The sequence below is a fragment of the Streptacidiphilus sp. ASG 303 genome, assembly GCF_020991365.1.
Classification (GTDB): domain Bacteria; phylum Actinomycetota; class Actinomycetes; order Streptomycetales; family Streptomycetaceae; genus Peterkaempfera.
The window spans coordinates 57672-115342 of record NZ_JAJLRA010000002.1; the positions used below are offsets into that span (position 1 = coordinate 57672).

Annotated in this window: 47 protein-coding genes (1 of these 47 only partly in view); 25 read left to right on the top strand and 22 right to left on the bottom strand. The window is 75.8% G+C overall.

Annotated elements, in window-relative coordinates:
* The 7 genes from LO771_RS03005 to LO771_RS03040 all read right to left on the bottom strand — a co-directional run.
* Nucleotides 1-916, bottom strand: partial view of a glycerate kinase gene (locus tag LO771_RS03005; protein ID WP_230648007.1) — the 5' portion only. Its footprint begins 233 nt before the window's first position; 916 of the gene's 1149 nt are visible here — the first part of the coding sequence; its start codon is at nt 914-916; its stop codon lies beyond the left edge, outside the window.
* Nucleotides 917-1114: 198 nt separating this feature from the next.
* Nucleotides 1115-1705 carry a TetR/AcrR family transcriptional regulator gene (locus tag LO771_RS30975; protein ID WP_304944753.1) on the bottom strand — a complete coding sequence of 197 codons (591 nt, stop codon included), beginning with the start codon at nt 1703-1705 and terminating at the stop codon, nt 1115-1117.
* Nucleotides 1698-2534 carry an alpha/beta fold hydrolase gene (locus tag LO771_RS03020; protein WP_230648008.1) on the bottom strand — a complete coding sequence of 279 codons (837 nt, stop codon included), beginning with the start codon at nt 2532-2534 and terminating at the stop codon, nt 1698-1700. Before LO771_RS03020 ends, LO771_RS30975 begins: the two co-directional genes overlap by 8 nt.
* Before the next feature lie 450 nt (nt 2535-2984).
* A complete protein-coding gene (locus LO771_RS03025) occupies nt 2985-4016 on the bottom strand; it encodes a TIGR03842 family LLM class F420-dependent oxidoreductase (protein WP_230648009.1) in 1032 nt (343 codons plus the stop codon).
* Between the two features lie 138 nt (nt 4017-4154).
* Complete coding sequence (hydA, locus tag LO771_RS03030) at nt 4155-5555, bottom strand: dihydropyrimidinase (protein ID WP_230648010.1); 1401 nt, start codon at nt 5553-5555, stop codon at nt 4155-4157.
* Nucleotides 5552-6979, bottom strand: coding sequence for an aspartate aminotransferase family protein (locus LO771_RS03035; RefSeq protein ID WP_230648011.1), 1428 nt, complete (start codon nt 6977-6979; stop codon nt 5552-5554). The genes hydA and LO771_RS03035 overlap by 4 nt, the downstream gene beginning before the upstream one ends.
* Nucleotides 6980-6998: 19 nt before the next feature.
* On the bottom strand, nt 6999-7841 hold the full coding sequence (locus LO771_RS03040; RefSeq protein WP_230648012.1) for a nitrilase-related carbon-nitrogen hydrolase: 843 nt from the start codon (nt 7839-7841) through the stop codon (nt 6999-7001).
* 305 nt (nt 7842-8146) lie between these two features.
* On the opposite strand from LO771_RS03040, the gene LO771_RS03045 reads away from it, so the two are divergent.
* Nucleotides 8147-8383, top strand: coding sequence for a hypothetical protein (locus LO771_RS03045; RefSeq protein ID WP_230648013.1), 237 nt, complete (start codon nt 8147-8149; stop codon nt 8381-8383).
* 125 nt (nt 8384-8508) lie between these two features.
* Here the strand turns inward: LO771_RS03045 and LO771_RS03050 are convergent, their stop codons facing one another.
* Nucleotides 8509-10395, bottom strand: a complete 1887-nt coding sequence (locus tag LO771_RS03050) for a DUF2398 family protein (protein WP_230648014.1) — start codon at nt 10393-10395, stop codon at nt 8509-8511.
* 114 nt (nt 10396-10509) lie between these two features.
* Nucleotides 10510-10875 carry a YkvA family protein gene (locus LO771_RS03055; RefSeq protein WP_230648015.1) on the bottom strand — a complete coding sequence of 122 codons (366 nt, stop codon included), beginning with the start codon at nt 10873-10875 and terminating at the stop codon, nt 10510-10512.
* Nucleotides 10876-10974: 99 nt separating this feature from the next.
* Between LO771_RS03055 and LO771_RS03060 the strand changes: the two genes are divergently transcribed.
* Nucleotides 10975-11862: a sterol desaturase family protein gene (locus LO771_RS03060; protein ID WP_230648016.1), complete on the top strand. Its 888-nt coding sequence runs from the start codon at nt 10975-10977 to the stop codon at nt 11860-11862.
* Complete coding sequence (locus LO771_RS03065) at nt 11859-12563, top strand: lysoplasmalogenase (protein WP_230648017.1); 705 nt, start codon at nt 11859-11861, stop codon at nt 12561-12563. Before LO771_RS03060 ends, LO771_RS03065 begins: the two co-directional genes overlap by 4 nt.
* Nucleotides 12564-12636: 73 nt before the next feature.
* Here the strand turns inward: LO771_RS03065 and LO771_RS03070 are convergent, their stop codons facing one another.
* The 6 genes from LO771_RS03070 to LO771_RS03095 all read right to left on the bottom strand — a co-directional run bounded on the left by LO771_RS03070 (nt 12637) and on the right by LO771_RS03095 (nt 20209).
* Nucleotides 12637-13647, bottom strand: coding sequence for a LacI family DNA-binding transcriptional regulator (locus LO771_RS03070; RefSeq protein WP_230648018.1), 1011 nt, complete (start codon nt 13645-13647; stop codon nt 12637-12639).
* A gap of 501 nt (nt 13648-14148) precedes the next feature.
* Nucleotides 14149-15210 (bottom strand): ABC transporter ATP-binding protein, encoded by a 1062-nt coding sequence (locus LO771_RS31230; protein WP_230648019.1) that lies wholly within the window; start codon nt 15208-15210, stop codon nt 14149-14151.
* A complete protein-coding gene (locus LO771_RS03080) occupies nt 15207-16349 on the bottom strand; it encodes an ABC transporter ATP-binding protein (RefSeq protein WP_230648322.1) in 1143 nt (380 codons plus the stop codon). The genes LO771_RS31230 and LO771_RS03080 overlap by 4 nt, the downstream gene beginning before the upstream one ends.
* A gap of 74 nt (nt 16350-16423) precedes the next feature.
* A complete protein-coding gene (locus LO771_RS03085; protein ID WP_230648020.1) occupies nt 16424-17455 on the bottom strand; it encodes an ABC transporter permease in 1032 nt (343 codons plus the stop codon).
* Nucleotides 17452-18435 (bottom strand): ABC transporter permease, encoded by a 984-nt coding sequence (locus tag LO771_RS03090; protein WP_230648021.1) that lies wholly within the window; start codon nt 18433-18435, stop codon nt 17452-17454. Before LO771_RS03090 ends, LO771_RS03085 begins: the two co-directional genes overlap by 4 nt.
* 82 nt (nt 18436-18517) lie before the next feature.
* Nucleotides 18518-20209: an ABC transporter substrate-binding protein gene (locus LO771_RS03095; RefSeq protein WP_230648022.1), complete on the bottom strand. Its 1692-nt coding sequence runs from the start codon at nt 20207-20209 to the stop codon at nt 18518-18520.
* Nucleotides 20210-20711: 502 nt separating this feature from the next.
* Between LO771_RS03095 and LO771_RS03110 the strand changes: the two genes are divergently transcribed.
* From LO771_RS03110 to LO771_RS03120, 3 genes are all read left to right on the top strand, one after another.
* Entirely contained in the window at nt 20712-21824 is a 1113-nt protein-coding gene (locus LO771_RS03110) for a LacI family DNA-binding transcriptional regulator (protein ID WP_308188820.1), read from the top strand.
* 539 nt (nt 21825-22363) lie between these two features.
* Entirely contained in the window at nt 22364-24295 is a 1932-nt protein-coding gene (locus tag LO771_RS03115) for a cellulase family glycosylhydrolase (RefSeq protein ID WP_230648023.1), read from the top strand.
* Nucleotides 24296-24454: 159 nt separating this feature from the next.
* A complete protein-coding gene (locus LO771_RS03120; RefSeq protein ID WP_230648024.1) occupies nt 24455-25435 on the top strand; it encodes an acetylxylan esterase in 981 nt (326 codons plus the stop codon).
* A 74-nt stretch (nt 25436-25509) separates the two neighbouring features.
* Here LO771_RS03120 and LO771_RS03125 read toward each other — a convergent pair whose 3' ends face one another.
* Together LO771_RS03125 and ggt are read right to left on the bottom strand one after the other, a co-directional pair.
* Nucleotides 25510-26313 (bottom strand): exodeoxyribonuclease III, encoded by an 804-nt coding sequence (locus tag LO771_RS03125; protein ID WP_230648025.1) that lies wholly within the window; start codon nt 26311-26313, stop codon nt 25510-25512.
* A gap of 242 nt (nt 26314-26555) precedes the next feature.
* Nucleotides 26556-28406 carry a gamma-glutamyltransferase gene (gene ggt / locus LO771_RS03130; RefSeq protein ID WP_230648026.1) on the bottom strand — a complete coding sequence of 617 codons (1851 nt, stop codon included), beginning with the start codon at nt 28404-28406 and terminating at the stop codon, nt 26556-26558.
* A 367-nt stretch (nt 28407-28773) separates the two neighbouring features.
* Here ggt and LO771_RS03135 point away from each other — a divergent pair, with 367 nt between their 5' ends.
* The 5 genes from LO771_RS03135 to LO771_RS03155 all read left to right on the top strand — a co-directional run bounded on the left by LO771_RS03135 (nt 28774) and on the right by LO771_RS03155 (nt 35730).
* On the top strand, nt 28774-29256 hold the full coding sequence (locus tag LO771_RS03135; protein WP_230648027.1) for a MarR family winged helix-turn-helix transcriptional regulator: 483 nt from the start codon (nt 28774-28776) through the stop codon (nt 29254-29256).
* The gene (locus LO771_RS03140; RefSeq protein WP_230648028.1) at nt 29256-31745 is read left to right on the top strand and encodes an MFS transporter; all 2490 of its coding nucleotides are present in this window, start codon (nt 29256-29258) and stop codon (nt 31743-31745) included. Before LO771_RS03135 ends, LO771_RS03140 begins: the two co-directional genes overlap by 1 nt.
* Before the next feature lie 242 nt (nt 31746-31987).
* Nucleotides 31988-32857, top strand: a complete 870-nt coding sequence (locus tag LO771_RS03145; RefSeq protein WP_230648029.1) for a YceI family protein — start codon at nt 31988-31990, stop codon at nt 32855-32857.
* 206 nt (nt 32858-33063) lie between these two features.
* A complete protein-coding gene (locus LO771_RS03150) occupies nt 33064-34689 on the top strand; it encodes a CocE/NonD family hydrolase (RefSeq protein ID WP_230648030.1) in 1626 nt (541 codons plus the stop codon).
* Nucleotides 34690-34815: 126 nt separating this feature from the next.
* Nucleotides 34816-35730 (top strand): 1-aminocyclopropane-1-carboxylate deaminase/D-cysteine desulfhydrase, encoded by a 915-nt coding sequence (locus LO771_RS03155; protein ID WP_230648031.1) that lies wholly within the window; start codon nt 34816-34818, stop codon nt 35728-35730.
* 157 nt (nt 35731-35887) lie between these two features.
* On the opposite strand, the gene LO771_RS03160 is transcribed toward LO771_RS03155, so the two are convergent.
* Nucleotides 35888-36475: a hypothetical protein gene (locus LO771_RS03160; protein WP_230648032.1), complete on the bottom strand. Its 588-nt coding sequence runs from the start codon at nt 36473-36475 to the stop codon at nt 35888-35890.
* 391 nt (nt 36476-36866) lie between these two features.
* On the opposite strand from LO771_RS03160, the gene LO771_RS03165 reads away from it, so the two are divergent.
* Nucleotides 36867-37832: a threonine/serine dehydratase gene (locus tag LO771_RS03165; RefSeq protein WP_230648033.1), complete on the top strand. Its 966-nt coding sequence runs from the start codon at nt 36867-36869 to the stop codon at nt 37830-37832.
* A 112-nt stretch (nt 37833-37944) separates the two neighbouring features.
* Here LO771_RS03165 and LO771_RS03170 read toward each other — a convergent pair whose 3' ends face one another.
* Nucleotides 37945-39099, bottom strand: coding sequence for an ROK family glucokinase (locus LO771_RS03170; RefSeq protein ID WP_230648034.1), 1155 nt, complete (start codon nt 39097-39099; stop codon nt 37945-37947).
* Between the two features lie 775 nt (nt 39100-39874).
* On the opposite strand from LO771_RS03170, the gene LO771_RS03175 reads away from it, so the two are divergent.
* The 3 genes from LO771_RS03175 to LO771_RS03185 all read left to right on the top strand — a co-directional run bounded on the left by LO771_RS03175 (nt 39875) and on the right by LO771_RS03185 (nt 44150).
* Nucleotides 39875-40609 carry a hypothetical protein gene (locus tag LO771_RS03175; RefSeq protein WP_230648035.1) on the top strand — a complete coding sequence of 245 codons (735 nt, stop codon included), beginning with the start codon at nt 39875-39877 and terminating at the stop codon, nt 40607-40609.
* Between the two features lie 15 nt (nt 40610-40624).
* A complete protein-coding gene (locus tag LO771_RS03180; RefSeq protein ID WP_230648036.1) occupies nt 40625-42769 on the top strand; it encodes a bifunctional polysaccharide deacetylase/glycosyltransferase family 2 protein in 2145 nt (714 codons plus the stop codon).
* Nucleotides 42770-42899: 130 nt separating this feature from the next.
* On the top strand, nt 42900-44150 hold the full coding sequence (locus LO771_RS03185) for an acyltransferase (protein ID WP_230648037.1): 1251 nt from the start codon (nt 42900-42902) through the stop codon (nt 44148-44150).
* Here LO771_RS03185 and LO771_RS03190 read toward each other — a convergent pair.
* Complete coding sequence (locus LO771_RS03190; protein WP_230648038.1) at nt 44126-45751, bottom strand: PucR family transcriptional regulator; 1626 nt, start codon at nt 45749-45751, stop codon at nt 44126-44128. The two genes, LO771_RS03185 and LO771_RS03190, sit on opposite strands and share 25 nt — an antisense overlap.
* A 377-nt stretch (nt 45752-46128) precedes the next feature.
* On the opposite strand from LO771_RS03190, the gene LO771_RS03195 reads away from it, so the two are divergent.
* The 4 genes from LO771_RS03195 (at nt 46129) to LO771_RS03210 (ending at nt 51171) form a co-directional block, all read left to right on the top strand.
* On the top strand, nt 46129-47019 hold the full coding sequence (locus LO771_RS03195) for a xanthine dehydrogenase family protein subunit M (protein WP_230648039.1): 891 nt from the start codon (nt 46129-46131) through the stop codon (nt 47017-47019).
* Nucleotides 47016-47498: a (2Fe-2S)-binding protein gene (locus LO771_RS03200; protein ID WP_230648040.1), complete on the top strand. Its 483-nt coding sequence runs from the start codon at nt 47016-47018 to the stop codon at nt 47496-47498. Before LO771_RS03195 ends, LO771_RS03200 begins: the two co-directional genes overlap by 4 nt.
* Nucleotides 47495-49852, top strand: a complete 2358-nt coding sequence (gene pucD, locus LO771_RS03205) for a xanthine dehydrogenase subunit D (protein WP_230648041.1) — start codon at nt 47495-47497, stop codon at nt 49850-49852. The genes LO771_RS03200 and pucD overlap by 4 nt, the downstream gene beginning before the upstream one ends.
* Nucleotides 49853-49956: 104 nt before the next feature.
* The gene (locus tag LO771_RS03210) at nt 49957-51171 is read left to right on the top strand and encodes an XdhC family protein (RefSeq protein ID WP_230648042.1); all 1215 of its coding nucleotides are present in this window, start codon (nt 49957-49959) and stop codon (nt 51169-51171) included.
* Nucleotides 51172-51584: 413 nt separating this feature from the next.
* On the opposite strand, the gene LO771_RS03220 is transcribed toward LO771_RS03210, so the two are convergent.
* Complete coding sequence (locus LO771_RS03220; protein WP_230648043.1) at nt 51585-52067, bottom strand: immunity 26/phosphotriesterase HocA family protein; 483 nt, start codon at nt 52065-52067, stop codon at nt 51585-51587.
* Nucleotides 52068-52659: 592 nt separating this feature from the next.
* Between LO771_RS03220 and LO771_RS03225 the strand changes: the two genes are divergently transcribed.
* The 5 genes from LO771_RS03225 (at nt 52660) to LO771_RS03245 (ending at nt 56043) form a co-directional block, all read left to right on the top strand.
* Nucleotides 52660-53139: a hypothetical protein gene (locus tag LO771_RS03225; RefSeq protein WP_230648044.1), complete on the top strand. Its 480-nt coding sequence runs from the start codon at nt 52660-52662 to the stop codon at nt 53137-53139.
* Nucleotides 53136-53489, top strand: a complete 354-nt coding sequence (locus tag LO771_RS03230; RefSeq protein ID WP_230648045.1) for a hypothetical protein — start codon at nt 53136-53138, stop codon at nt 53487-53489. The genes LO771_RS03225 and LO771_RS03230 overlap by 4 nt, the downstream gene beginning before the upstream one ends.
* Before the next feature lie 530 nt (nt 53490-54019).
* Nucleotides 54020-54169 carry a hypothetical protein gene (locus LO771_RS03235; RefSeq protein ID WP_230648046.1) on the top strand — a complete coding sequence of 50 codons (150 nt, stop codon included), beginning with the start codon at nt 54020-54022 and terminating at the stop codon, nt 54167-54169.
* 57 nt (nt 54170-54226) lie between these two features.
* Nucleotides 54227-55474: a hypothetical protein gene (locus tag LO771_RS03240; protein WP_230648047.1), complete on the top strand. Its 1248-nt coding sequence runs from the start codon at nt 54227-54229 to the stop codon at nt 55472-55474.
* A gap of 20 nt (nt 55475-55494) precedes the next feature.
* Nucleotides 55495-56043, top strand: a complete 549-nt coding sequence (locus LO771_RS03245; protein ID WP_230648048.1) for a VCBS repeat-containing protein — start codon at nt 55495-55497, stop codon at nt 56041-56043.
* Between the two features lie 240 nt (nt 56044-56283).
* On the opposite strand, the gene LO771_RS03250 is transcribed toward LO771_RS03245, so the two are convergent.
* Nucleotides 56284-56655 carry a DUF6188 family protein gene (locus tag LO771_RS03250; RefSeq protein ID WP_230648049.1) on the bottom strand — a complete coding sequence of 124 codons (372 nt, stop codon included), beginning with the start codon at nt 56653-56655 and terminating at the stop codon, nt 56284-56286.
* A 211-nt stretch (nt 56656-56866) separates the two neighbouring features.
* Here LO771_RS03250 and LO771_RS03255 point away from each other — a divergent pair, with 211 nt between their 5' ends.
* Complete coding sequence (locus LO771_RS03255; RefSeq protein ID WP_230648050.1) at nt 56867-57235, top strand: hypothetical protein; 369 nt, start codon at nt 56867-56869, stop codon at nt 57233-57235.
* The last annotated feature ends 436 nt before the right edge of the window (nt 57236-57671 follow it).

A 57671-nucleotide genomic window follows, 5' to 3' on the forward strand; every position in this document is an offset into this window, starting at 1 on the left:
GGGTCTGCGCGTCGAGCGAGCCCTCGCCGGTGACGACCAGGGTCGCCTCCTCCAGGGCCCGGTCGAAGCCCAGCACCTCCAGCAGCGTCGCGATGCCGGGGCGGTGCACGGCCCCCAGGGCGGCGAGCGCCGCGTAGCCGGTCCCGCCCGCCGCCCCGGCGCCGGGCAGGTCGGCCGCCCCCGCGGCGGACGGGCCGACGGCCGCGCCCACGGCCTCGGCCAGCCGGGCGAGGCCGCTCTCCAGGCGGGCGACCTCGGCGTGCCCGGCGCCCTTCTGCGGCGCGTACACGGCGGCGGCGCCCTTCTCCCCGAGCAGCGGGTTGTCCACGTCGGAGGCGAGGACCAGGTCGGTCCAGGCGAGCCGGGGGTCGAGGCCGGAGAGGTCGACCCGGGCGAGGTCGGGCAGGGCGCCGCCGCCGGGCGGCAGCGGCCGGTCCCGGTCGTCGAGGAGGCGGGCGCCGAGGGCGGCGAGCATCCCGGCGCCGCCGTCGGTGGAGGCGCTGCCGCCGACGCCGAGGACGATGCGGCGGGCCCCGGCGTCGAGGGCGGCCCGGAGCAGTTCGCCGGTGCCGCGGGTGCCGGCGCGCAGCGGTTCCGGGCGGCCGCCGGGCAGCCTGCGCAGTCCGGAGGCCTCGGCCATCTCGACGACGGCGGTGTCGCCGCGGACGGCGAAGGCGGCGCGGACGGGGGCGCCCAGCGGTCCGGCGACGAGGGCCTCGCGGCGCCGGAAGCCCGCGGCGACGGCGGCGTCCACGGTCCCGTCGCCGCCGTCGGCGACGGGCAGCTCGGTGACCGCGGTGCCCGGGTCGGCGCGGCGCAGGCCCGCGGCGAGGTGCCGGGCCGCCTCCGGGGCGGTGAGCGAGCCCTTGAACTTGTCGGGGGCGAGCAGCACGTGGGGCGGGCGGGCGGGGCTCACGTTCGTCCTTCCGTTCCGGGGGCGGGGCGCGGCGTCACCGCGGAGCCAACCCTGCCAGGCCGGGCACGCCGCCGCACCGGGCCACCGCCGTCCGCCGGGATCCACCGGCCCGGGGCGGCGCTCGCGGCGCGGCAGGACGAGGCGGCTCCGCACTCGGGAAGACCGGCCGCACCCGGCGGCCCGGAGCGGCCGGCCGTGTCAGCCGTCCCCGCCGCCGGTCGCGGGGGGAGGGCCCGGCCGCAGTGCGGACAGGCCCGCGGCCATCATGCGGATCAGCAGGTCGTAGCTCTCGTCGGGCTGCTCCGGGAGTCCGAACGCGTTCTCGGCCTCCAGCACCGCGAACCCGTGGACGGCGGCCCGCAGGCAGCGGGCTGCGTGGACCACCGCGGAGTCGTCCATGCCGTAGGCGCGGAGGGTGGCGGACAGGATGCCGAGCAGGCGCGCCCCGGCCTCAGACGTTCGCGGCCCGGAGGTCTGGACGAGGGCCGAGTAGCGGTGCGGGTGGCGCTGCGCGTAGCGCCGCCAGGCCGTCATGAGCGCGCGGACCGCGTCGTCGGCAGAACGGCCGAGCACGGCCTCGCCGACCCGGTCCGCGATCTCGTCCGTGATCCGGGTCGACACGAGGCCGCGCAGCTCGGCGAGGTTGCGCACGTGCTTGTAGAGCGACGGTGCGGCGACGCCCGCGCGGTCGGCCACCGCCGACAGGGTCAGGGCGGCCGGACCGAGTTCGTCGACGACCTGGAGCGCGAGGTCGACGACCACGTCCGCGGAGAGTGCCGCCCTAGCCATGCACGCTGTCCTCGATGAAGGACAGGACGGCCGAGGCGACCTCGTCGGGGAACTGGGCGTGGGCGTAGTGGCCGGCCCCCTCGATCAGCCGGAGCCGGCCGAGCCCTGCGGGCAGGCCCGCCACGATGCCCTCGCCCTCCGCCGCCGGGTCGGCCCAGTCGGGGTCGAGCGTGCCCTCCAGGACCAGGACGGGGCACCGGACGTCGGCGAGCCTGGCACCGGCGTCGGTGGGTGCCGACATGCCCATCCTCCCGACGACGGCCATCCGGTCCGGTCGGCGCAGCTCGGCGTCGAGGCCGGCGACGTGATCGTCGTACCAGGCGGGCCTGGCGCCCGGATAGGCGTGGTCGAGGTAGCGCCTCCACAGGCCGGGGCTGCGCAGCAGGCCGGTGCCCATGAGGAGCAGCATGCCCTTGCGGTAGCGGGGGCGGGAGAACAGGGCGCCGAGGTCGAGCTTCTGCGCCCGGGTGAACGGGCTGATCTCGACGACGGCGCGGACCAGGCCGGGCTCCTGGGCCGCCGCGATGGTGGCAGCGCCGCCGGCGAAGGAGTGGCCCACGAGCACCGCGGGACCGCCCAGGTGCCGGACCAGGGCGAGGAGGTCGGCGGCCGCGTCGGTCCGGGTGTAGGACGGCCAGCCGGTGCTGGACTCGCCGTGGCCGCGCTGGTCCATGCAGGCCACGCGGAGCCCGGCCGCCACGAGCCGGGCGGCGACGTCGCGGTAGGCCTTCCTGTTGTCGCCCATGCCGTGCGCGAGAACGATCAGCGGGCCTTCACCGGTCACGTCGTACGCGAGCCGTCCGCCGCCGGTCTCCAGGAACTCGGTCATGTCTCCCCCTTGAAGCTTTTACCAGTAGCCAAAAAGCTAAAGGCATTAGCCGAAGGTGTCAACCCCCTTGTGCGGGAAGGGTTCCGACGAGGCGTCCGCCGATGCGACGGCGCGTGTCCCGCGGCAGGAGGAGCCGTCGTGCACGGCGGCGGGGGCCGGTGGCCGGGATCCTGCAGCGGACCTGCCCGGACCCTCCGGGGGGGGATCCGGACGGTCCTCCGGGCACCTGCGGGCCCGTCGGGGGACGGTACGGTTCGGGGGCTTCCGGCGGCCGGGCGGGCACGGTCCCGACGGGCCGCGGGAGCCACCGGGCGCCTCCTCCTCGGGAGGGCGGGACCCGGCCGTCCGGGTGGGCCGTCCGTCTCTGCGCGCCGGTGCGGTACGGGGAGTCCGCGGCGGTGACCCCGGCCTCTCGCGGGAGGGGACGGGAGAGGAGGCCGCGCTGAACGGTCAGGCGGCCGCGGGGGACGCCACGGCGGGGACGACGTCGGAGCCGTAGGCGTCGATGGTCCGCTCCACGGCGTCGTGCATGGCGTAGACGGCGAAGTGGTCCACGCCCAGGGAGCGGAGGTGCTCCAGCTTGGCGACGTGGGCCTCGGGCGGCCCGATGAGGCAGAAGCGGTCCACGATCCCGTCGGGGACGAAGGCGGTGTCGGGGTTCCCGGCGCGGCCGTGGTGGCTGTAGTCGTAGCCGTGGCGCTCCTTGATGTACGCGGTGAGCGCCTCGGGGACCATGTCGGAGTGCTCGCCGTAGCGGGCGACGAGGTCGGCGACGTGGTTGCCGACCATCCCGCCGAACCAGCGGCACTGCTCGCGGGCGTGGGCGAGGGCGGCGGGCGAGTCGTCGGCGGTGACGTAGGCGGGGGCGGCGACGCACACGGTGAGGCTGTCGGGGTCGCGCCCGGCCTCGGCGGCGGCGGTGCGCACGGCCTTGACCATCCACTCGGTGAGGTAGGGGTCGGCGAGCTGGAGGATGAAGCCGTCGGCCTGGCGTCCGGTGAGGGCGAGGGCCTTGGGCCCGTACGCGCCCATCCAGACCGGGAGGGAGGAGCCGGGCCGCACCCAGGGGATGCGCATGACGGTGCCGTCGACCTCGGCCTCGCGGCCCTCGGCGAGCTCCTTGATGGCGTGCATGGCGTGGCCGAGGCGCTCCAGGGTGGCGGGGCGGCGGCCGGCGACGCGCATGGCGGAGTCGCCGCGGCCGATGCCGCAGACGAGGCGGTTGCCGTACATCTCGTTGAGGGTCGCGAAGAGGGAGGCGGTGACCTCCCAGGTGCGGGTGCCGGGGTTGGTGACCATGGGGCCGACGGTGAGCCGCTCGGTCTCGGCGAGGATCCGGCTGTAGATCACGAAGGGCTCCTGCCACAGCACGCAGGAGTCGAAGGTCCAGCCGTGGGTGAAGCCGGCCTGTTCGGCGCGCTTCATCCGCTCGACGAGCAGCCGGGCGGGCGGGTCGGTCTGGAGCACGAGGCCGATGTCCACGGGGGTCCTCCTGGGGTGCGGGGTCGCCGGGACGGCCGGCGGCCGGGCCCGCCGGTGCGGGCGCCGGGCCGCCGGCGGCCGGTCGGTCGGGAACGGGGGCCGGCCCCGGGGGCGGGCCGGGATGCGGGCCGGGCGGGGTCAGCCGAGGTACTGGCAGGTGGCGCGCGGCTGGTACCGGCCGTGGCCCGCCCGGCCGAGCCAGCGGCCGTCGTCGAGGACGACGGTGCCGCGGGAGAGCACGGTGCGGGAGCGGCCGGTGACCTGCCTGCCCTCGTAGGCGGAGTAGTCGACGTTCATGTGGTGGGTGGCGGCGGAGAGGGTCTGCACGGCCGCCGGGTCGTAGACGACGAGGTCGGCGTCGGCGCCGGGCGCGATGGTGCCCTTGCGCGGGTACAGGCCGAACATCCGGGCCGGGGTGGCGCAGGCGATGTCGATCCAGCGGCGGCGGGTGAGGTGCCCGTCGACGACGGCCTGGTGGAGGAGGTCCATGCGGTTCTCCACGCCGGGCAGCCCGTTGGGGATCCTCGAGAAGTCGCCGCGGCCCATCTCCTTCTGCCCGGAGAAGCAGAACGGGCAGTGGTCGGTGGAGACCACCTGGAGGTCGCCGGTGCGCAGGCCCTTCCACAGCTCGGCCTGGTGCTCCCTCGGCCGCAGCGGGGTGGAGCAGACGTACTTGGCGCCCTCGAAGTCCGGCTCGGCGAGGTTGTCGGTGGAGAGGAAGAGGTACTGGGGGCAGGTCTCGCCGAAGACGGGCAGGCCCTGGCGGCGGGCGGCAGCCAGTTCGGCGACGGCGGAGGCGGCGGAGACGTGGACCACGTACAGCGGCGCGCCGGCGACCTGGGCGAGCTTCACCGCGCGGTGGGTGGCCTCGGCCTCCAGCAGTTCGCGGCGGACCTCGCCGTGGTAGCGGGGGTCGGTCCGCCCGGCGGCGAGGGCCTGCTCGACGAGGACGTCGATGGCGATGCCGTTCTCCGCGTGCATCATGATCAGGCCGCCGTTGGCGGCGCCGCGCTGCATGGCCCGCAGGATGCGGCCGTCGTCGCTGTAGAAGACGCCGGGGTAGGCCATGAACATCTTGAAGGAGGTCACCCCCTCCCCCACCAGCGCGTCCATCTCCTTGAGGCTGCTCTCGGTGACGTCCGAGAGGATCATGTGGAAGCCGTAGTCGACCGCGCAGACGCCCTCGGCCTTGGCGTGCCAGGCGTCCAGGCCCTCGCGGAGCGAGGAGCCGACGGACTGGATCGCGAAGTCGACGATGGTGGTGGTGCCGCCCCAGGCGGCGGCGCGGGTGCCGGTCTCGAAGGTGTCGGCGGCGGTGGTGCCGCCGAACGGCATCTGCATGTGGGTGTGGACGTCGACGCCGCCCGGGATCACGTAGTGGCCGGTCGCGTCGATCACCGTGTCGGCGGTCCAGGCCTCGGCGGCGGAGGACCCGGTGGCGGCGAGGGCGACGACCTTCTCGCCCTCGACCAGGACGTCGGCCTCGGTCTCCTCGGCGGCGGTGACGACGAGTCCGCCGCGGATGACGGTGCGGGTCACGGGGTCTGCTCCTTCCCGCCGACCTCGCGGTCGGCCTCGCGGAGGGCCTGGACGAGGAGGCCGGCGCCCTCCTCGGCCTCGGCCTCGGTGAGGGAGAGCGGGGGCGCGATCCGCAGGGCGTTGCCGTGCCGCCCGCCCTTGCCGACGAGCAGGCCCCGCTCGCGGGCGTGCTCCAGGGCGGCCGCGGCGGCGCGCGCCGAGGGGCGGCCGTCCCGTTCGACGAGCTCCACGCCGATCATCAGCCCGCGGCCGCGGACCTCGCGGACGACGGGAAGCCCCGGGGCGGCGGTGCGCAGCCGGCCGAGGATCAGTGCGCCGGTGGTGCGGGCGTTGCCCTGGAGGTCGTTCTCCAGCAGGTACCGGAGGTTGGCGAGGGCCCCGGCGGTGGTGACCGGGCTGCCGCCGAAGGTGGAGATGGAGTTGGCGCCGAGGCAGTCCATGACCTCGGCGCGGGCGACGACGCCGCCCATGGAGAGGCCGTTGCCGACGCCCTTGGCGAAGGTGAGGATGTCGGGCGGGCCGGCGGCGGCGTGCGCCTGCCAGCCCCAGAAGTGGTCGCCGGTGCGGCCCCAGCCGGTCTGCACCTCGTCGCTGATCCACAGGATGCCGTGCCGGTCGAGCACCTCCTTGAAGGCGGCGAGCAGGCCGTCGGGGCCGGAGGTGAAGCCGCCGACGCCCTGGACCGGCTCGGCGATGAGGGCCGCGACGGTCCCCTCGGCCTGGCCGAGGAGGTCCTCCAGGTCGGCGACGCAGGCGGCGGTGAAGGCCGCGTCGTCCAGGTGGGCGAAGGGGCCGCGGGTCCGCACGCCGCCGTGGACGTAGAGGGTCTGCAGCGGGGAGAGGCTGGTGGGTGACCAGGCGGTGTTGCCGGTGATGCCCACGGTGGTGAAGGAGCGGCCGTGGTAGCTGTTGCGCAGCGCCACGACCTGGTTGGAGCGCCGGTACGCGGTCGCCAGGAGCAGGGCGGCGTCGTTGGCCTCGGTGCCGGAGGTGGTGAGGAAGACCTTGGCGTCGGGGATGCCGGAGAGGTCCGCGATCCGCTCGCACAGCTCCACCATGGGCGTGGAGAGGTAGAGGGTGGAGGTGTGCAGGATCCGCCCGGCCTGCTCGGCGACGGCCTTGGTGACCTCGGGGAGGGCGTGGGCGGTCATGGTGGTGAGGATGCCGCCGAAGAAGTCCAGGTAGCGGCGGCCCTCGGCGTCCCAGACGTGGCGGCCCTCGCCGTGGGTGACCTCGATGGGCTCGCGGTAGTAGGTGGCGAGCCAGGCGGGGGTGACCGCGCGGTGGCGGGCGAGGAGGGCGGCGTGCGGACCGGGGGCGGCCGCCGGTGCGGCGGGGGCCGGGGCGTGGGCGCCGGCGGCGTGCGGGCCGGCGGCGCGGGTGCCGTGCGTGGCGGCGGTGTGCGGGACGGTGGCGTCGTCCATGGGCTCGGCCGTCCTTCCGTCAGGCCCCGGTGAGGGGTCCGTAGGCGTCGGGCCTGCGGTCGCGGTAGAAGGCCCACTGCTGCCGGACCTGCTCGATCAGGCCGAGGTCGAGGTCGCGGACGACGAGCTCCTCGTCCTTGTCGGAGGCCACGTCGCCGACGAACTGCCCGCGCGGGTCGACGAAGTAGGAGGTGCCGTAGAAGTCGTTGTCGCCGTACTCCTCGACGCCGACCCGGTTGATGGCGGCGACGAAGTACTCGTTGGCCACGGCGGCGGCGGGCTGCTCCAGCTGCCACAGGTACTGGGAGAGGGAGCGGCTGGTGGCGGAGGGGTTGTAGACGATCTCGGCGCCCGCCAGGCCGAGGGCGCGCCACCCCTCGGGGAAGTGGCGGTCGTAGCAGATGTACACGCCGACCCGGCCGACGGCGGTGTCGAAGACCGGCCAGCCGAGGTTGCCGGGCCTGAAGTAGTACTTCTCCCAGAACCCCTTGACCTGGGGGATGTGGTGCTTGCGGTACTTGCCGAGGTAGGAGCCGTCGGCGTCGATGACGGCGGCGGTGTTGTAGTACAGGCCGGCCTGCTCGACCTCGTACACCGGGACGACGAGGACCATGCCGAGCTCCCGGGCGAGCGCCCGCATCCGGGTGACGGTGGGGCCGTCGGGGACGGGCTCGGCCCAGCGGTGGTGCTCCTCCTCCTGCACCTGGCAGAAGTACGGGGCGTTGAAGACCTCCTGGAAGCCCATGATGCGGGCGCCCTGGGCGGCGGCCTCGCGGGCGTACCGCTCGTGGACGTCGATCATGGACTCGGTGTCGCCCGTCCACTTGGTCTGGACGAGGGCGGCGCGGACGATCCTGGGCATGAGGCCCCCTCAACTCCGGCACCCGCCGGGGAGGCGGGTGCGCGGGTGGCTGGTCGGTGAACACTCGGCGTGGATCTACGTGCGTAGAAGCTTGGACCTGCGGACGGCGGGTGGCAATACGCCCGTCGCGACATCGAGAAGACGATCACGTTTCACGGTCTCCCGGCCATCCTCCTACCGGGTGATTCCAGGATATTCCGCCCGAGAGAGGGCGTCTGCGGCGTCTCCGCGCCGTCGCGCGCCACCCGTACGGGCTTCACGCGGACGTAAGGACCGTTTAACACCGCTCTGGAAGGCTTTCCCCCATGACGGACCACCGGAACCGCGACCCGCACCCGGCCCCGGCCGCCCCTGCGGGGGCCGCCCGGGGCGCACGCCCCGGCTTCCCGCTCCCCCGGCGCCACCGGCGCCTGCTCGCGGCCTGCGGCACCGCCGCGGCCCTGCTGCTCGGCGGCCTGTCGGCCGGCACCGCCCTCCAGGCGTCGCACGACGGCCCGGCGGGGGCCGCGGGCCCGGCCGCGGCGGCGCCGGCCGGGCGCTGAGCCGTCCGCGGAGCCCGCCCGCCGGAGCGCGCGCGGGCGTTCCCGGCGCCGTGCGCCCTCGTCCGCACGGCCGTCGGCGGGCGGCCCCGCCCTGCGCCGCCGGTCCCGTCCTGCTGCGCGGCGGGTCAGCGCCGCCCCGGGTCCGACGGCCCGTCCGGGGCCCGCCGGGCGTGGCGTCCGGCGCCGCCGGCCGGGGCGGGGGCGGCGGGGGCGTAGCGCGCGGCGGGCGCCAGCAGCACCCAGCCGGACACCGCCGTGCCGCGTGCCCCGCGCACGTCGGCCGCCGCGCGCCCCTCAGCGTCGGCGTCCGGTCCGGGGCCGGACCGGGCGTCCTCCGGACCGGGTGCGTCCGGGCCGGGTGCGTCCGGACCGGCCAGGGCCCGGGCCGGACCGGCGGGCGCCACCAGGTGCATCCGGTGCAGCAGGTCGAGGACGTCGCGGCGGAGGGCCGCCCGGTCGGCGAGCCAGGCCGCGGGCCAGCGGCCCGCGCCGCCGTGCTCGTCGGCGATGTCGCCCAGTACCCCGTCGATCGCGGCGTCCGGCACCGGCACGCCGATCACCGGCCCGGCCGCCGTCCGGGACACCGGGTCTCCCGGGACCGGCCGCAGCTGCTCCACCAGGCGCTCCGCGAGCAGCAGCGCGGCCCGGGCGAGCGGACCGGACCCGGGCAGGCCCAGGTCGCAGAGCTCGTCGGCGGGGTCGAGCAGCGCCACGCCCTCGGCACGGACCTCGGCCTCCAGGCCGAGGAAGGCGGCGAAGGCGTCGGCCTCGCGGCGCTGCCGGGTGCGCAGCCAGACGCGTTCGCGGGCGGTGAGCTCGTCCAGCAGCACCGCGGGTGTCTCGGCGAGCCTGCGCCGGACGTAGAGGCGCTCCCCGCCGGGCCCCGGATCGGTGGCCCGGCGCACGAGGTCGGCCGGTCCGCCGTCGGCGGCGGTCGGCGGGACGGCCACCAGCAGCCGGGCGACGGCGCGGTCCACGGCCACCTCGCCGTCGGCGCGGAGGCCGGAGTCGGTGTCGGTGTCGCAGTCGCAGTCGCAGTCGCAGTCGCAGCCGGAACCGGAGTCGGCTCCCGCGCCGGATCCGGCGCCCGGCCCGGTGCCCGCTCCCCCGCCGGTGAGCACCTGCCGGTCCGCCAGCGCCCGCAGGGCGTCCGCCAGGTGGGGCGCGTCGGCGGCGGCCGCCAGCCCCGCCTCCTCGGCGGCCCCCCGGACGGCGTCGCGGAGCGCGGCGGACGGCAGCCGGTCGGGGAGGGCCGGCAGCACGGACAGGGCGAGGGCGAGGGCGGCGTACGAGCGGGGCGGGAAGGGCGTGCCGCAGGGGCGGCGCAGGCAGCGGCCGGACCCGGTGCCCAGCCCGGCCTTGAAGAGCCGGGCCGCACCGTCGCCGACCAGCAGCCGGTAGCCGAGGAGGCGCTCGAACCGCTGGGCGAGTGCGTCCGCGTGGCGGCGTATCTGCGGCAGGCTGGCGCCCCACGGACCGGCGGCGGTGACGAGCGGATGGGCGAGCAGCAGGCGGGCGGCCGCCCGCAGCTCCACGGCGGGGGCGTCGTCGGCGGCGCCGTCCGCGGCCGGGTGCAGCGGCCGGGCGTGGCGGGGCGCGCGGGGGCGCGGATCCGGCGCTCCCCCGGCGGGGGCGCCCGGGAGGCGCCCGTCCGGGGCCTGGGCCTGCGACGGGGACTGCGGCGCCCGGCCGCGCGGGCTGCGGACCGTGCCGGCCCGGAGCGCGGCGGGGAGCGGCGCCGGTGCGGCGGGGCCGTGCCACCAGCTGGTGTGGGCGGGCACGGCGGCGGCAGGGCCGGGGGCGGCCCCGAGGTGCCGGGCGCCGTAGAGGCCGAAGGCCGCGGTGTACAGGTCGTGTGCGGCATCCGGACCGGCCGCCGCGAACCAGCGGGCGAGCCGCAGCAGCTCGTCCGGCACGGCGGCGTCCTCCGGACCGTCGGCGGCCACCGCCGCGGCGGCGCCCCCGGTCCCGACCGCACCCCCGCTCCGGGCGGCATCCCCGGTCCTGGTCAACTGCACCACGTCCCCCGGCTGCCGTACTCGTCCATCGTGCTCAGCCTAGGTGATGATCGCACCGGCTCAGCGTCCGGTCGGGAGTCCGGCCGGGAGTCCGGTCCGGCGTCCGGCTCAGCGCCCGCGGCCCACCGCGGGCGGCCCGCCCGCACGCTCCCACTCCACGAACCGGCCGGACTCCCGGACCATGCCGCGCAGCGCCCACATCAGCACACCCGCGTCGTCGGTCCAGCCGATCACGGGGAAGACGTCCGGGATCACGTCCACCGGCGAGGCCACGTAGGCGGCCGTCAGCAGCACGTACAGCAGCGCCCGGCCGCGCGGCAGGTGCGGGTACGCACCGCGCACCGCCGCACGCAGCATCCGCGGCGCCGCACCGATCCGCGCCCCCAGTCCGGGCGCCCCCGGGCGCCGCGTCTCGCCGTACAGCTCCCACGCCTCGCGGGCGCCGGGACGGCGCCTCCCCCTGCCTGCCGCCACCGGTCTCTCCTTCCGTCCGTGCGGTGCCGCTCCACCGCGCCACTGCGCGGGGGCGGCAACCTCTTCCCCCCGCGCCACCGCTGACCTATGGTGCCCGACATGCCGAACCTGCCCGACGTGGTGCTCTGGTCCGTGCCCGCCTTCCTGCTGCTCACCGTCCTGGAGATGGCCTCCTACCGGTTCCACCCGGACGACGACGAGCAGGGCTACGGCGGCAGGGACACCGCGACCAGCCTCTCCATGGGGCTGGGCAGCCTCCTCTTCGACGCGCTGTGGAAGGTCCCCGTGGTGGCCGTCTACAGCGCGCTGTACGCCGCGACACCGCTCCGCGTTCCCCTGCTGTGGTGGACGGTACCGCTGATGCTGCTGGGGCAGGACTTCTTCTACTACTGGTCGCACCGCGGCCACCACGTGGTCCGCATCCTGTGGGCCTGCCACGTGGTGCACCACTCCAGCCGCCGGTACAACCTCTCCACCGCGCTGCGCCAGCCCTGGACCAGCGCCACCGGATGGGTCTTCTACGTGCCGCTGGTGCTGGCCGGGGTGCACCCCGCGGCCCTCGCCTTCTGCTCCTCCGTCAACCTCGTCTACCAGTTCTGGATCCACACCGAGCGCATCGGCCGGCTTCCCCGGCCGGTGGAGCTCGTCCTCAACACTCCTTCCCACCACCGGGTCCACCACGCCTCCCAGGGGGGCTACCTGGACCGCAACTTCGGCGGGATCCTGATCGTCTGGGACCGGCTGTTCGGCACCTTCGCACCGGAGACCGTCCGCCCGGTGTACGGCCTCACCAAGAACATCGCCACCCACAACCCGCTGCGGGTGGCCACCCACGAGTACGCCGCCATCGCCCGCGACGTCGCCGCCGCGCGCACCTGGCGCGACCGGGTCGGACACGTCGTCAGGGGGCCGGGCTGGCAGCCGTCCCCGCGCCCGGAGGCGCCCGCCGCGCCCGCGGACGGCCTCCCGGAGGGGAGCGCCGCGTGACGCCCCGCCGCCGGGCCCTCGCCCGCACCCTGCTCTGCGCGTTCGCCCTCGCCGCGGCCGCGCACCTCGCCGCCCTGCTCGGGGGCGTCCGGGTCCTGGAGCTCGCCACCAAGCCCGTCCTGATGCCGCTGCTCGCCGGGTACGCGGCGGCGGCGTCCGACCGGCTCCCCCGGCTGCTCACCGCGGCGCTGCTCTGCGGGGCGGCGGGCGACGCGCTGCTGGAGGCGGGCGGCCCCGCCTTCCTGGCGGGGATGGGGGCCTTCGCGGCCGGCCACGTCTGCTACGTGGTGCTCCTCACCCGCCTCGGCGCCCTGGCGGACCGCCGCCGCGCCGCCCTGCGCGCCGCCGCGTACGCGATCGTGTGGGCCGTCGCGGTCGGCCTGCTCTGGTCCGGCCTGGGCGTGCTCAGGGCGCCGGTCGCCCTGTACAGCCTGCTCCTCACCGCCACCGCCGCCACTTCCGGGGGGCTCGGTGCGCGCGCCGGCCTCGGCGGGGCGCTCTTCCTGCTCTCCGACACCCTGATCGCGGTGCGGATGGCCGACCGCCCGCTGCTCCCCGGCCACGACGTCTGGGTGATGGCCACCTACCTGGCCGCCCAGTACCTGCTCGCGACCGCCGTCCTCCGCGCCGGCCGCCCGCGCCCGGGCGCCCCCGCCGACCCCCTGCCCCGCACCGCACCGGCCGCGGGCGCGCCCGTCTGACGGCGCGCCGCCCCCGCCCCGCGCGGGCGGGACCGGGAACGGCCGGGGCCGGAGGCGGGCAGGGGACGCGGCGTCAGGCCGCGGCCGGACGCTCCAGCGGGGCGGTGCTGCCCCGGCGGACCAGCTCCGGCGGCGCCGCCTGGAGGTCCCGGACCTCCTCGCCCGCGACCAGGTCGCACAGCTGCCGGGCGGCGTGCGCGCCGTAGGCGGCGATGTCGCGGCGCAGCGCGGTGAGTCCGGGCCGGACCGCCCCGCACAGGGGCGAGTCGTCCCAGGCCAGCAGGGAGACGTCGGCCGGCACCCGGAAGCCGTGCTGCTGGGCGGCGCTGAGGCCGGAGACCGCCATCAGGTCGTTGTCGTACAGGACCGCGGTGTGGCGGTCGGGCCCCTCCAGCAGGGCGAGGGTGGCGGCGGCCCCGCCCTCGCCGGTGTAGTCGGCCTCGACCGTGGTGGCGCGCAGGCCCAGCTCGGCGGTGACGGCGTCGAAGGCGGCGCTGCGCTGGCGGGTGTGGAGCAGGTCGGCGGGTCCGCTGACCCGGGCGACCGAGCGGTGCCCCAGGCCCGCCAGGTGCTCGACGGCCAGCCGGACGCCGTCCGCCTCGTCGTTCCACACCGCGGGCAGGCTGCCGGAGGCCACCGGCGAGCCGATCACCACGGCGGGCAGCTGCAGCTCCTCCAGCGCGGCGATCCGGGGGTCTCCGACGTGGACGTCGACGAGGAAGACCCCGTCGACGCGGCGGCTGGCCCACCAGTCGCGGTGCACGGCGACCTGGGCGCGGACGTCCTCGGCGAGGGTGAACAGCAGGGCCACGCCGTCGCGGGACAGCTCGGCCTGGATGCCGGAGATCAGCTGCATGAAGAACGGTTCGACGCCGAGCGCGGGCGCGGGCCGGTCGATGACGAGGCCGAAGGCGCCGGCCCGGCCGTCGGACAGGGCGCGGGCGGCGCTGTTGGGCTGCCAGCCCAGCTCCTCGGCGATGGCCAGGACGCGGCGGCGGGTCGCCTCCGACACGCCGGGCTTGCCGTTGAGGGCGAACGAGACGGCGCCCTTGGTCAGCCCGGCCCGCCGCGCGATGTCCGCCATCGTCGGACGCTTCAACCCCGCACCCCCTCCGGCCCGCCGTGCGCACCGCGGCCCGGTCGGGCGGGGCCGGTCCCGACGGTGCGGGGACCAGTCTACGCGCGGCACGCCCGCCCGGAGCCCGCCCGGAACGGCCCGGAACCGCCCGGCGCGGGGCGGCGGGGACCGGCCGGGGAGGCGACGGGGCGGGGCCGGTCGGGGAGGGGGCGGGGCCGGTCGGGGAGGGGGCGGGGCCGGTCGGGGAGGGGGCGGGGGGTCGGTCGGGGAGGGGGCGGGGGGGTCGGTCGGGGAGGGCGCGGGGGGTCGGTCGGGGAGGGCGCGGGACGGACGGGTGTGCGGCGGAGGAGCGCGCGGCGCAGGGGGCGGCCGCCGGGCGTGCGGGCCGGGCGCAGGACGGCCCGCACGCCGGGGGCGCCCCGGGGGGGGCGCCGGGGGCGGGCGGTGCGCGGTGGACGCACCGCCCGGGGTCAGGGGCCCCGGGACGCCGGTCCCGGGGCCCCGGCCTCAGGGCGCCGCCCGGTGCGGCGGCACGGCTGCGGCCGGTCCCGCCGCGGGCAGCGCACCGGCCGCGGCGGCGGGGTCCGCGTACAGCCAGCACAGGGCGCGGTGGCCCGTCCCGCCGTCGCCGTCGGGGGGCGGCGCGACCTGCACCTCGGGCGGCCGCCGGGCGCAGCTGTCCATGGCGAACGGGCAGCGGGGCCGGAAGCGGCACCCCTCCCCCACCACGACCTCGCGCCGCTCGGCGTCCCGCCGGGCGCGGGACTCCAGCCGTACCCGCCGCGCCTCGCGGACCTCCTCGCGGCTCGCGCCGGTCCGGGGCGCGGCGGCGGCGAGCAGCCGGGTGTAGGGGTGGCGCGGGTCCAGGATGACCTCGTCGCTGGGACCGCGCTCGACGACCTCCCCGCGGTACATCACCATGATCTCGGAGGAGAAGTGCCGGGCCGTGGCCAGGTCGTGGGTGACGTAGAGCAGGGCGAGGTCGCGTTCGCGTTTGAGGCGGTCCAGCAGGTTGAGGATCTCCAGGCGGATGGAGACGTCCAGCATGGAGACGGGCTCGTCGGCGAGGAGGACGGCGGGCTCGGGCGCCAGGGCGCGGGCGATGGCGACGCGCTGGCGCTGGCCGCCGGAGAGCTCGTGCGGCCGCTTGCGGGCCACGTCGGCGGCCGGGGTGAGGTTGACCTGGCGCAGCAGCGCGGCGACGGCCTCGTCGGCCTCCGCGCCGCGGCGGGCGCGGCCGGTGGCGAGCAGCGGGCGGCGCAGGTGGTGGTCGACGGTGTGGGAGGGGTTGAGCGAGGCGAAGGGGTCCTGGAAGACCATCTGCACGGCCCGCCGGTACTCCCGGCCGCGCACGCCCTCCCGCCCGTCGAGCAGGATGCTCCCCTCGGCGGGCCGCACCAGGCGCGACAGCGCCTTGAGGACGCTGGACTTGCCGCTGCCGCTCTCCCCGACCAGGGCCAGGGTGCGGCCGGCGCGCAGGGAGAAGGAGAGCCGTTCGACGGCGCGGAAGGGCCTTCCGTGGGCCTGCGGGTAGGCGACGGTGAGGTCGCGGACGTCGAGTGCGGTCACGGCTGCCGCCCTTCGGTGGTCGGGCCGCCGCCGGGGGCGGCGGGGGCGGGCTCGGGCGTCCCGGCCGGTACGGGGGTGCCGGACGGCGCCGGGACGTCGGACGGCGCGGGGACGTCGGACGGCGCGGGTGCGCCGGGCCGGGCGGGCGCCCCGGCCGGCGGCCGGTGGGCGGGGTCGTGGAGGTGGCAGGCGGCGGACCAGGGCCCGGCCGCGCGGCCGAGGTCCAGCAGGCGCGGCGCGGTGGTGCGGCAGGGCTCGAAGGCGTGCTCGCAGCGGTCGGCGAAGGCGCAGCCCGCGAGGTCGCCGCGCAGGTCGGGCGGCGAGCCGGGGATGCCCCGCAGTTCGCGCCGCTCGCCGGCCAGGTCGGGGAAGGAGCGCAGCAGGCCCTGGGTGTAGGGATGGGCGGCGCCGCCGGCGAGCTGCTCGGCGGGCGCGTACTCGACGACCTCGCCCGCGTACATGACGGCCAGCCGGTCGCTGATCTCCAGCAGCAGGCCGAGGTCGTGGGTGATGAAGACGACGCTGAAGCCGAGTTCGGCCCGGAGCCGCTCGACCTCGTCGAGGATCTCCCGCTGCACCACCACGTCGAGCGCGGTGGTGGGCTCGTCCATGATGACGACGTCGGGCTCCAGGGCGAGGGCCATGGCGATGACGACGCGCTGGCGCATGCCGCCGGAGAGCTCGTGGGGGTGGCTGCGGACCCGGTCGGCGTCGATGCCGACCATCTCCAGCAGCTCGCGGGCGCGCCGGTCGCGCTCCTCGGGGCCCATGTCGGGGCGGTGGGCCCGGAAGACGTCGGCGAACTGGCGGCCGACGGTGGTGACGGGGTTGAGGGCGTTCATGGCGCTCTGGAAGACCAGGGAGAGCCGGCTCCAGCGGAAGGTCCGCAGCCCCTCCTCGTCCAGGGCGAGCAGGTCGAGCTCCTCCCCCTCGCGGGTGCGGAAGGAGAGGCTGCCGCCGGTCATCCGGGCGGGTGCCTTGAGCATGCGGGTGACGGCGTAGGCGAGGGTGGACTTGCCGCAGCCGCTCTCGCCGGCGATGCCGAGGACCTCGCCGCGGCGCAGTTCGAAGGAGACGCCGCGGACGGCGCGGGTGGGGCGCTCGCCGTCGTACTCGACGCGGACGTCGCGGGCGCGCAGGACGACGTCGCGGCCGTCCGGGCCGTCCGGACCGGCGGGGCTGCCGGGTCCGGCGGGGGCGGTGGCGGGGGCGTTCACCGGTCGGCCTCCTGTCGCCGGGCTGCCTGCTGCTGGGGTGCGGTCCGCCGGGGGGCGGTCCGCTGCCGTCCGGCGCGGCCGCGCCGGGCCGGGCGGTACACGCGGAGCCGGGGGTCGAGGACCTCGTCGAGGCCGAAGCTGACCAGCGACATGGCGGCGCCGAAGACGGCGATGCACAGGCCCGGCGGGACGAACCACCACCACGCGCCGCCGGAGAGCGCGTCCGCGTTCTGGGCGAAGTAGAGCATGTTGCCCCAGGTCAGGTCGGAGGGGTTCTGCAGGCCGAGGAAGGCGAGGCCGGCCTGGGTGAGGATGGCGAAGATGACGGCGAAGATGAACTGGGAGACGATGATCGCCGCCTCGTTCGGCAGGATCTCCACCAGCACGATCCGCCACCGCCGCTCGCCGTAGAGGCGGGCGGCGAGGACGTAGTCGCGGGTGCGCAGCGAGAGGGTCTGGGCGCGCAGCACGCGGGCCGAGGCGGCCCAGCTGGTGAAGGCGATGACGCCGATGGTGGCGAGCAGGCTGCCGCCCTTGGTGTACGAGGAGATGACGATCACCAGGGGCAGGCCGGGGATCACCAGGAAGACGTTGCTGAGCAGGGAGAGCGCCTCGTCGGACCAGCCGCCGAGGAAGCCGCCGCCGATGCCGATGACGACCGAGATCGCGGTGGCGGCGAGCGCGGCGGCGAAGCCGATCAGCAGCGAGGTGCGGGTCGAGACCATGAGCTGGTCGAAGACGTCCTGGCCGGTCTGGGTGGTGCCCAGCCAGTGGGCGCCGGAGGGGGGCTGGGAGAGGTCGGTGCCGAAGCCCTGCGGGTCGGTGGCGAGGAGCGGGCCGACGGCGGCGGTCAGCAGGAAGAGGGCGATCAGCGCGAGGCCGGCGGAGAGCCGCCGGGAGCGGCGGACGGTGCGCCAGGCGGCGGCGAGGCGGGCGCCGGGGCCGCCGCCGGAGGGGCCGGCCGGGAGCGCCGCGGCGGGGACGGGGGCGTGGGTGGCGTCGGCGGAGGTGATGTCGGCGGTGGTCATCGGGCGAGCCTTGTCCGCGGGTCGACGAAGCCGTACAGGACGTCCACCAGGAAGTTGGCGGACAGCACGGTGAAGGTGATGGCGAGGAAGATCGCCTGCATCAGGGGGTAGTCGCTGTTGGTGACGGCCTGGAGGAGCTGGTAGCCGATGCCCTGGTAGGAGAAGACCATCTCCATGACCAGGGAGCCGCTGATGACGAAGCCGAGCGAGATGGCGAAGCCGGCGACCGAGGGCAGCACGGCGTTGCGGGCGGCGTAGCCGAGCATGACGGTGCGGGGGCGCAGGCCCTTGGCCTCGGCGGCGGAGACGTAGTCCTCGGAGAGGGTGGAGACCATCATGTTGCGCATGCCGAGCATCCAGCCGCCCACCGAGCTGACGACGATGGTGAGGGCGGGCAGGATCGCGTGGCGCAGCGCGGAGGAGGCGAACTCCCCGGACCAGCCGATGTCGAGGCCGGGGTCGTAGCTGAACTGGTCGGGGAAGACCGGCCAGACCTGGGTGAAGAGGTAGATCAGCAGCAGCGCCACCCAGAAGTAGGGCACCGCCGCGAGGAAGGTGGTGGCCGGGACGAGGGAGTCCAGCCAGGTGCCCCGCCTCCAGCCGGCGAGGGTGCCGAGGGTGAGGCCGATGAGGACGCTGATGACGGTGGCGGTGCCGACGAGGACCACGGTCCACAGCACGGAGGAGCGCAGGATGTCGGCGACGGGGGTGGGGAAGTAGGTGACGGAGAGTCCGAACCTGAGCCGGGCGATGGAGGCGAGGTAGTCGCCGTACTGGCTGAGGATGCTGCCGTGGCCGAGGCCCAGCATCTTCTCCAGCGCCTCCTTCTCCCCCGGCGGCACCGGTCCGAGCTGGGACTGGCGGGCCATGATGAGCTGGACCGGGTCGCCCGGGATGAGGCGGGGGAGGGCGAAGTTGAGGGTGACCGCCATCCAGGCGGCGATCAGGTAGAACCCGAGTTTTCTGAGGATGTACCGCATGGCACGGGGCTCCTTGCCGTGGTCGGCGGCCGGGGGCCGCCGGGCGGGGTGGGTGGGCCCCCGCCCGGCGGCGCCGGGGCGGCTACTTCTTGCTCGCGTTCCCGGCCACGGGGGAGATCCGGGCGGCGACCCAGCCGCTGTCGGGGGCCAGCCAGATCGCGGCGCCCGCGTAGGGGTCGTCCTTGGTCGGGTAGCCGGTGACGTCGTTGCCGTCGAACTCCTGCTCGTTCTGGGAGTTGAAGAGCGGGATGAGCGGCATGTCCTTCACGAACGCCTGCTGGATCTCGTAGAAGTACGGCTTCTGCTTCTCCAGGTCGGGGGTGGCGGCGATGGCGTCGAGCGCCTTGTCGACCGCGGGGTTGGAGTAGCCGCCGTAGTTGCCGACCGTGCTGTTCTGCCCGTCCCTGGGCGCGATCCGGCTGTCGAGGAGCTGGTCGTAGTAGGCGTAGGGGACGGGCGTGTAGCCGTAGTTGCTGAGCAGCATCTGGAACTTGCCCGCCGACTGGTTGGCGCCCCACTGCGCGTACGCCTCGGCGCGGACCTCCAGGTCGATGCCGACCTTGGCCAGCTGCTGCTTGGCCATCTGGGCGACGCTGATGTAGTCGGTCCAGCCGGCGACGGTCTCCAGGGTGATGGTGAGCTTCTTCCCGTCCTTCGCGTAGAAGCCGTCGCCGCCCTTGGTGTAGCCGGCGGCCTTGAGGTAGCCCTCGGCCTTGTCGGGGGTGTCGAACGCCGCGTCCTTGAGGGAGGGGTCGAGGACTGACTCGAAGTTCGGCGTGAGCAGGGCCATCGGGTTGGTGGGGCCGGCCTGCCCGTTGTAGACGGTCTTCGACATGAAGTCGCGGTCGAGGGCGGCGCTGACCGCCTTGCGGACGTTGACGTCGGCGGTGGGGCCGGACCTGACGTTGGGGACGAAGTAGGTGACGGCCAGCGGGATGTTGACCAGGTCGAACCTGGGGTTCTTCGCCAGGTAGTTCTTCTCGATGTCCGGGATGAAGCTGCCGGCCCAGTCGATCTTCCCGGAGGTGACCGCGGCGTTGGAGCCGTTGTTGCCGGAGAAGGAGAGGTAGCGCAGGGTCTTGATCTTCGGCAGGCCCTTGACGTAGTAGTCGGTGCGGGCCTGGAGGTCCATCGACATGCCGGCGACCTTCTTGACCTTCCAGGCGCCGGTGCCGACGGGGTTCTTGTTGAGGACGGTCTTCTTCTGGTCGTCGGGGATGGACGCCCAGACGTGCTCGGGCAGCTGGTCCTGCTTGCCCAGGATGAAGAACTCCTTGGTGTAGGCCGACTCGGAGAACGTCAGCACCACCGTGTCGTCGCCCTTGGCGGCGACGGAGGCGAGCGGCAGGGCGAAGCTGTTGAAGTCCTTGTTCTTCAGCGCCAGGCCGAAGGTGAAGGCGACGTCCTTGGCGGCGAACGGCTTGCCGTCGTTCCAGGTCGCGTCGGTGCGGAGCTTGACCGTGAGCGTCCTCCCGCCGTCCGACCAGGCGTAGGACTTCCCGAGCCACGGCTGGACGTCGCCGGCCTTGGCCTGGTTGAAGAGGAAGAGCGGCTCGTAGATCATGCCGTGGGTCGCCTGGAGGGCGTTCGGCGAGAACGGGTTGAAGTTCTCGGTGAAGTTGCCGGTGGACCCGGTGGTGACCGTGAGCACGCCGGTCGCGGCCGGGCTGTCCTTCCCGGAGGAGCCGCTGCTGCAGGCGGCGGTGGAGACGGCGAGGGACAGCACGGCGCCGGCGGCGAGGAGGCGCCGGGCGGCCGGTCTCATGACGTTCATCGGTTCCCCTTGGATCGGTGGGCGGGCGGGACGGCCGTCGGGGCGGGGTGCGGGCGGTGCCGGCCAGGGCGCCGGGACCGCCAGTCCGGACGCCGCGGCGAGGTGACAACGTTGTCCGGCACCCGTGGGGGCCTGGGTCGGGCGGGGGTGGTGCTGCGCGTCGGCACGAAGGGGTGGCACGGGTGGTCGCGCGGGTGGTGCGCGGCCGGCCGGCGGGGTCCGCACACCACCGGCCCGGAGCAGGCGACGGTCTCCCGGCCGCGCATCGGCACGTCCGGGGACACGGCACCGCAGCGGGGCCCTGCGGGTCCGCGGCGGTGCGTCGTGGCCGAAAAATTAGAGCGCGTGTAACGCGGTGTCAATGGCGCGGGAACAATTCCTCGCCACCCGCCGGGTCCGTCACTACACTGCCGCGCATCCGCACCGCTGAACCGGTTTTGCCCTCCCGCCGGAATTCCCGCACCGCAGCGCGTGCGGCACCCCGCGCCCTCCTGGAGCCCACGTGAAGCGTCCGACCATGGCGGACATCGCCCGCCGTGCAGGTGTGACCAAGGCCGCCGTCTCCTTCGCCCTCAACGGCAGACCCGGGGTCTCCGACCCCACCCGCCGCCGCATCCTCGCCATCGCCGACGAGCTGGGCTGGCAGCCCAACAGCGCCGCCCGCGCCCTCTCCGACGGCCGGGCCGGCGCCTTCGGCCTCGTCGTCGACCGGCCCGCCCGCATGCTGGGCCTGGAGCCGTTCTTCATGCAGCTGATCTCCGGCATCCAGGCCGAGCTGTCCGCCGACGGCACGCCGCTGCTGTTCACCGTGGCCGAGGACCAGCGGGCCGAGATCGCCACCTACCGCTCCTGGTGGGCGCAGCGCCGGGTGGACGGCGTCTTCCTGGTGGACGTGCAGCTGGAGGACGCCCGGGTGCCCGTCCTGGAGGAGCTGGGCATGCCCACGGTGGTGATCGGCGCGCCCGTCGGGACCGGGCGGCTGCCCGCCGCGTGGAGCGACGACGCGGCGGCGGCCGGCACCGCCCTGCGGCACCTGGCGGCGCTCGGGCACCGGCGCGTGGGGCGGGTCTGCGGGCCCGCCCACCTGCGGCACACCGAGATCCGCTCGGCGGCGGTCGCGCGGCTGGCCCCGGAGCTCGGCATGGAGTGCGCGACGGTGGCCACCGACTACAGCGCGGACGAGGGCGCCGCGGCGGCCCGCACCCTGCTGACCAGGCCGGACCCGCCGACGGCGATACTCTTCGACAGCGACCTGACCGCCGTGTCGGGGCTGACGGCGGCCCAGGCGATGGGCCTGCGGGTGCCGGAGGACGTGTCCGTGGTGGGGTGGGGCGACTCGGCGCTCTGCGAACTGGTGCACCCGCCGCTGACGGCGCTCAGCCGCGACGTCGCCGCCCACGGGGGCCACGCGGCCCGCATGCTCCGTGCGGCGGCCGGGGGCGCCCGGGTGGCGGACCTGGAGGACGAGGCGGCCCGGCTGGTCCTGCGCGGCTCCACGGGACCGGCCCCCGTCACCGCCGCCGCGGGGGCCGCCGCGGGGGCCGCGGCCGGGGGCGGCACGCAGGGCGCGAACGCGCCCGGACCCGGGCAGCGGCAGACCGTTGCAGAGCTGTGATGTAAACCGGTTTACGGGCCGCCCCCGCAAATGCACCTGAAGGGTTGACACTAAACCGGTGCAGTGCTTGCATCGTGCTGCTGCCCGCGGGGCCGCCCGTCCGCAACGGGCCCGTCCGGGACGCCCGCCCGCCGTGCCGCACGGCGGCGGCCGGTGCGGTGCCCCGCACCGCGCGCCCCCGACCCTCCGACCCCTGGCCCCGACCCCCTGCCCGGCGGCACCGGGCCCCGGCGGCCCGTGCACCCGGCAGCCGGCACACCCCGGTCCGCGCACCCGCCCGCCCGCTCCGCCGGGGCGGGACCGGCCGGCACGGCTCCGCCCGGCGGACCCGCCCCGCACGCCCCCCGGACGTCCGGGAACGGCGGGCACGGCCGGGCCGCACCCCGCACCCCCGCACCCCCGCACCCCCGCACCCGGCACCCCGCCCGGCACCGCACCGTGCCCCGGCAGACCCGCCCCGCCCGCACCCGCACCCGCACCCGCACCCGCCCGTACACGTGCCCGTGCACGTCCGCACACGTCCGAAGGGGACCCCGCCCATGCTGCGCAACTCCGCCCGGCTCACCGACGCCGACGGAAACCCGGTCACCTGGCTCGGCGCCAACTACTGGTCCCGCACCGGCGGCCCGCTGATGTGGCGCTCCTACGACCCGCAGGTCGTCGAGGAGGAGCTGCTCGCGCTGCGCGACCACGGCATGAACGTGACCCGGTCCTTCTACTACTGGCCGGACTTCATGCCCACGCCTCACACCGTCGACGAGGAGAAGTGCGCGCACTTCGCCGACTTCCTGGACCGCCACCGGGCGCTCGGCATGTCCACCATCCCCACCTTCATCGTCGGCCACATGTCCGGCGAGAACTGGGACCCCTCCTGGCGGGGCGGCCGCGACCTGTACACCGACGTGTGGATGGTGGCCCGTCAGGCCTGGTTCGCCGGCGAGATGGTCCGCCGGTTCAAGGACCACCCGGCGGTCGCCGGCTGGCTGGTCTCCAACGAGATGCCGATCTACGGCGAGGCCACCCGCGACCGCGAGTCCGTCTCCTCCTGGGCCCAGATCGTCGTCGACGCCGTGCGCGCCGCCGGCGGCACCCAGCCGGTCTCGCTGGGCGACGGCGCCTGGGGGAGGGAGAACACCGGGCACGAGAACGGCTTCTCCGTGCGGCACTCCGCCGAGATCTGCGACTTCCTCGGCCCGCACGTCTACCGCATGGAGGACGACCCGGTCCGCCAGCACCACGCGGCCGCCTGGGTCTGCGAGCTGACCGGCACCTTCGGCCGGCCGGTGGTGCTGGAGGAGTTCGGCGTCAGCTCCGACTTCGTCTCCGGCGACAAGGCCGCCCGCTACTACCGCCAGGTGCTGCACAACACGCTGCTGGCCGGCGCCACCGGCTGGATCGCCTGGAACAACACCGACTACGACGACCTGCGCCACCAGCCCCCGTACTCGCACCACGCCTTCGAGATGCACTTCGGCCTCGTCGACCGGCACGGGCGGCCCAAGCCGCAGCTGCGGGAGTTCAAGGAGTTCACGGAGGTGCTGGAGCGGGTGGGCTTCGGGCACACCTCCCGGCCGGACAGCGACACCGCCCTGGTCGTCTCCTCCTACCTGGACACCCCCTACCCCTTCACCCGCGAGGAGGACGGCGACCACGTCTACAGCGCCGCCCGCCAGGCGTGGGTGGCGGGCCGGCTCGCCGACCTCGCCCCCGCCGTCACCCGCGAGAGCGACGGCCTGGCCGACGACGCCCGGCTGTACCTGGTGCCCTCCGCCAAGCAGCTGCTCTCCCCCACCTGGTACGCGCTGGAGGACCGCGCCCGGGCCGGCGCCACCGTGTACGTCTCCTACTGCCCCGGCGCCCACGACGAGCAGCGCGGCCCCTGGTACGCCCACCTCGACGAGCTGTTCGGGGTGCGGCACCAGCTGGAGTACGGCCTGGTGGACCCGATCGAGGACGACGAGGTGGTCCTCACCTTCACCCGGGCCTTCGGCAGCCTCCCGGAGGGCGCGAAGCTGACCTTCAGGGCCGCCGGCACCCCCGACAGCCGGGTCTTCCTCCCCGTGGAGCCCGACGGCGCCGAGGTCCTCGCGGTGGACGGCCGCGGCCGCCCCGCGCTGCTGCTGCGCCGGGTCGGCGAGGGCGCGACCGTGCTGTGCACCTACCCCCTGGAGCACATGGCGGCGGTGACGCCGCGGGTCAACCCCGAGGACACCGCCGTGCTGTACGACGCCCTGGGCGCGTACGCGGGCGTGCGGCGGCCCGTGGCCGTCGCCGACCCGCGGGTCGCCGTCGACCGGCTGGTGCACGAGGACGGCCGCACCTTCGTCTGGCTGGTCAGCCAGGCGGTCGAGGAGCTGACCGTCAAGCCGGCCGTCGGGAACGGCACCCTGCACGACCTCGACGGCGCCGCCGTGGACGCGGTGACCCTGCCCGCGTACGGGGTCCGGGTGCTGGAGCTGCGCACGGCCTGAGCCGGGCGGCCCGCCCCGCAGGCCCGGCCCCCGCCGGGCGGGCGGTGCCGTGCCCGTACGATCGGGCCCGCGCCGCCCGCCCGCCCGCACCGCGCCGCCGGGCGGCCCGTCCGCGACCGGGCCGCCCGGCGCACCGCCCGACCACGCCAGGAGGAGCCCATGCCGCTCACCGACCTCCCCCTCGACGCACTGCGCGACTACCGCCCCGACCTGCCCGCCCCGGCCGGCTTCGACGCCTTCTGGGCCGAGACCCTGGACGAGGCCCGGGAGCACGGCGGATCCCCGGCCGTCTCCCCCGTCCGCGACCACCTGCTGCCCGCCCTGGAGGTGCACGACGTGCGCTTCCCCGGCTGGAACGGCGAACCCGTCGCCGCCTGGCTGCTGCTGCCGCGGGACGCCGGGAGCCCGCTGCCGCTCGTGGTGAAGTACATGGGCTACAGCGGCGGCCGGGGCCTGCCCACCGACCACGTGCTGATGCCGGCCGCCGGCTACGCCCACCTCGTCGTGGACAGCCGCGGCCAGGGCCACGACACCCCCGACCACGGCACGGGCCAGGGCACGCAGTGGGTCGAGGGCGTGATGACCCGCGGCATCGAGGACCCGCGCAACCACTACTACCGGCGGCTGGTCACCGACTGCGTGCGCGCCGTCGACGCGGCCCGGGCGCTCCCCGGGGTGGACCCGGAGCGGGTCGTCGTCTCGGGCGCCAGCCAGGGCGGCGGCCTCGCCCTGGCGGTGGCCGGGCTGGCGGGCGACCTGGTGCGGGCCGCGCTGGTCGACGTGCCGTTCCTCTGCCACTACCGGCGCGGCGCCGACGTGGCGTCCGACGGCCCCTACCTGGAGCTCGTGCAGTACCTGCGGCGGCACAGCCAGGGGATGGCGGAGACCGCCTTCGCCACGCTGGACCACTTCGACGGCGTGCACTTCGCCGCCCGTGCGACCGCCCCGGCGCTGTTCAGCGTGGGGCTGATGGACCCGGTCTGCCCGCCGTCCACCGTCTTCGCCGCCTACCACCGCTACGCGGGCGAGCGGGACATCCGGGTCTGGCGCTACGCCGACCACGGCGGCGGGTACGGCGCGAACCCGCCGGAGCAGCTGGCGTGGCTGCGCGGCCAGGGGCTGGCCCCCAAGCCCGCCTGACGGACGGTCACCCGCTGTCCGGGAGGGCCCCCGGGACCGCCGCCGACGCGGGATCAGCGGTGCGGGGCGCGCGATCAGAGGTCGAGGTCGACCACCACCGGGGCGTGGTCCGAGGTGCCCTTGCCCTTGCGGGCCTCCCGGTCGACGTAGGCGTCGGAGACCGCGTCGGCGAACGGCCGGTTGCCGTAGACCAGGTCGATCCGCATGCCGTTGTTCTTGGGGAAGGCCAGCTGCCGGTAGTCCCAGTAGGTGTACGGGTGGTCGTACTTGAGGGGCCGCGGCACCACGTCGGAGAGCCCCGTGGCGCGCAGCGCGGCGAGGGCGTCCCGCTCGGCGGGGGTGACGTGGGTGGAGCCCTCGAAGACGGAGCGGTCCCAGACGTCCTCGTCGGCGGGGGCGACGTTGAAGTCGCCGAGGACGGCGAAGGGGCGCCCGCCCGCGGCGTCGTCGGCGACCGAGGCGCGCAGGGCCTCCAGCCACTCCAGCTTGTAGGCGTAGTGCGCGTGGCCGACCTCGCGGCCGTTGGGCACGTACACCGACCAGACGCGGACCGGGCCGCAGGTCGCGGCGACGGCGCGCGGCTCGACCTCGGGGATCATGGCGCCGTCGGCGAGGTAGCCGGGCTGGCTGGGCAGGCCGCGGACGACGTCGTCCAGGCCGATCCGGGAGACGACCGCGACGCCGTTCCACCGGCCGGTGCCGTGGGCGGCGGTCTCGTACCCCAGCTCCTTGACCGCGTCGTGGGGGAACGCCTCGGTCGAGCACTTGAGCTCCTGGAGGCAGACCACGTCGGGCCGGGCGCCCTCCAGCCACTCCAGGAACTTCGGGAGCCGTGCGGTGATGGAGTTGATGTTCCAGGTGGCGATGCGGACGGTCACGGCGGGCGGGCCTCCGGGCGGTGCGGACGTCGGGCCGGGGCGCCGGGCCTGACGGCCCGGGACACCCCGGTCCAAAGCTACCGCCGCCCTCCGACAACGGGGGGACGCGGCCGGGGGGAGCCCCGGAGTCCCGGCGGCCGGGGATCCGGACGGCGTGGGCTCCCGCCGCCCGCCGCCCGCCGGGGGGCGGGCGGCGGGGCGCGGAGCGCGGGCGCGGGCGCGGGCGCGCCGCCGCCCCCGGGTCAGCGCCGGTCGGGCACCACCACGGCGGCCGCGCCGCCGCCGCGGCGCACCGGCTCGGCGGCGGCGAGCCACCGGCCGTCGGGCAGCCGCTCCACGCCCGTCGCGGCGCCGATCTCGCCCGCGTCGGTGAAGACGTGTCCGATCGCCTCCAGCTTGGCGCGCTCCGGCAGGGCCAGGAAGGCCGGCTCCGCGCCGGTGGCGGCCGCGTTGCGCTGGCTGGCGCGCGGCGCGGCGATGGCCTGCTCCAGGCTCAGGCCGCGGTCGATGCGGCCGGTGAGGACCTGGAGCACGGTGGTGATGATGGTGGCGCCGCCGGGCGAGCCCGCCGCGAGGAACGGCCTGCCGTCGCGGAGCACGACCGTCGGGGAGATCGAGGAGCGCGGGCGCTTGCCCGGGCCGGGCAGGTTGGGGTCGGGCACGCCGGGGACGGCCGGTGTGAAGGAGAAGTCGGTGAGCTCGTTGTTGAGCAGGAACCCGCGGCCGGGCACGGTGATGCCGCTGCCGCCGGTCTGCTCGATGGTGAGGGTGTAGGAGACGACGTTCCCCCAGCGGTCGGCGACCGTCAGGTGGGTGGTGTTGGGCCCCTCGTACGCCTCGGGGGCGCCCTTCCCGGCGGCGGTGCAGCCGGCGGCGCCCGGGTGCCGGGGGTCGCCGGGGGCGAGCGGGCTGGTGAGGACGTGGTCGGGGGTGATCAGGCAGGCGCGGGAGTCGGCGTACCGCTGGGAGAGGAGCTCCCGGGTGGGGACGTCGGAGAAGCGGGGGTCGCCGACCCAGCGGTTGCGGTCGGCGAAGGCGATCCGGGACGCCTCCAGGAAGCGGTGGTCGTACTGGACGGCGTCGAGACGGCGGAGGTCGCTGCGCTCCAGGATGTTGAGGGCCTCGCCGACGGTGGTGCCGCCGGAGGAGGACGGCGCGATGCCGTAGACGTCCAGCCCGCGGTACTCCACGTGGGTGGGCCTCTGCCGGCGGACGCCGTAGGCGCGCAGGTCGTCCGCGGTCATCCGGCCGGGCCGGACCCTCCGCGTGGCGGCGGGGTCGACGGGCGGGTGCTGCACGGTGCGGACGATGTCGGCCCCGACGGACCCGCGGTAGAGGGCGGCGGTCCCCTCCCTCCCTAGCTGCCGGTAGGTGGCGGCGAGGTCGGGGTTGCGCAGCGTGGAGCCGACGGCGGGGGGCGCGCCGCCGGGGAGGAAGAGCTGCCGGGTGGCGGGGAAGTCGCGGAAGCGCGCCTGGTTGGCGGCGGTCTGGTCGCGGAAGGTGGCGTCGACGGTGAAGCCCCGGTCGGCGATGCGCTCGGCCGGTTTCAGCACGTCGGCGAGGGGTCTGCTGCCCCACAGCCTCAGCGCCCGCTCCCAGGTGGCGGGGGTTCCGGGGACGCCGACGGAGAGGCCGCTGGTGACGGCGTCGGCGAAGGGCAGCGGCCTGCCGTCCTCCAGGAAGAGGCCGGCGTCGGCGGTGCGGGGGGCGGTCTCGCGCCCGTCGAGGGTCTGCACCTTGCGGGTGCGGGCGTCGTAGTACACGAGGTACCCGCCGCCGCCGATGCCCGCGGAGTAGGGCTCGGTGACGCCGAGGGCCGCGGCGGTGGCCACGGCGGCGTCGACGGCGTTGCCGCCGCGGCGCAGGACCTCGATGCCGGCGGCGGTCGCGTCGGCGTCCACGCTCGCCACCGCCCCGCCCCGCCCGACGGCCTCGGGCGCCTTGGCCGTCGCGTGCGCCCCCGCCGCCCCGCGCACCCCGTCCGGGGGAGGCGGCGCCGCGGGCGAGGCGGTGGCGCCGGGGGCCGCGGCGAGGGCGGCGGTGAGCGCGGCGGCCAGGGCGAGGGAGGGGGTGAGGCGGGTCAGGACACGCATGCGTACCTCCTGAGTCGGCGTCCCGACCGTTCTTTCACAGCCGCCCCGGGGGCACAACAGGGCCTCGCGGGCCTCCGGGGCGCGCGGTCCTCCCGGGAGCGGGGACCGACCGGGGGCGGGGACCGACCGGGTGAGGGCGCCGGGGCGACGGCGGGCGGGCGGCGGTGACCGGGTGGCGGTGACCGGATGAGGGGCGCGGCGGGCGCGCCTCCGGGGGCGCGACGGCGGCGCCGGGGGCGCGCGGAGGGGGCTCCGGCAGGCGCGCGGAGGCTCCGTGGAGCGGTCGGCGGACGGCACGCCCCGGCAAAAGTTGCTTGAGGCAACCAAGGGAGTTATGGTTGCTTCAGGCAACTAGATGGAGGCGGTCATGGTCTCGCAGGAGAGCTGCGGGGAGCTGCTGCTGCAGCTCAGCAGCACCGACGCGCTGATCAGGACCTTCAAACGCGAACTGCGGCCCGGCGGCCCGCGGGGCGGCTTCGCCCTGCTCGCGGCGCTGCACCGCTGCGGCGGACTCCGGGTCGGCGACCTGGCGGAGCTCTTCGAGATCGACGTGTCGGCGGCCAGCCGGCAGCTCGCCGACCTGGAGGAGCGCGGCTGGGCGGAGCGCGTCCCCAACCCGCAGGACCGGCGCTCCTGGCACGCCCGGCTGACCCCGGAGGGCGAGCGCGTCGCCCGGGAGCGCACGGCCCGGGCCCGCGACCTGCTGGCCGAGGCCATCGCCGACTGGCCCGAGGAGGACGCCGCCGCACTGGCGGACCTCCTCGGCCGCCTCCGCACGAGCTTCGACGCGCGCCGCGTGCGCGTACCGGACCACCCCTCCCGCACGGCTTCGGGAGCGAAAGGACTCTGATGGAAACCGCAGCACCCGCCGGGGTGCGGGAGGCCGCACCCGCCGGCAAGGCCGCGGACGCGGCCGAGCCGATGTCCCACCGGCAGATCATGGAGGCCCTCTCGGGCCTCCTGCTCGGCCTGTTCGTGGCGATCCTGTCGTCCACCGTGGTGTCCAACGCCCTGCCGACGATCATCGCCGACCTGGACGCGAGCCAGACCGCCTACACCTGGGTCATCACCGCCACCCTGCTGGCGACCACCGTCTCCACCCCCATCTGGGGCAAGCTCGCCGACCTGACCAGCAAGAAGCTCCTGGTCCAGCTCGGCCTGGTCATCTACGTCGCCGGCTCGGCCGTGGCGGGCCTGTCGCAGAACGCCGGCATGCTGATCGGGGCCCGGGTGGTCCAGGGCCTCGGCGCGGGCGGCCTCACCGCCCTCGCCCAGGTGATCATGGCCGCGATGATCTCCCCGCGCGAGCGCGGCCGGTACTCCGGCTACCTCGGCGCGGTCTTCGCGCTGGCCACCATCGGCGGCCCGCTGATCGGCGGCGTGATCGTCGACACCTCGTGGCTCGGCTGGCGCTGGTGCTTCTACGTCGGCGTGCCGTTCGCCGTGCTCGCCCTGGTCGTGCTGCAGAAGACGCTGCACCTGCCGGTCCACCGGCGCAAGGTCAAGGTCGACTGGGGCGGCGCCACGCTGATCGCCGCGGCCGTGTCGCTGCTGCTGGTCTGGGTCTCCTTCGCGGGCGACAAGTACGACTGGCTGTCCTGGCAGACCGGTGCCATGGTGGGCGGCGCCGCGGTGCTCTCCCTGCTGGTCCTGCTGGTGGAGTCGAGGGCCGCCGAGCCGATCATCCCGCTGCACCTGTTCCGCAACCGCACGGTGACCCTGGCCGTCGTCGCCAGCCTCATGGTGGGTGTCGCGATGTTCGGCGCCACCACCTTCCTCAGCCAGTACTTCCAGCTCGCCCGGGGCGACTCCCCGACCCGGGCCGGCGTGATGACGCTGCCGATGATCGTCGGCCTGGCGCTCTCCTCCACCGTCGCGGGCCGGATCATCACCCGCACCGGCCGCTGGAAGGTCTTCCTGGTCACGGGCGGCATCCTGCTCACCGCGGGCTTCGGCCTGATGGGCGGCCTGCGCAACGACACCGACTACTGGCTCGCCTCGGTCTACATGTTCCTGATCGGCGTGGGCCTCGGCATCACCATGCAGAACCTGGTCCTCGCCGTGCAGAACCAGGTCCGCCCGCAGGAGCTGGGCGCGGCCAGCTCGGTCGTCGCGTTCTTCCGGACCCTCGGCGGCGCCGTCGGCGTCTCGGCGCTCGGCGCGGTCCTCTCCCACCGGGTCACCGACTACACCAGCGAGGGCCTGGCGAAGCTCGGCGTGCACGCCGCCCCGGGCCACGGTGCGATCCCGAAGCTCTCCGCGCTGCCCGCCCCGGTGCGCGGCGTGGTGGAGAGCGCCTTCGGCCACGGCGTGGGCGACGTGTTCCTCTACGCGGCCCCCACCGCCCTGGTGGCGCTGCTCGCGGTCCTGTTCATCAAGGAGGTGCCGCTGCGCACCGAGAACTCCGAGCAGCAGCGCACCGGCGCCCCGGCGGCGGCCCCGGCCGCAGCCCCGGCCGAGGGCGCCGGCCACGGCCGGCACGCCCAGCGCGAGGAGCCCGCGGCGGCGGCCGACCCGGTGGCCTCGGCCGCCGACGGCCTGGTCGGGGGCGTCGGGACGGAGGCCGTGCCGCCCGGCGGCGGCCTGATCCGCGGGTACGTCCGCCGCGCCGACGGCGTGCCGGTCGGCTCCGCGACCCTCACCCTGATCGACGTCCGCGGCCACCAGCTGGCCCGCGCGGCGGCCCGCCAGGACGGCCGGTACTCCCTGCCGACGCCGGGCAGCGGCACCTTCGTGCTGATCGCCGCCGCCGGGGAGCACGAGCCGTACGCCGCGACGCTGGTCGTCGGCGACCAGCCGGTCGACTTCGACCTGGTGCTGGCGGGCTCCGGCGGCCTGGCGGGCACCGTCCGCGCCGCGGACGGCGCGCCGGTCGAGGACGCGACGGTCGTCGTGACCGACCTGCGCGGCGAGGTCGTCGCCACCGGCAAGACCGACGCCGCGGGCGGCTTCTCCTTCGCCGAGGTGGGCGCCGGGACGTACACCCTCGCGGTGAGTTCCGCCGTGCACCGCCCCGCCGCGCTGCCGGTCGAGGTGGTCGGCAGCGGCCAGACCGTGCAGGACGTGGAGCTGCAGCCCGGGGCCCGGGTCGCGGGCACCGTGCGGGTGCAGGGCGGCGGCCCGGTCGCCGACGCGCGGGTCACGCTGCTGGACGCGGCGGGCAACGTGGTCGGCGTGGCCACCACCGGTCCGGACGGGCAGTACGCCTTCGCCGACCTCACCGGCGGCCAGTACACCGTGACCGCCACCGGCTACCCGCCCGTGGCGAGCGCGCTCAACCTGGCCGCGGAGGGCGCCGACGCCCACGACCTGTGGCTGGGGCACCCCGCCGCCGGCTGAGCCGGCACGCACTCCGGACCGGGGGGCATCCGGTCCGGCGGCCCCGCCCCGCGGGACACCGGGGCGGGGCGACGGGAGGGACGTCCGGGACCGAAGGGCATCCGGTCCCGGACGTCCTCGCCCGGCGGGGACCCGCCCCGCACCTGCGGCACGCCCCGCGGGCCCGCACCGGCCCTCACCGGTCCGCCCGCACCGCCCGCCATCCCGACGAGAGCACACCCCGAAGCGAGAGCAGGAGCACCATGCAGATCGGCACCGAGTCCGCCTCCGTCGCCGGAAGCGCCCCGACCGGGGGCCGCGGCCTGCACGCCAGGGTGTCCACCCGGGACGGCTGGGCGGTGCCGCACGCGGTGGCCACGGTCACCGACGCCGCGGGCCGCCAGGTGGCGCGGGCGGAGGCCGCCGACGACGGCACCGTGGCCACCGGCCCGCTGGCGCCGGGCGCGTACACCGTGGTGGTGACGGCGGTCGGGTACCTGCCCGCCGCGCGCACCGCGATCGCCACCGGGTCGGGCGCGGCCGAGCTCGGCACCCTCGTCCTCGCCCGGCAGGGCGGCGTGGAGCTGCCGCCGCCGGGCACGTGGACGATCGACCCGGCGCACTCCACCGTCGCCGCCACGGCGCAGCACCTCGGACTGTCCAGCGTGCACGGGCGGTTCACCGCGTTCGGCGGGCGGATCGAGATCTCCCCCGCGGTGGAGGGGTCCACCGTGGTCGCCGAGATCGACGCCACGTCGGTGGACACCGGCAACGCGATGCGCGACGAGCACCTGCGCTCCGCGGACTTCCTGGACGTGGCGCACCACCCGGTGATCGCCTACCGCGGCGGCGGGCTCACCCCGGCCGGTCCGGACCGCTGGACGGTGCACGGGGAGCTGACGCTGGCGGGCGTCTCCCGGCCGGTCGACCTGGACCTGTCCTACCTGGGCACCGGCCCCGACCCGTGGGGCGGGGTGCGGGCGGCCTTCCGTGCCACCGCGGAGCTGCGCCGGGAGGACTTCGCGATGAACTGGAACCAGGTCGTGCAGGCCGGTATCGCCGCGATCGGCGCCACCCTGCGGGTGGAGCTGGACGTCCAGGCGGTGCAGGGCGAGGTGCTGCCGCAGGCGTGAGTGCGGGCCCGCCCCGGGCGGGGGTCCGGGCGGCGCGGGTCGAACGGGAGCGGGAGCGGGGACCCACCCGCCGGTCAATCTTTACCTGTACATGACCTTCCAGCCCGTTACTGACAGCAAGTCTCACAAGCTACGCTCCAGATGCCGCATCCGGTCGGACGTGCGCCCACCCACCGCACGCGGATCGCGGCAGACTGGAGCACCGCATGCGCGCGCACGCACGCCGTGCGGCGGCCACCGCCCTGGCCGCCGCCCTGCTCACCGCCGGGCCCCTCGCCCTCGCCGCCCCCGCCCAGGCCGCCCCGGCCGCCACCGCAGCGGCCGCCGCCTCCCCCGTCCTCCGCTTCACCGACATCCCCGGCTCGGGCGGCGTCGTCCTCAAGGGCAACGTCTACGCCCCCGCCGACACCGCCACCCCCCACCCCCTGGTCGTGCTCCCCTCCAGCTGGAGCCTCAACGACCTGGAGTACCTCGCCCAGGCCCGGCAGCTGGCGCAGGCCGGCTACGTGGTCGTCAGCTACACGCCCCGCGGCTTCTGGGGCTCCGGCGGCCGCATCGAGGTCGCCGGGCCGCCCGACGTCGCCGACGCCGCGAAGGTCGTCGACTGGGCGCTCGCCCACACCGCCGCCGACCCCTCCCGCATCGGCATGGCCGGTGTCTCCTACGGCGCCGGGATCAGCCTCCTCGCCGCCGCCTCCGACCCCCGGGTGCGGACCGTCGCCGCCCTCAGCGGCTGGGCCGACCTGGTCGGCTCGCTGTACAGCGACGAGACCCAGCACCTGCAGTCCGCCGGCCTGCTCGCCCTCGCCGGCTACCTCACCGGGCGGCCCGGCGCCGAGCTCCAGCAGGTCCTCACCGACTTCTTCGGCTCGGAGTACCCGAAGGAGGAGCAGGTCAAGGCATGGGCGCGGCTCCGCTCCCCCGCCACCTACCTCGACCGCATCAACGCCAACGGCACGGCCGTCATGCTGGCCAACGCCTGGGGCGACTCCATCTTCCCGCCCAACCAGCTCACCTCCTTCTACGAGGGGCTGACCGGGCCCAAGCGGCTGGAGCTGCGGCCCGGCGACCACGCCACCGCCGAGGCCACCGGACTGCTGGGGCTGCCCAACGACGTGTGGACCGACGCGCGCCGCTGGCTCGACCACCACCTCATGGGCGCCGGCAACGGCATCGACCGGGAGCCGCCGGTCCACCTCCAGCCGCAGCTCCAGGACTCCTACGAGGACTACCCGAGCTGGCAGGCCGTCAGCACCTCCAGCCGCAGGCTCGCCCTCGGCGCCCGCGACTGGCTGGGCACCGGCGGCCTGGGCGGCGGCGCGGCCACCGGCTGGCGCACCACCGTCGCCACCGGCCTCGACTCCGGCGCGGACGGCGGGGTGGTCTTCCTCAGCAACCTCGCCGAGCAGTTCCTCAAGGTCCCGCCGCTGGTCTCCGTGCCGCTGCTGCCGCGCGCCGTGAGCGCGGTGTGGCAGTCCGACCCGTACGGGACGGAGCAGCGGATCCGGGGCAGCGTCCGGGTCCACCTCGGCGTCGTCCCCGGCGACGACCGGGGCAGCCTGGTGGCCTACCTGTACGACGTGGGGCCGCTCGGCGTCGGGCGGCTCGTCGCCCACGCGCCGTACACCTTCGTGGAGCGCACGGCCGGGAGCCGGTTCACCGCCGACTTCGCCCTCCAGGCCACGGCCTACGACGTGCCCGCCGGGCACCGCCTGGCGCTGGTGGTGGACACGGTGGACCCGCTGTACCTCACCCACAACGCCGCCGGCACCCGGATCGGCTTCGACTCGCCGGACGCCGACCCCTCGTGGATCTCGGTGCCGCTGAGGTGAGCCGCCGGTCCCGGGCGGGGCGGCCGGACCCGAGCCGGTCCGATCGCCCCGCCCGGGACCACCCGTGCGTACGGGGGTGCCCGGGTGCCGGGTCCCGGCACCCGGGCACCCCCGTACGCTGGCCCCGTGCTCGCCCCCGCCGCCCTCCCCTCACCGCTCCAGCAGGTCGACGACCCCGTGCTGGCGCGGGCGGGCGTCCGGCTGCAGCTCAAGCGGGACGACCTGGTCCACCCGTCGGTGCCCGGCAACAAGTGGCGCAAACTGGTCCCCAACCTGCACGCCGCGGCCGACGCCGGGCACACCCGGCTGCTGGCCTTCGGCGGCGCGTACTCCAACCTCCTGCGGGCCGCCGCGGCGGCCGCGGCCGCCCACGGCATGGCCAGCACCGGGATCGTCCGCGGCGAGGAGCTGGCGGACCGGCCGCGCAACTGGTCGCTGCGGGCCGCCGAGGCGTACGGCATGGAGCTGGCGTTCCTGCCGCGCTCCGCCTACCGCGCCACCCTGGGGGGCCTGGCGGACCCCGGCGTCCGCCGCGCCCTGGAGGAGCGCTGGGGCCGCTGCTGGATCCTGCCGGAGGGCGGCACCAACGTGCACGCCGCCCGCGGCAGCGCCGCCACCGCCGCCGAGCTCACCGACCTCGGCCCGGACGACCTGGTCTGCTGCCCCGTCGGCACCGGCGGCACCCTCGCGGGCCTGGCGGCCGGGCTGCCGCCGGGGGCGCGGGCCCTCGGCGTCGCCGTCGTCGCCGGGGCCCGCCACCTCGACGGGGAGGTGGCGCGGCTGCACGCGGAGGGCTGGGGGCGCTCCTTCGCCAACTGGCGGATCGACCACGACCACCACGGGGGCGGTTACGGCCGCGTGCCGCCCGCGCTGGCGGACTTCGCGGCCGGCTTCGCGCTCCGGCACGGCACCGCCCTGGAGCTGCGGTACGTCGCCAAGACCCTGCACGCCGTGTACCGGCTGGCCGAGGCGGGCCGGCTGCGGCCGGGCACGCGGGTCACCGCCGTCGTGACGGGACCGCCCGACCCGGTCCCGGCGTGATCCCGCGCGGCCCGCGCCACCCCGGCGGGGCCGTGACGGCGGGGCCGCCACGGCGGGCGGCGCGGCGGCGGCTCCGCACGGGGATCCGGAGGCACGGGCGGCGGTCCGGGAGCGGGAGGCACCGGTGCCGGGTCGGGGGCGGGGGCCGCCGGGCGTCTCAGCCCAGTCCGCGGCGCCCCGGGAGGGCGGGCGCGGCAGCCCACCGGACGGCGACGGCGCCGGCGGCGCGGGCCTCGACGGCGGTCCGCCACGCCTCCAGCCGGGCGGTGAGCGGACCCGGGTCCACGGCCGGGTCGACCGCACGCAGCCCGACGACGATGCGGGCGGCGGCCCCCGGGGCGCCGCCCGGGGCGCCGTCCGGGGCGCCCTCCGGACCCGGCTCCCGCGCGGCGGGCAGCACGGCCATGTCGGCGAGGAGGACGCCCTCGCCCCACAGGGCCCGGTCGAGCAGCTCCAGGGAGACGCCGACGGGGTCGGGCCGCTCGGGCACCGCGCACAGGACGACGATCTCGTGGCCGCGGGGGCCGAGCGGGCGGCTGTGCAGCACGCGCGGGCCGGTGGCGGCGCCGGTACCGGTGGCGGCGACGCACAGGGCGCGGCCGGAGCCGTGGACGGCGGTGCCCGTCCCGGCGCTGAGCAGACCGCGGAGTCCCGGCAGGAAGGCCGCGGCGGCGGCGACCCGGGCGTCGAGCCGGGAGGCGGGAACGGCTGCGGCCGCGACCGCGGAGGAGGCGGTGCTCGTCATGGCCCGCGCCCCACCCTCCCCCTCGCCCGGCCGCGCCCACGCCTGTCGTGTCCGCACCACACTGCCCGAAGACCCGACGCCCCGTCCACTCCTTCTTCACATCTCCGTGCGGGGCACCTCGCCGTCCGGTACCGGGGTGCACGGTCGCGTCCCGGGCGACGGCGGCGGGCCGGACCACGGCCCCGAGCCGCCCCTACCGTCTGCGCCGCCCCACCGCCCGTGCAGCCGCCCCTCCCCCCGCGTCCCCCCGTGAATCGCGGGCACGGCACCGCTCGGCGGCTGCCCGGAGCGCGGCCGTTCCTCCGTGGACGGACCACCGTCCTCCGCGGAACGGAAGGGGCGGCAGCGACAGCAGGGACGGGAGGGGCCCGGCGGGCGTAGGGTCGGCCGCATGCTGACCCGTGCAGACGTCGAGGAGGCGGCCGCCCGCATCGCCGGCCGCGTCCGGACCACCCCCGTCGCAGTGCTGGAGCCCGAGGACGCGGGCGGCGCACCCGTGGGGCCGTCGCTGTTCAAGCTGGAGATGCTCCAGCACTCCGGCTCGTTCAAGGCCCGCGGCGCCTTCAACCGGCTGCTCGCGGCCCGGGAGGCGGGCGCGCTGCCCGCCGCCGGCGTGATCGCGGCGTCCGGCGGCAACCACGGCCTGGCGGTCGGGCACGCCGCCGCGCGGCTCGGCGTCCGGGCGGAGATCCTCGTGCCCGCCACCGCCCCGCCGGTGAAGCTGGCCGCCCTCAGGGAGACCGGGGCGGCGGTCGGCCTGCACGGCACCGAGTACGCGGAGGCGTACACCGCGGCCAAGCAGCGCGCGGCGGACACCGGGGCGCTGTTCTGCCACGCCTACGACCAGCCGGAGGTGTGCGCGGGCCAGGGCACGGTGGGGCTGGAGCTGATGGAGCAGGCCGGGCCGGACGGCCTGGACACGGTGCTGGTGGCGGTGGGCGGCGGCGGCCTGCTCGCGGGGGTCGCGGCGGCGGTGGACGGCCGGGCGCGGGTGGTGGCGGTGGAGCCGGAGGCGATCCCGACGCTGCACGACGCGCTCACGGCGGGCGGTCCGGTGGACGTGCCCGTCTCCGGGATCGCCGCCGACTCGCTCGGCGCCCGGCGGCTGGGCGCGGTCGCCCACGACGCGGCCGTGCGGCACGGCGTCGTCTCCGTGCTGGTGCCGGACGCGGAGATCGCGGCGGCCCGGCGGGCGCTGTGGGAGCGCCGCCGCCTGCTGGTGGAGCCGGCCGGGGCGGCCGCCCTGGCGGCGCTGCGGTGCGGCGCGTACCGGCCGGAGCCCGGCGAGCGGGTCGGCGTGGTGCTCTGCGGCGCCAACACCGACCCGTCCGACCTCGGGGACGGCGGCGCGCTGTAGGGCGCCCCCGGGACCCACCGCCGCCCGGGACGCCGCCGCACCGGCACCCGGGACACCGCCGCACCGCCGCACCCCCGCGGCGGGGCGCGGCCCCGGCCGGCCGCCCCGGCGGTCAGGCGCCGCCGCGGCGCTCCACCCGGCGGCGCCTGACGGTGCGGAAGCGGCGGGCGACCTGGCGGGCCAGGTCGGCGGCGCCCACGAGTCCGGCCTCGCCGCCGAGCTCGGCGAGGACGATCTGCGCCTCGGGCCGGAAGCCGCGGCCGGTGAGGGTCCGCCGGAAGGCATCCCGGGCGGGCTCGATGAGCAGGTCGCCCGCGGCGGAGACCCCTCCGCCGACGACGAACCGGCCGGGGTCGAGGGCGGCGGCGAGGTTGGCGATGCCGACGCCGAGCCAGCGGCCGACGTCGTGCAGCAGCTCCACGGCGACCGCGTCGCCCTCCCGGGCGGCCTCGGTGACCAGCGGGCCGGTGATGGCGGAGACGTCGCCGCCGACGCGGTCGAGGAGCGGTTCGGCGACGGGGGACTCGGCGGCGGCGAGCTCGCGGGCGTCGCGGACCAGCGCGTTGCCGGAGGAGTACTGCTCCCAGCAGCCGCGGTTGCCGCAGGGGCAGCGGTGGCCGCCGGCGACGACCTGCATGTGGCCGAACTCGCCGGCCAGGCCCCACTTCCCGCGCTCCAGCAGCCCCTCCCGGACGACGCCGCCGCCGATGCCGGTGCCGAGGGTGATCATGACGAGGTGGTCCTCGCCGCGGCCGGCGCCGAACCGCCACTCGGCCCAGGCGGCGGCGTTGGCGTCGTTCTCCACGACCACCGGGAACCGCAGCCGGTCGCTGAGGGCCTGCCGCAGCGGTTCGCCGCGCCAGTTGAGGTGGGGGGCGAAGAGCACCCGGGACCGGTCGGCGTCGACCCACCCGGCGGCGCCGACGCCCACGGCGTGGACGTCGTGCCGGTCGGCGAGGTCGAGGACGAGCTCCACGATGGTGTCCTCGACCACCTTGGGGCTCTTGCTCTTGTGGGGGGTCTCGGTGCGCAGCTGCTCCAGCACCCGCCCGTCGGCGTCCACGGCCCCGGCGGCGACCTTGGTGCCGCCGATGTCGACCCCGACGGTGGTCAGCCGCAGGGAGCTGAGGTGGACCGCGCGCCGGCGGCGGCTCGCGCTGCGCTGCGCGGTGCGGCCGCCGTGCCCCCCGGTTGCGGAACCGGCTCCGGGGACGAGTCCGGAGAGGGGGCGCCGCCCCTCCCGTCCGGCGTCTGCGCTGCTGCTCACGTCCTGCTCCGCCCCCGCCGTGTCGGCGTGCTCGTCGTCGTGGATGCCTGCCGGTGGCCGTCCCGGACGCCCCCGGCGCACGGCCCCGAGGGCGCCGTATGCCGGTCTCCGCGGGGGGCCGGCTGCTATCCTCCCCCATACGCGCGGGCCTCTTCCCGCACGCGGAGCGAGACGGCTCAGGTCAGGGCGGGCGCAGTGCCGGCGCAGCCCGCGGGAGCCGTGCCCGGGGGTGCCGCCCCGGACGGAGCGGCTGCGCGCCGCGGAACGACCGCAGGACGGACGCCCCCGCCACCCGGACGGCGACGGACACCCGCGGGCCGCCGTGACGTCCGCCGTACCGGCCCGTGTCCGCGCCCTCTCCTGCCGCGCCCCCTCCTGCCGCGCCGCCGCCTCCACCACCGCGCCCCGAGAGCCGCACGCCCGCCCGTGCCGGGCCGCCGGACCCGGCGGGACCGCGCACGCCCCCGGGCACCCGCCACCCCACGGCACCTCCGCATCCCGGCACCACCGACCGCGTACCACCGCCATGCCCGGCAGCCCGTCAGCGGCGGCCGGCGGTGGGCGCCCGGACACCCGGCTCCGGACGCCCGGCTCCGGACGCCCGGCAGGTGCGCGCCCGTTCCGAAAGGCTTCTGCTCCCGTGACGACCAGGCCATCGCGGGCCCCGCGGCGACCCGGGCCCCGGACGAACGCACCCGGGGCCCACCCCCGTGTCCCGGAGGACACCGGGCATCCGCCGGGCGGCCCCCCGCAGGACGGCACCGACCTGCCCACGGTGGCCCTGCGCGTCCTGGGGGCGCCCGCCCGGCCCGCCGCGCCGGCCGCCCCGCCCCGGCAGGTCCCGGTGCGCCGGCAGGCCCCGGTGCGCCGCCAGGCCCCGGGGCTCCGGCAGGCCGCCCCGGGGCGCCGACGGGCCCCGGCCCCCGCCTCCGGGGCCGGGGACGCCGCCGGTCCCGTCTTCGCCGACAGCACCGGACGCCGCAGGCGCGGCCTGCGCCTGGTCGGCTGGCTGGTGGGCACGTCCTGCGTGGCCTTCACGGCGGTGTTCACCACCGCCGTGCTGAGTGCGCGCTCCGAGGTCCCCGGGCTCGACATCCCCGAACGGCACGGCGCCACCGCCACCGCGCGGCCCGGCCCCTCCGGGCCGACGGGACCCCGGACCCCGTCGGCGGAGGCCTCCGGGTCCGCCGCACCGGACGGCACCGCGTCCGCGGACGCCGCTCCCGGATCCCCCCTCCCGGGCGGCGCCGACGGGCGGCCCGCCCGCCCGGCCGCCCGTCCAGGGACGCACGGCGCCACGACCCGGCCGCCCTCGCGCACGGCGGCGCCCGCCGCGGGCTCCGCCCCGGCCCGCGCCCCCGCGGGACCGCCGGCCGCCACCGGGCCCGCCACCACGGCGGCCCCGTCGTCCGCCCCCGCCGGGGGCACCCCGGCCGGACCCCCGCCGTCCGGCGGCACCCGCGACCCGCAGGCCGGGAGCACCTTCCCGAGCCTCCCCTCGTTCCCCTAGCGGAGAAGCCAGCTGATGCACCGTCACCGACGTCACCGGGCCGCCGCCCGGACGCGCCGCAGGTCCGCACCGCCGCTGCGCTTCCTGCTGCCCTCCCTCGTCATGGTCGCCCTGATGGGCCTGCTCCTGCTGCGCGGCCTGGTCACCAACGAGGTGTTCCACGACAGCCGGGTCGCCGAGTCGGTGGACAAGACGACCGTCCCGCGCCACCTGCTCACCGGCGGACCGGTCGTCGACTCCCGCCACGGCAGGCAGCGCAGCTACCGCCCCGCGGACCGCACCGTGGCGCTCACCTTCGACGACGGCCCCGACCCGGTCTGGACGCCGAGGGTGCTCGACATCCTGGCGAAGCACCACGCCCGTGCGACGTTCTTCGTGACGGGCGCGATGGTCTCGCGCCACCCCGCCCTGGTGCGGCGGATCGTCGCCGAGGGCCACGAGGTCGGCGTGCACACCTTCGACCACCCGGACCTCGCCCTGCAGTCCGACACCCGGCTCTCCTGGGAACTGGCCCAGACGCAGCTGGCCCTGGCGGGCGCCGCCGGCATCCACAGCTCGCTGTTCCGCCCCCCGTACTCCTCCAGGGCGAGCGCGCTCGACGACCTCACCTGGCCGGTCGTCAGGAAGGCCGGCGCGCGCGGATACGTCACCGCCTTTATCGACACCGACACCGACGACTGGAAGCGGCCGGGCGTCGACGCCATCGTCCGGGCGGCCCTGCCCCGGCATCCCGGCGAGGGGGCCGTGGTGCTGATGCACGACTCCGGCGGCGACCGCTCCCAGACGGTGGCCGCCCTGGACCGGCTGATGCCCCTGCTGGAGGCGGAGCACTACCGCTTCACCACGGTGAGCGGGTCGCTGGGCGCCCCGAGCGCGCACACCGCGGTCAGCGGCTTCCCGCTCTGGTCGGGCAGGGTGTTCATCGGGTTCGTCTCCGTCTCCGTGGCCCTGCTGCCGGTCCTGGTGGCGCTGCTGGCCGTGGTCGGCGGCCTGGTGCTGGCGCGGTTCGCGCTGATGCTGGCGCTGTCCTTCCGGCACGTGCGGCGCACGCGTGCCGACGGGTTCTCCTGGGGGCCGCCGGTGACCGCGCCGGTCACCGTGCTGGTGCCCGCCTACAACGAGCGGGAGTGCATCGCCCACACGGTGCGGTCGCTCGCCCGGAGCGACCACCCGGTCGAGGTGGTCGTCGTCGACGACGGGTCGACGGACGGCACCGCGGCCGTCGTCGAGGCGCTGGGGCTGCCCGGGGTGAGGGTCGTGCGGCAGGCCAACGCCGGCAAGGCGGCGGCGCTCGACACCGGCCTGGCGCACGCCTCGCACGACCTGGTCGTGATGGTGGACGGCGACACGGTCTTCGAGCCCTCCACCGTCCGCGAGCTGGTGCAGCCCTTCGCCGACCCCCGCATCGGCGCGGTGGCGGGCAACGCCAAGGTCGGCAACCGGGACACCCTGATCGGCGCCTGGCAGCACATCGAGTACGTCATGGGCTTCAACCTCGACCGGCGGATGTACGACGTGCTCGGCTGCATCCCCACCATCCCCGGCGCCGTCGGGGCCTACCGCCGCTCCGCGCTCGCGGGGGTCGGCGGCATGAGCGACGACACCCTCGCCGAGGACACCGACGTCACCATGGCCCTGCACCGGGCCGGCTGGAGGATCGTCTACGCCGAGGACGCCCGCGCCTGGACGGAGGCGCCGCAGTCCATGGACCAGCTGTGGTCGCAGCGCTACCGGTGGAGCTACGGCACCATGCAGGCGATGTGGAAGCACCGGCACGCGGTGCTGGAGCGCGGCACCGCCGGACGGTTCGGCCGGGTCGGACTGCCGCTGGTGGCGCTCTTCACGGTGGTCGCGCCGCTGCTGGCGCCGCTGATCGACGTCTTCCTGCTCTACGGGATGGTCTTCGTCGACCTGGGGCGGACCCTGCTGGCCTGGCTGGCCGTGCTCGCCGTCCAGGCGGTGTGCGCCGGGTACGCCTTCCGGCTCGACCGGGAGAGGCCCTGGCACCTGGTCAGCCTGCCGATCCAGCAGGTCGTCTACCGGCAGCTGATGTACCTGGTGCTGCTGCAGTCCTGGATCACCGCCCTGACCGGCGGCCGGCTGCGCTGGCAGAAGCTCCGCCGGACCGGCGAGGTCGAGGCCCCCGTCGCCGCCGTGTGAGGCCCCCGCGGCGGCACGGACCGGCAGCACGGAGCCGCCCGTCCCCGCGCACCGTGCCGCCGCCCGGCACGGCCCCCGCCCCGCACCGCACCGCCCCGCACCGCACCGCCCCGCCACGAAAGGCACCCGCATGACCCTCCCGGCAACGGCCCCCGCCCCGGCCGGGGCTGCCGTCCCCGTCGCACCGCGCCCGGAAAGCGGTGCGCCGCCCTCCGGGCGCGACCGCTACCTCGACCTGCTGCGCGCCCTGGCCCTGGTCCGGGTGGTGGCGTACCACCAGTTCGGCTGGGCCTGGCTGACGCTCCTCCTCCCGTCCATGGGCGTGATGTTCGCGCTCGCCGGGTCGCTGATGGCACGGTCGCTGGAGCGGCCGGCGCTGCACGTGGTCCGGAGCCGGATGCGGCGGCTGCTGGTGCCGATGTGGCTCTTCGGGGCCGTGGCGGTGGGCGGGATGGTCCTGCAGGGCTGGGGCCCCGGCAGCGGCGGCGGCACCCGCTGGTGGCTGAAAATGCTCTTCTGGGTGGTGCCGCTCAGCGACCCGCCGTACCCGTCGCACCTGCCCGGCGTGGACGGGATCCTGGACGGCGGCTGGGCCGAGCAGGTGGCCGTCCCGCTGTGGTACCTGCGGGCCTACCTGTGGTTCGTGCTGCTCTCCCCGCTGATGCTGCGGCTGCTGCGCCGCGCGCCCTGGCCGGTGCTGCTGGCCCCGCTGGGCCTCGCGGTGGTCCTGGGCTCCGGCTGGATCGCCCTGCCGGACCGGGTGGGCGCCGCCGCCACCGACTTCGCGGTCTTCGCCTCCTGCTGGCTGCTGGGCTTCGCCCACCACGACGGGGTGCTGCGCCGCCTCCCGCGCTACGTGACGCCGTCCGTCGCCCCCTTCGTGCTGCTGGCCGGGCTGTGGTTCGCCGTGGACCACCAGGACCCGGAGAGCGGCTACGACCTGGACGGCATCCCGGTCGCCCAGGCGGTCTGGTCGTTCGGCTTCGTCCTGGTGCTGCTGCACCTCAGCCCCTCGTGGACCTCCTGGCCGCGGCGGCTGCGGCGGTGGTCGGGGGTGATCGGCCTGCTCAACGCCCGCGCGGTGACCGTCTACCTGTGGCACGAGGCGGCGCTGATCGCCACCGTGCCGCTGATCGACCAGCTCTGGCGGTTCCCGGTACTGGAGCGGAACGTGCCGTGGCTGCTGGACAGCCCCTGGCTGAACTTCCTCGGCGCCTGGCCGCTGATCGCCCTGTGCGTCGTGCTCTTCGGCTGGGTCGAGGACGTCGCCGCGCGGCGGCGGCCGCGGCTCCTGCCGTGGCCGCGCCGGTCCGCCGGCCCGGGCACCGTCCGGGGGCACCGCGGCGGCAGGCGGCGTCAGGCGAGCGCCAGGGCCAGGTAGAAGTCCACCCGGTCCTCCAGGCGCGCCAGGTCGCGGCCGGTCAGCTCCTCGATCCGGCGGATGCGGTAGCGCAGGGTGTTGACGTGGACGTGGAGGGCCGCCGCGCAGCGCGTCCAGGAGCCGTCGGCGCGCAGGAACGCGTCCAGGGTGCGGACCAGGTCCGCCTGGTGCTCCAGGTCGTAGGCGACCACCCGGTCCAGCAGCCGGCTGCGGAAGGCCCGGCGCACGTCGTCGGGGACGGCCGCCAGCAGCAGCACGTGGGAGGCGAGCCCCTCGGGCCCGGCGGCGCGGATCCGGCCGGTGCGGGCCGCGGCGACGCGGCGGGCGTGGCGCGCCTCCTCCCAGGCGCCGCGCAGCGCCCCCGGCCCCTCGGCGGGGGCGCTCACGCCGAGGGTGATCCGGCCCTCGGGGCCCAGGCCGGCCTCCAGGGGGGCGAGCAGGGCGCCCAGCCGGGCCGCGGCGTCGCCGCCCTCGGAGGCGCCGGGAGCCCCGGGGCCCTCCTCCCCGCAGGCCCCGCCCCCGGCGGGGACGGGCAGCAGCACCACGGCCTCGGCGCCGCTCCCGGCGACCAGCGCGCGGTCGTCGTCGTCGGTGAGCGCCTCCTCCAGCGCGGCCCGCAGCGCGCCGTCGGGCAGGCCGGTGCCCTCGGCGGCGACGACCAGCCGGGCGGCGGGCGGCGCCTGCGGACCGGGGCCGGACATGGCCTCGGCCGCGTCCAGGACGCGGGCGGTCTCGGCGGAGCCCGCGTCCCGGGCGAGCAGGGCGGCGAGCTCGTCGGCGAGGCGGCGGCGCAGCGCGCGCCCCTGGTCGCGGCGGACCCGCTCGGCGGCGACGAGGCGGGCGAGGTTCTCCGCGAGCTGGCCGCGCTTGGCGCTCCACTCGGCGTCGTCGCCCGCGACGGCGAGCAGCCAGTCGGCGAGCGGGGCCGGGGCCGCCGGGTCGGCGGGGGCGGGCAGCAGGGCGTAGGGGCGGCCGTGCGCGCGGGCGCGGTGGGGCGGGCGGGTGCGGCGGCGCAGGGCGGCGAGGTGGGTGCGGACCAACCGCTCGCGGTCGGCGGCGGGCAGGCGGCCGGCGGGCCCGGCGACGACCCGGCCGGTGGGGGCGAGCACCCAGCAGTCCAGGTCGAGGTCGCCGCCGACCAGGTCGAGGACGGCGTCCAGGCCGCTGCCGCCCGCGGCGGAGACCAGCAGCCGGTGGCGTTCGACGAGGGCGGCGAGGTCCGCGGCGCGGTCGGCGGAGACCTGGCGGCCGACGTACTCGCCGACGGCGGCGAAGGCGATGTCCTCGGGGACGGCGAAGAGCGGCATGCGGTGGCGCCGGCACGCCTCGACGAGGTCGGCGGGGACCGGTCCCACCTCGGCCTCCCCAGCGGCGAGGGCGACGGCCCCGGCGTCGGCCAGCACCCGCACGAACCGCTCGGAGTCCTCGGGGCGGGAGCGCCAGAGCATGCCGGTGAGGACGAGTTCACCCCCGTGGAGGTACCGGCCGGGGTCGTGCAGGTCGGTGGTCATCACGCCGGTGACCTGCCGGTCGAGCTCGTCCTCGCCCGTGAGGAGCCGCAGGCCGGGGGCGCCGGGGGACAGCAGGGCGGCGACGCGCATCTCCTGCCTCCTCCCGCCGGGGCTCCTGCCGCCGGGGCACCTGCCGCCGGCGGCCGCCCGCGCTCCCGGCGGCGGATCCCGCGGGGGATCCGGGCGGCGGATCCGGGCGGCGCGGATTGCGGAGGTCCGGCTTTGGAGAAAGCTACAGGAGAGCGCGGTACGGCGCCGCGCGGGGTTCATGCCATCGGTGACTGCCCGCGCCCGCCCGCACGCGTGTGTACTGGCTCACAGAGGCACCGGTCCGCCGGGCGCACCGGTCCGCAGGGGTCCCGGTCCGCAGGGCGCGCCGGTCCACAGGCGCGGCGGCCCGCACGGCGACCGGTCCTCCGGGACGGCCGGTCCCCCGGGCGGGTGCGCCGCTCGACGAGGGAGACCGGATGGAGTTCCTGCGGCCCGAGACGTGGGACGAGGCGCTGGCACTGAAGGCGGAGCACCCCGACGCGGTCCCGGTCGCGGGCGGGACGGACGTGATGGTCGAGCTGAACTTCGACCGCCGCCGCCCGCCGGCGCTGCTGGACCTGAACCGGGTGGCCGAGGCGGCCCGGTGGGAGTCGGACGGCGCGGTGGTGCGGCTGGGCGCCGCGGTCCCGTACGCGCGGATCGTCTCCGAGCTGGGGCGGGAGCTGCCGGGGCTGGCCCTGGCGGCCCGCACGGTGGGCTCGCCGCAGATCCGCAACCGCGGCACGGTCGGCGGCAACCTGGGCTCGGCGTCGCCCGCCGGGGACGCGCACCCGCCGCTGCTGGCCGCGGGCCGCGGGGTGCGGGTGGAGGCCGCGTCGGTGCGCGGCACCCGGATGGTGCCGGTCGACGACTTCTACCTCGGCCCCAAGCGCAGCGCGCTGGAGCCGGACGAGCTGGTGCGGGCGGTGCACGTGCCGGTCGCGGGCGGCCCGCAGCAGTTCTCCAAGGTCGGCACCCGCAACGCGATGGTGATCTCGGTCTGCTCGTTCGCGCTGGCGCTGCACCCGGCGGACCGGACGGTGGGCACCGGCATCGGGTCGGCCGCCCCCACCCCGCGCCGCGCCGCGGAGGCGGAGGCGTTCCTGGCCGGGGAGCTGGCGGAGCGCGGCCTGTGGGAGCGCGGCGGGGAGCTGGACGAGGCCGTGGTGCGGCGCTTCGGGGAGCTGGCCGCCGCCGCAGCCTCCCCCATCGACGACGTGCGCGGCAGCGCCGACTACCGGCGCCACGCGCTGGCCGTCATGGCGCGGCGCACCCTGGGCTGGTGCTGGGCCGGGTACACCGGTCTGCCGGAGAGGAGCGCGGCATGAGGGTGGTGTTCACGGCCAACGGGCGCCGGGTGGAGGCCGACGACGTGTGGGAGGGCGAGAGCCTGCTGTACGTGCTGCGCGAGCGGCTCGGCCTGCCGGGCTCGAAGAACGCCTGCGAGCAGGGCGAGTGCGGCTCCTGCACGGTCTACCTGGACGGCGAGCCGGTCTGCGCCTGCCTGGTGGCCGCCGGGCAGGCGGAGGGCCGGGAGGTGCGCACCGTGGAGGGCCTGGCCGGGGAGGACGGCCTCGACCCGGTGCAGCAGGCGTTCCTGGACGCCGGGGCCGTGCAGTGCGGCTTCTGCACGCCGGGCCTGCTGGTGCAGACCCACGCCCTGCTGGAGCGGGACCCGCGCCCCGCCGACGCGGACATCCGCGAGGCGCTGTCGGGCAACCTGTGCCGCTGCACCGGCTACGAGAAGATCATGGACGCGGTGCGGCTGGCGGCCGCCCGCCGGGCCGGGGAGGGGGCGCAGGGATGACCCCGCTGCGGACCGAGAAGAACCTGGTGAAGATCACCACCGACCACCCGCACGGCGTCGGCACCGACGCCGCCCGGCCCGACGGCATTCTCAAGGTGCGGGGCGAGTTCGCCTACTCCTCCGACCTGTGGGCCGAGGACATGCTCTGGGGGACCGCCCTGCGCTCCCCGCACGCCCGCGCCCGCATCCGCTCGGTGGACGTGAGCCGTGCGCTGGCGGTGCCGGGCGTGCACGCGGTGCTCACCCACGAGGACCTCCCCGGCGTGAAGACGTACGGCCTGGAGATCCAGGACCAGCCCGCGCTCGCCGTCGACCAGGTCCGCCACCACGGCGAGCCGGTCGCCCTGGTCGCCGCCGACCACCCCGAGACGGCCCGCCGCGCCGCCGCCGCCATCGCGGTCGACTACGAGGTGCTGGAGCCGGTCTGCACCGAGGAGCAGGCCCTCGACCCCGAGCGGTACGGGTACGTGCACGCGCCCGGGGAGTACCGGGGCAAGGCGTCCGGCAACGTGCTGCACCGGCAGCGGGTCGTCTCCGGCGGCGGCGTCACCGACGAGGTGCGGGCCCGCGCCGACGTCGTGGTGCGCGGCACCTACGAGGTCGGCATGCAGGACCAGGCGTTCCTCGGCCCCGAGTCCGGCCTCGCGGTGCCCGCCGAGGACGGCGGCGTGGACCTGTACGTCGCCACCCAGTGGCTGCACGTCGACCGGCGGCAGATGGCGCCGGTGCTGGGCCTGCCCGAGGAGAGGGTGCGGATCACGCTCGCCGGCGTCGGCGGCGCCTTCGGCGGCCGCGAGGACCTCTCCATGCAGATCCACGCCTGCCTGCTGGCGCTGCGCACCGGCCGGCCGGTCAAGGTGGTGTACGGGCGCGAGGAGTCGTTCTTCGGGCACGTCCACCGGCACCCGGCGCGGCTGCGCTACGAGCACGGCGCGACCCGCGACGGCCGGCTGGTCTACGTCGACGCCCGGATCGTGCTCGACGGCGGCGCCTACGCCTCCTCCTCCCCCGCCGTGGTCGGCAACGCCGCCTCGCTGGGCGTCGGCCCGTACGTGGTGCCGCACGTGTCGATGGAGGCGCTGGCCCTCTACACCAACAACCCGCCGTGCGGGGCGATGCGCGGCTTCGGCGCCGTGCAGGCCTGCTTCGCGTACGAGAGCCAGATGGACCGGCTCGCCGCCGCGCTCGGCACGGACCCGGTGGAGCTGCGGCGGCTCAACGCCGTCGAGGAGGGCGACGCCCTGCCCACCGGGCAGCGCATCGACTCCCCGGCCCCCGTCGCGGAGCTGCTGCGGCGCGTGAAGGCGCTGCCGCTGCCGCCCGCCGCCGGGGCGGACCTGCGGGAGATGCCCGGCGCGCTCTCCAACACCACCCACGGCGAGGGCGTGGTGCGCGGCGTCGGCTACGGCGTCGGCATCAAGAACGTCGGCTTCTCCGAGGGCTTCGACGACTACTCCACCGCCCGGGTGCGGCTGGAGGTCGTCGGCGGGGAGCCCGTCGCCCTGGTGCACACCGCGGCCGCGGAGGTCGGGCAGGGCGGCGTCACCGTCCACGGGCAGATCGCCCGCACCGAGCTGGGCGTGGAGCGGGTCACCATCCACCCCGCGGACACCGGCGTCGGCTCGGCCGGCTCCACCTCGGCCTCCCGGCAGACCTACATGACCGGCGGCGCCGTCAAGATGGCCTGCGAGGCGGTGCGCGAGGAGCTGTTCGCGCGCGGCCGCGCCCGGCACGGCTGGACGCACGACGACCTCTCCCTGGCCGGCGGCAAGGTCGTCTCCGAGGCGGGCGGGGTGCTGGCGTCGGTGGCGGACCTGCTGGGCGACGACGCGATCGAGCGGACCCGGGAGCACCATCACCGGCCCACCCAGCCCTTCGACCCGGAGACCGGGCAGGGCTTCGGCCACGTCCAGTACTCCTTCTGCGCCCACCGGGCCGTCGTCGACGTGGACGTCGAGCTCGGCCTCGTGAAGGTGGTGGAACTGGCCGCCGCGCAGGACGTGGGACGGGCCGTCAACCCCGGCGCGGTCGTCGGCCAGATCCACGGCGGCTCCGTGCAGGGGCTGGGGCTCGCCGTGATGGAGGAGGTCGTCACGGAGGGCGGCCGCGTCCGCAACCCGTCCTTCACCGACTACCTCATCCCGACCCTGCTGGACACCCCGCCGCAGCCCGTGGACGTCCTCGAACTCGCCGACCCGCACGCCCCCTACGGCCTGCGCGGCGCCGGCGAGGCCCCGACGCTCTCCTCCACCCCGGCGATCGTCTCCGCGATCCGGGCCGCCACCGGGCTGGCCCTGCGGCGGGTCCCGGTCCGTCCCGAGCACCTCACCGTGCGGAGGCCGGAGGAGGGCTGACATCCTCTCAGCGCGGCCGGCCGGCCCCCGTCGGGCCGGACAGCCGGTCCGCCGGCCCGGACGGCCGGCCGCGCGACCCGAGAGCGGACGAAGGAGCACCTCGGATGCAGGACATCGCCGGACAGCTGCACGCCTGGCACACCGCCGGACGGCCCTTCGCCGTGGCCACCGTCACCGCCGTCTCCGGCAGCGCGCCGCGCGAGCCGGGCGCGGCGCTCGCCGTCGACGAGGACGGCGAGGCGGTCGGCAGCGTCTCCGGCGGCTGCGTCGAGGGCGAGGTGTACGAGCTGTGCCGGGAGGTGCTGCGCACCGGGCGGCCCGTGGTGCGGCACTTCGGATACGGCGACGAGGACGCCTTCGCGGCCGGCCTGACCTGCGGCGGGTCCGTGGACGTGCTGGTGCAGCGGGTGCGGCCCGGGGCGGACGCGGGCCTCGACGCGGCGCTGGCCGCCGTCGCCGAGGGGCTGCCCGTCGCCCTCGTGCGGGTGGTGGCGGGCCCGCCGGAACTGCTGGGCGCCGCCCTCGCCGTCACCGCCGACGGCAGCCGCGGCTCGCTGGGCGGCGGGCCGCTGGAGGCCGCGGCGGCGGCCGGCGCGCGCGCGATGCTCGCGGCCGGGCGGACCGGCCGGGTCGTCCTGGACCGGGAGGGGCGGCCCTGCGGCGAGGAGGCGGCGGACGGCGTCGTGCTGCTCGTCGAGTCCTACGCCGCGCCGCCGCGGATGCTCGTCTTCGGCGCCATCGACTTCGCGGCGGCCGTCGCCCGCATCGGCGTCTTCCTCGGCTACCGGGTGACGGTCTGCGACGCCCGCGCGGTCTTCGCCACCGCCCGGCGCTTCCCCGACGCCGACGAGGTCGTCGTGGACTGGCCGCACCGCTACCTGGAGCGGGAGGCCGCCGCCGGGGCGCTGGACGGGCGGACGGTGGTGTGCGTCCTCACCCACGACGAGAAGTTCGACGTGCCGCTGCTGACGGCGGCGCTGCGGCTGCCCGTCGCCTACGTCGGCGCCATGGGATCGCGCCGCACCCACCGGGACCGCCTGGCGCGGCTGCGGGCCGCCGGGCTCACCGATGCCGAACTGGCCCGGCTCCGCTCCCCCATCGGCCTCGACCTGGGCGGCCGCACCCCGGAGGAGACGGCGGTGGCCGTCGCCGCCGAGATCGTCGCCCACCGCCGCGGCGGCACCTGCCTGCCCCTCACCCTCGGCGAGGGGCCGGTCCACGGCGGTCCGGCGCACGGGGGTCCGGAGCACGACAGCCCGGAGCACGGCGGCCTCCCGGGGCTGCCGTCCCCGCCGGAGGCTGCATCCGCCTCTCCGTGATCCGGCACATGGCAGCCGCCCTCCACCTGGGGCAAGGCACGGCACCGGCCCTGATCGGGCGACCCCTAGGCCACGCCCACATCGGCGTCACCGCCACTGTCTACGCCCACGTCAGGCTCCGCCTCCAGCGCCAAGCCATCGACACCCTCGGCGACGCCCTTCGAGACCCCGAGAGCGCTGACGACCTGCCAAGTGCAGAACCCGTCCGCTGACGTTGCCGTCAAGACGGCCAACGGCCCCACCAAGATTTCCGCTCGATGGGGCCATTGACTATTAATTTTCAAGATTTGCGGGTCAATCAGAATGACAATAGAGCTTCCACCTTAAGGCGGAAGACAAATCTATAGATCATCCGCCGGCGCCTCTTTATCGATTTGATAAACCGCCAAACTGCTGAAACCCTTCGATACAGTCTACGCTCTTTCACCAATTCGAATTTCATCGAACACGGGAAGCCAGGACTCGACCCCCTGAAAGGCTTGCGCCGCCTTCTCCACTAGCATCGGAGAGAATGACTTCTGCTTCTTGAGTCGGGCAGCCTCATCCGGAGTTAGTCGCCTTCCGATGCTTCCATCAATATGCTGCGCGAAGAAGTCACCGCCAGGCTCGACCTGGGTCTTGCATACAGGGATAGAGAGTTCAGTCGGCGGCGTCCAGTTCCCCGCCACTCTCCACGTCCCATCCTTGAGGCGCAAATCCATGGTCTCAACGAGGAAGACCGGCCGAGAGATCGACAGGCGTCCCAGGTCGACAGCCTCAACCGACTCCGCCAACTCCGAATAGATGGCGACCAGGACATTTCCGCCGCGCATCTTCAAGACGACCCGCCCTAGGGAAAACTCTCCCTCCGCGACAGGAATGAGAAAAAGATCGCTTTGTCGATATCTCACGGGCATGACACGGCACCTCCGGCAGCCCGGTAGCGGGCTTCACCCATCTGAACACGCTTGTTCGTCAGAACACTACCTGGAACTGATGCCTTCCCGCCGCCAGCACGCATCCAACTCTCCTTGAGGACATCCAGATCGCGACCAGGTGCCGCCCGGCCAAGGACCTCGAAAGTGAAGGAGGAATTGGGATAGTCCCTGGCGTGTTCGGCCTGCCGCGCCAAATAGCGGTCCCAGCTCTTCGCCCGCCCAACATACTCCTCTCCAGTGACGAGATCCGTACGGAGATAGATAACACCATCGGGAGCCGGGGGCGTGGAATTGTGGACCAGAACCGGAGTATTCCCAGCCAGCACATAGTACGTGTGCTGGGCGACCTCTCTCTACCTGCGTTTTTGCAGGTCAATGGCAGTTCGGTGGTCCGCTGACGTCCGTGGAAGTGCGGTGGCGTGGGGTCCGGTTGCCGTCAGCGTTGCCGTCAAAGGTATAGACCTATTGCCGCTCGGATCAGGCGGCGGCGATCGCGAGCATCTCCTCTTCGAGCGGCGCCCAGACCCCGATCCGCTACCAGAGCCATGACATCCGAGCTACTGTGGATGTCATGACGACGGCCTACGAGGACGTGCCCTTCAGCGAGCTGCTTCACCAGCCCGCGGCCACTACCCGGCGCCTGGACGCAGTCCGCGCACTGCGCCTGCGCCGCCGCGACGCGGGCGACCTCGCGCTCATCCGTGCCGACCAGCTGGAGCAGGACTCCACCGTGGTCGACTTCACCGCCCGCCTACTCGCCGGACTGGTCCGCACCGAGAACACCGCCGCACTGCGCCAGGCCCTGCCAGATGCTCTGCCCTGGTCGGTCTTCCTCCCCGAGGACGACGTCGAAGCGATGCTCGGCGAACTGGTGGACACCGCCCGCGGGGCCGCCGCGCTGGAGAACCTGGCCCCCATTGCGCTGCTGCTCGCCCAGTGGCGGCACAGCGCCGAGATCTACGCCGACCCGGCCCTGCACGCCATACTCACCCGCGAGCCCGACGGCGACCTCGGCACTGTCCCCGTACCCGAAGACGAGACCGCCGAGTGAGCCCCAAGCGCGGTGACCGCGCGGCCCCGCCCCCGGTCGGCGAAGAGTTCGACCTGCGCTTCGCCAACACGGAGGCGGCCAACGGCTGGGACCACCTCTCCCGCCACGCAGCAGGCAACCTCCGCCGCGCCTTCGACAAGATCCGATCCGCCCCGCGCGCCACAGACGACCCCGAGCGCCACCACCGCCTCAAGGGCAAGATCGGCTCCACAGTCTGGAAGGGGCAGACGCTGGAGCGCTGGCAGTACGAGGTCACCGGCGGCGGCCGCATCTGGTACCTGGTCGACGACACCAACCGCACCGCCTGGATCACCTACGCAGGCACCGGACACCCCAAAGCCACCGACTGATCGCCCTTCACCTCCTGTCAACCTGCCGCGTCCACGATCCGCGCGCGTGTTGACGCGATCTTGGGCTGGCATCCTGCCAGATTCGGACCCCGCTCCGGGCAGGTGGGCGGTCCGGGGGCTCTCGGCTGCTCGACGGTCGGCCGCCGGGGCGGCCTTCGGCCGGCGCGTGCTTCGGCCAGTCTGGCAGCGCGGGCGCTGAGGCGGGGAGGGGTCCGGTCGACGGCGAGTGGCCGGGAGCTTCGCTCCCCTGCCGGAGGAGACGCCAGCCACCCGCCTGACGGTGAGCCCGGCGGACGCACGTTGAGGGTCAGCCCCCTGGGTCGGCCCTCTTCCCGTTGGATACCCCATTGGGATATCCAACGGGATAACTTGCTCCGCGACGCGGCAAGGTTCTGGTCAGCCCAATCACCGGCCATTTCCTATCGGCTCACTGGGCGGCTGCGCCCGCCCGATCCGCCTCACCGGGCACCGCACCCGTCTGGACACCGCCACCGGCCAGATCCTCGACACCCGACCTCAAGGGCGCCGTCGTGCACGACGCCCGTCTGCGCGTCCTGCAGACCTACGCCTGGTCGTGCACCAAGCGCACGGTCAACGTCTACCTGACCGGCCCGGTGAGCGACAAGACGACGTGGAAGAACGCGCCGGGCATGACCAGCGGCAACCTGCTCGACCACTAGAGCTTCGCGCACGGCTACAAGTCGGCCTCCTGCCCGGACGACTACGAGACCTTCGATGTGAAGGCCGCTGTACAGAAAGCCGTCAAGGGCGGATGGTCGACCATGACGCTCGGCCTGCGGGCCGCGGACGAAGGCTCGGCCTACAGCTGGAAGAAGTTCCAGGCCGACGGCGGCAACGACCCGTACGTCGACCTGGTGTACAACCGCCCGCCCGGTGCACCGCAGAAGCTCGACCTGGACCCCGACCTCTCCTGTGACACAACCTCCCCCTACGTGAACGTGGACGCCTCCTCCATCACCTTCTGGGCGAGCGCCGGCGACGTGGACGGCAACCTGGCCTCCGTCCGCTTCGAGCTGTGGCCCACCGGCAACTACGGCAACATGCTGGGCTCCAAGGGCACGGTCTCCGTCGGCAGCCAGACCGGCTCCGCGCGCGTCCACACCGACCCCATCTCCACCAGCGGGCTCGTCAATGGCACCACCTACTCGTGGCGCGCCCGGTCCGTGGACAAGTTCGGCAGCACCTCCTCCTACACGCCGGGCGGCACGACCCCCTGCCGCTTCGTCTTCGACAACAGCCGGCCGTCCGCGCCCACCGTGACCTCGACGGTCTTCCCCGACGCCGACGCCCTGGACAACGGCTTCGGCAGCGACGGTGAGGACTCCACGTGGAGCACCCTCCCGTTCGGGACCGGCGGCTCCTTCACGTTCAAGGCATCCCAGACCGACGTGGTGCGGTACGAGTACGGCTTCAACTCAGCTTCCTACACCGGCTTCGCCTCCCGGACCAACGGCGCCGCCACCTCCACCACCACCACCGTCTCCAACCTGAAGCCGCCACTGGCGGGGCCGAACGTGCTGTACGTCCGCGCGGTCGACGCCGCAGGGAACGTCTCGGACCCGCGCAAGTACTTCTTCTACGTCACCCCGCGCGACAAGGCCGACTCCCCCGGCGACTTCGCCGGAGACGGGCTGCCAGACCTGATGGTCGTCGACGGGGACGGCAACCTCCGGATGTACTCCACCATCGCCACGGCCTCCGACCTCACCAAGGGGACGGGCAGCCTGGGATGGTCCATGGCCGGCGCCTACCAGGACAACCCGGACAAGGATCCGAGCGGCGACGACCGACCGTCCTATGTCGCTGCCACGTCGGGATACTGGAAGAACACACTCATCGCCCACCTCGGCGACGTCTACGGAGGCGACGGCCTGACCTCGTCGCCATCAAGGACGGCCGGCTGTGGGTGTACCCGGGTGACGGCTACGGCTCCGTCAACACAGGCAAGCGACAGGAGATCCTGATCCCGTCCAACGCGCCGGCATTGAGCACCATCACCCAGATCGTCTCCGCCGGGGACGCCACCGGTGACGGCAAGCCCGACTTCTTCATGACTGTGGGCGACACCCTGTGGGCCTTCCTCGGCTACAACGGTGCCACGGTCTCCGAGGCCCGGATGGTCGCCAGCTCCGCCTGGACCGACCGCGACCTGGTCGCCGTCCAGGACATCGGCGGCGACGGCGTGGCCGACATCATCTACCGCACCGGGACCGGCGGGCGGCTTCTCCTCCGTACTGGGATCAAGGATCCGGCCACCGGAGGTGTCGACCTCGTCTCCTTGGCATCAGCGGCGGCCTCCTCCGGAGGCGCGGACGTCGAGTACGTCTCCTCGGGCTGGAGCACCACGACCGTCCGGCTCGTCTTCGGAACGCCGGACGTCAACGGCGACGGGATACCGGACATCTGGGCGGTCAGGACCGATGGCACCGTCCGCTTCTACCCCGGCGGCCGGACCGCTCTGACCAGCGCCGGCACACAGATCGTCAGCAACAGCGACGGGAAGGGGTGGAAGTACAAGATGGCGATCGGATGAATTCCGCCTCGCGCCGGACAGATGCCCTTCTCCCCGGAAGCCACAGGGTGCCGGGGCATCCGTCCCGCGCGAGGCGGCGCTCCGGTCGTGATCGGGAAAAGCCGGGCCATGCCCGCATCGGCACCATCGCCGACGCCCAGGCCGTACGCGACCCCGCCTTCGACGAGAGACCGTCGGCTGCTCCCGGGCCACGTGCCCCGCCGGCCGGACCCACCCGCCGCAGGGTCCGGGGGCCTGGGGTCATCCCCCGCTCCACACGGCGAGCTCCCCTCCGGGCATGCAGATCACCCGTCGCCCGCCCGGTCCGGCGGTCTCCCACGCCTCGTAGTCGGGGTCCGGACGGACGGTCAGCCGTGTGCCGCTCGCGAACCCGACCACGAGGTCCCCCGCGTCCCCCGCCCCGGCCTCGGTGATCACGTCGCGGGCCAGGCCGACGAGGTGGGCGGCCGTGGCGCCCGGGGATTCCGGGTCGAAAGCAGCAGGTTCCCCGACCGGAGGATGGAGGACCGCCTCGGTCTCGATGATCATTTCCCAGTTCCTACTGGTCAGGATCCTGACGGCGTAGTCGAAGCAGACGCGGACGACCGTCTGGCCCTGAAGGTCCAGGTTCATGCCGGACACCCTGCCGGAACCAGGGCCGGGAAGCCACCGGGCGCCGGGGCGCCGTGCTCGTCGGAGCGACCGGCCGAGCACGGGCGCACCTGCTCGGCGGGCCGGAGGCGCCAAGCCCTTTGCGGGGCCGGGCCCGTCCCGTCTATCGTCCGGTCCGGCGTCATCGAGGGCGGCGGACAGGACGGCGCCCGGGGCACGGGGAGCGATCGTCATGGGTGTGCTCGTCAGCGTCAGGGGCTGGCTGGAGTGCGACGACCGGCAGCTCGCCCGGATCAAGGAGATCATCGGCTCCGAGGACCGGGATCGGACGTACAGCGGCGGCTGGGGCTTCCCGGCGCGGCAGTACAACTTCGCCACCTGGGTCTTCTTCGGCGCCCAGATGCGCGCGGGGTCCCTCGACTGGTTCCGGGGACAGCTGGGTCGCGTGGCGCGGATTCCCGCCTCGGACGAGGACGGCGACCTGGTCACCGGGCTCTTCCTCGTCAGCCACGACGTCGAGGGCATGGGCGAGTGGCAGGTCCGCGACGGGGCTGTGGTGACCGGCCCCGCGAGCGGGCGGTACCGGTATCTCGACGCGTAGGGCCACGATCGGCCGGTTGTGACAAGGCGGGCGGTCGGGCCGCGCCGGTCCTCTGCTCGACGGCGGCGGGGCGGTTTGCGGGCCGGTGGCCGGGGCCGTAAACGGCCGCTCCTCCGCGGAGTGGAGGAGCGGCCGGGGACGGCGCCGGCGGGGACTCCGCCGCCGGGCCCGGCCCCGCCCGCCGGGCGGTCCCCGGCCTGGCCGCCCAGGCGGCCGGTGGGCGCGGTGGCGGTGCCCGGGACGGAGTGAAGCCCCCGACGGGCGGGTTGCCGACCGGGAGCGGCCCGTCCGCCCGGGGCTCCTCGTGCCTGTCCACCCACCGGGGACCGACCTGTCCGGCGCGGTCCTGCGCCGCCTCTCCCGTCCGCCACCGCCTCTCCCGTCCGCCGTGGGCCATGCGCCGGCTGCCGGAGGGGGCGGGGCACGGCACCTCGGA

Bases quoted from the DNA above. Each gene is read 5' to 3' on its own strand.
- LO771_RS30975 (WP_304944753.1), bottom strand. From the start codon at position 1,705: ATGGCTAGGGCGGCACTCTCCGCGGACGTGGTCGTCGACCTCGCGCTC.
- LO771_RS03020 (WP_230648008.1), bottom strand. From the start codon at position 2,534: ATGACCGAGTTCCTGGAGACCGGCGGCGGACGGCTCGCGTACGACGTG.
- LO771_RS03035 (WP_230648011.1), bottom strand. From the start codon at position 6,979: ATGGACGACGCCACCGTCCCGCACACCGCCGCCACGCACGGCACCCGC.
- LO771_RS03040 (WP_230648012.1), bottom strand. From the start codon at position 7,841: ATGCCCAGGATCGTCCGCGCCGCCCTCGTCCAGACCAAGTGGACGGGC.
- LO771_RS03045 (WP_230648013.1), top strand. From the start codon at position 8,147: ATGACGGACCACCGGAACCGCGACCCGCACCCGGCCCCGGCCGCCCCT.
- LO771_RS03060 (WP_230648016.1), top strand. From the start codon at position 10,975: ATGCCGAACCTGCCCGACGTGGTGCTCTGGTCCGTGCCCGCCTTCCTG.
- LO771_RS03070 (WP_230648018.1), bottom strand. From the start codon at position 13,647: ATGGCGGACATCGCGCGGCGGGCCGGGCTGACCAAGGGCGCCGTCTCG.
- LO771_RS03085 (WP_230648020.1), bottom strand. From the start codon at position 17,455: ATGACCACCGCCGACATCACCTCCGCCGACGCCACCCACGCCCCCGTC.
- LO771_RS03090 (WP_230648021.1), bottom strand. From the start codon at position 18,435: ATGCGGTACATCCTCAGAAAACTCGGGTTCTACCTGATCGCCGCCTGG.
- LO771_RS03095 (WP_230648022.1), bottom strand. From the start codon at position 20,209: ATGAACGTCATGAGACCGGCCGCCCGGCGCCTCCTCGCCGCCGGCGCC.
- LO771_RS03115 (WP_230648023.1), top strand. From the start codon at position 22,364: ATGCTGCGCAACTCCGCCCGGCTCACCGACGCCGACGGAAACCCGGTC.
- LO771_RS03120 (WP_230648024.1), top strand. From the start codon at position 24,455: ATGCCGCTCACCGACCTCCCCCTCGACGCACTGCGCGACTACCGCCCC.
- ggt (WP_230648026.1), bottom strand. From the start codon at position 28,406: ATGCGTGTCCTGACCCGCCTCACCCCCTCCCTCGCCCTGGCCGCCGCG.
- LO771_RS03135 (WP_230648027.1), top strand. From the start codon at position 28,774: ATGGTCTCGCAGGAGAGCTGCGGGGAGCTGCTGCTGCAGCTCAGCAGC.
- LO771_RS03140 (WP_230648028.1), top strand. From the start codon at position 29,256: ATGGAAACCGCAGCACCCGCCGGGGTGCGGGAGGCCGCACCCGCCGGC.
- LO771_RS03145 (WP_230648029.1), top strand. From the start codon at position 31,988: ATGCAGATCGGCACCGAGTCCGCCTCCGTCGCCGGAAGCGCCCCGACC.
- LO771_RS03150 (WP_230648030.1), top strand. From the start codon at position 33,064: ATGCGCGCGCACGCACGCCGTGCGGCGGCCACCGCCCTGGCCGCCGCC.
- LO771_RS03160 (WP_230648032.1), bottom strand. From the start codon at position 36,475: ATGACGAGCACCGCCTCCTCCGCGGTCGCGGCCGCAGCCGTTCCCGCC.
- LO771_RS03165 (WP_230648033.1), top strand. From the start codon at position 36,867: ATGCTGACCCGTGCAGACGTCGAGGAGGCGGCCGCCCGCATCGCCGGC.
- LO771_RS03180 (WP_230648036.1), top strand. From the start codon at position 40,625: ATGCACCGTCACCGACGTCACCGGGCCGCCGCCCGGACGCGCCGCAGG.
- LO771_RS03185 (WP_230648037.1), top strand. From the start codon at position 42,900: ATGACCCTCCCGGCAACGGCCCCCGCCCCGGCCGGGGCTGCCGTCCCC.
- LO771_RS03190 (WP_230648038.1), bottom strand. From the start codon at position 45,751: ATGCGCGTCGCCGCCCTGCTGTCCCCCGGCGCCCCCGGCCTGCGGCTC.
- LO771_RS03195 (WP_230648039.1), top strand. From the start codon at position 46,129: ATGGAGTTCCTGCGGCCCGAGACGTGGGACGAGGCGCTGGCACTGAAG.
- LO771_RS03200 (WP_230648040.1), top strand. From the start codon at position 47,016: ATGAGGGTGGTGTTCACGGCCAACGGGCGCCGGGTGGAGGCCGACGAC.
- pucD (WP_230648041.1), top strand. From the start codon at position 47,495: ATGACCCCGCTGCGGACCGAGAAGAACCTGGTGAAGATCACCACCGAC.
- LO771_RS03210 (WP_230648042.1), top strand. From the start codon at position 49,957: ATGCAGGACATCGCCGGACAGCTGCACGCCTGGCACACCGCCGGACGG.
- LO771_RS03220 (WP_230648043.1), bottom strand. From the start codon at position 52,067: ATGCCCGTGAGATATCGACAAAGCGATCTTTTTCTCATTCCTGTCGCG.
- LO771_RS03225 (WP_230648044.1), top strand. From the start codon at position 52,660: ATGACGACGGCCTACGAGGACGTGCCCTTCAGCGAGCTGCTTCACCAG.
- LO771_RS03250 (WP_230648049.1), bottom strand. From the start codon at position 56,655: ATGAACCTGGACCTTCAGGGCCAGACGGTCGTCCGCGTCTGCTTCGAC.
- LO771_RS03255 (WP_230648050.1), top strand. From the start codon at position 56,867: ATGGGTGTGCTCGTCAGCGTCAGGGGCTGGCTGGAGTGCGACGACCGG.